We start from the raw sequence: 56,982 nt of genomic DNA on the forward strand, positions 1-56,982 counted from the left end.
CCCGGCCGCCGCGCCGCTGAAGCCCCTGGCGCCGCCGCAGCCCGCGGCCCCGCCGGTGGCCGCCCCGGCCGTCGGGCCGGCACCGGCGGCCCCGCAGCCGGTGGCCCCGCCGCCCGTCGCCCAGCCGGTCGTGGCCCAGCCCGTCGTGGCCCCGCCGCCCATCGCCCAGCCCGTCGTGGCCCCGCAGCCCGTCGTACCGCAGCAGCCCGCGCCGCAGCCCCCCGTACCGCAGCAGTCCTTCGAGCCGCCCACGGTCGCCACGCCCGGCTTCGGCGCACCCGGCTTCGGCCCGCCGACGCCTCCCTCGGCGGGCACGACCGCCCCTCCGTCGCCACCCGCGCCGCGACCCCGGCGCAAGGGACCCCTCATCGGTGCCGCCGTCGGAGTCGTCGTGGTCGCCGTCCTCGCGGTGATCGGGGTCCGGCTGCTCGGCGACAAGGCCGACAAGGGAACCGAGGGCAAGGGCGGCCCGGCCACCACGGCCACCACCTCCGCGCCCGCCACGGTCGAGCCCACGACCGAGGAGCCGACCGAGGAGCCGACGACCCAGGCCCCCACCGAGGAGACCGCGGACCCGTCCGAGTCGGCGAGCCCGACGGACGACCCCGGCTCCGTACGGGACTCGCCCACGGCCGACCTGACCACGCTCGCCTCCGTCAGCGAACCCGACGACTTCACCGTCGGCGCCGCCAAGATCGACACCAAGGAGTACGGAGCGGCCCTGATCGGCGACTGCTACAGCGGTGCCTACGTGGAGTACGACCTCAACCGCGAGTGGTCCACCTTCGAGTTCACCGCCGGCATCGACGACGGATCGAAGATCGAGTCCGCCCGGGTCGTGGTCTCCGTGGACGACCAGCCCGCCCTCTTCAACGAGACGGTGGAGCTCGGCAGGCCGATCTCGAAGACCCTGACCATCAAGGGGGCCCTGCGGCTGCGCCTCAAGGTCGAGTCGACCTGCACCGACACCGGCAACGCGGTCATCGCCGCCCCGCTCCTCAAGCGGTAGCCGCGGCCCACGGCGAACGGCCCCGCACCGGAACTCCGGTGCGGGGCCGCTCACATGCCGTGCGGGGCAAGGCCGTACGGGAAGAGGATCAGCCCTCGCTGACGCCCAGCTTCTCCAGGATCAGGTCCTTGACCTTCGCCGCGTCCGCCTGGCCGCGGGTGGCCTTCATGACCGCGCCGACCAGGGCGCCCACCGCGGCGACCTTGCCGCCGCGGATCTTGTCGGCGATGGCCGCGTTGCCCGCGATGGCCTCGTCGACGGCCGTGCCGAGCGCGCCGTCGTCGGAGACGACCTTCAGACCGCGCTTCTCGACGACCGCGTCAGGGGTGCCCTCGCCGGCGAGAACGCCCTCGATGACCTGACGGGCCAGCTTGTCGTTGAGGTCACCGGAGGCTACCAGCGCCGAGACCCGGGCCACGTCGGCCGGGGTGATCGCCAGCTCCTCCAGCGAGACGCCCTGCTCGTTGGCGTTGCGGGCGAGCTCGCCCATCCACCACTTGCGGGCCGAGGCCGCGTCGGCACCCGCCTCGGTCGTGGCGACGATCGCGTCGACCGCGCCCGCGTTGAGGATGGCCTGCATGTCCAGCTCGGACACGCCCCACTCCTCGCGCAGCCGGTTGCGGCGCACGCGGGGCAGCTCGGGCAGACCGGCCCGCAGTTCCTCGACCCACTCACGGGCCGGGGCGACGGGGACGAGGTCGGGCTCCGGGAAGTACCGGTAGTCCTCGGCGTTGTCCTTGATGCGGCCGGAGGTGGTGGAGCCGTCGTCCTCGTGGAAGTGACGGGTCTCCTGCACGATCGTGCCACCGGAGGTGAGCACGGCCGCGTGGCGCTGGATCTCGAAACGCGCCGCGCGCTCCACCGAACGGAGCGAGTTGACGTTCTTCGTCTCCGAGCGGGTACCGAAGGTCTTGGTGCCGTGCGGGCGCAGCGACAGGTTCACGTCGCAGCGCATCTGGCCCTTGTCCATGCGCGCCTCGGAGACGCCCAGGGCACGGATCAGCTCGCGCAGCTCGGCGACGTACGCCTTGGCGACCTCGGGGGCCCGCTCGCCCGCGCCCTCGATCGGCTTGGTGACGATCTCGATCAGCGGGATGCCGGCGCGGTTGTAGTCGAGCAGCGAGTGCGAGGCGCCGTGGATGCGGCCGGTCGCGCCACCGATGTGGGTGGACTTGCCGGTGTCCTCCTCCATGTGGGCGCGCTCGATCTCCACGCGGAAGATCTCGCCGTCCTCCAGCTGGACGTCCAGATAGCCGTTGAAGGCGATCGGCTCGTCGTACTGGGACGTCTGGAAGTTCTTCGGCATGTCCGGATAGAAGTAGTTCTTCCGGGCGAAGCGGCACCACTCGGCGATCTCGCAGTTCAGCGCGAGGCCGATCTTGATGGCGGACTCGACGCCGATCGCGTTGACGACCGGCAGCGAGCCGGGCAGGCCGAGGCAGGTCGGGCACGTCTGCGAGTTCGGGTCCGCGCCCAGCTCGGTCGAGCAGCCGCAGAACATCTTCGTCTTGGTGCCGAGCTCGACATGGACCTCAAGGCCCATGACGGGGTCGAACGCCGCGAGGGCCGCGTCGTACGACAGCAGTTCAGTGACAGTCACGGTGAGAATTCCCTCTGAGCCTTCGGCCTCAGCCGAACAGGACGTCGTCGTCACCGATGCGCTTCAGCTCACGCACGAGGAGAGCGACGCCGGTGGCGATGGCGGCGGCGGAGATCACGGCGTCGAGCAGGCGCAGCGTGTCGTGCTCCGAGCGGGCCTTCTTGGCCTGCTTGAGCACGCTGATGGCGCCGAACGCGGTGGTCCCGATGGACAGGTACGTGCCGGTCTTGGACTTCTTGAAGCCCTTGGCCTTCTGCAGTGCACTGGTACTCACAGCGACGGAGCCTCCTCGAGCAGCGGGTGACCCCACTTTTCCACGAAGGCGGCCTCGACGGCGGCGCCGACCTTGTAGAGCCGGTCGTCCTTCATGGCGGGGGCGATGATCTGCAGACCGACCGGGAGACCGTCCTCGGGCGCCAGGCCGCAGGGCAGCGACATGGCGGCGTTGCCGGCCAGGTTGGTCGGGATGGTGCACAGGTCCGCGAGGTACATCGCCATCGGGTCGTCGGCACGCTCGCCGATCGGGAAGGCGGTGGTGGGGGTCGTCGGGGAGACGATGACGTCCACCTCCTCGAACGCCTTCTCGAACTCGCGGGTGATGAGGGTGCGGACCTTCTGGGCGGAGCCGTAGTACGCGTCGTAGTAGCCGGAGCTCAGCGCGTACGTGCCCAGGATGATGCGGCGCTTGACCTCGTCGCCGAAGCCGGCCTCACGGGTGAGGGCGGTGACGTCCTCGGCGGACCGCGTGCCGTCGTCGCCGACCCGCAGGCCGTAGCGCATGGCGTCGAAGCGGGCCAGGTTCGAGGAGCACTCGGACGGCGCGATCAGGTAGTACGCCGAGAGGGCGAGGTCGAAGGTCGGGCAGTCCAGCTCGACGACCTCGGCACCCAGCGACTTCAGCAGCTCGACGGACTCGTCGAAGCGCTGCACGACACCGGCCTGGTAGCCCTCGCCGCGGAACTGCTTGACGACGCCGACGCGCATGCCGGCGACCGAGCCGTTGCGCGCGGCCTCGACGACCTGCGGGACCTCGGCGTCGATGGAGGTCGAGTCGAGCGGGTCGTGCCCGGCGATCGCCTCGTGCAGCAGGGCCGCGTCGAGGACCGTGCGGGCGCAGGGGCCGCCCTGGTCGAGGGAGGACGAGAAGGCCACCATGCCGTAGCGGGAGACCGCGCCGTAGGTCGGCTTGACGCCGACCGTGCCGGTGACGGCGGCGGGCTGGCGGATCGAGCCGCCGGTGTCCGTGCCGATGGCGAGCGGGGCCTCGTACGCGGCGAGGGCGGCCGAGGAGCCGCCGCCGGAGCCGCCGGGGATCCGGGTCAGGTCCCAGGGGTTGCCGGTCGGACCGTACGCGCTGTTCTCCGTGGAGGAGCCCATGGCGAACTCGTCCATGTTGGTCTTGCCGAGGATGACGACGTCGGCGGCCTTGAGGTTCTTGACCAGGGTCGCGTCGTACGGAGGGATCCAGCCCTCCAGCATCTTCGAGCCGACGGTCGTCGGGATGCCGGCGGTGGTGAAGATGTCCTTCAGGGCGAGCGGCACACCGGCGAGCGGGCCGAGCTTCTCGCCGCGGGCACGCTTCTCGTCGACGGCGCGCGCCTGCGCGAGGGCGCCCTCGCGGTCGACGTACAGGAAGGCGTGGACCTTCTCGTCGACGGCCTCGATACGGGCGAGGTGGGCCTCGGTGACCTCGACGGCGGTCAGCTCGCCGGCGGCGATCTTCCCGGCGATCTCGGCCGCGGTGAGCTTGATGATGTTGTCCGTCATGACTGTTAGTCCTCCCCCAGGATCTGCGGCACCTTGAAACGCTGCTGCTCCTGGGCCGGGGCGCCGGAGAGCGCCTGCTCGGGGGTGAGCGACGGACGGACCTCGTCCGCGCGCATGACATTGGTCAGCGGCAGCGGGTGGGAGGTCGGCGGTACGTCTTGGTCGGCGACCTCGGAGACGCGGGCGACCGCGCCGATGATCACGTCGAGCTGTGCGGCGAAGTGGTCTTGCTCTTCACCGGACAGCTCCAGACGCGTCAGCCGGGCGAGGTGGGCGACCTCCTCGCGCGTGATGCCAGGCATGCAGCGATCCTCAGGGGTGAGTCTTGTGGAATGTGCCGCAATCCTATGGGGCGCGGGCCACCGCCACGAACACGCCTGGTTCATCCCCGCAGAGGTGGGGAGCGGAGTTGCCCGGCGAAATGGTCGAGTTCCTCGCCAGGGACATCCCCTGTCGAGGGGAACGCCGCTACGGCACGACCTGGCCCGAGGGCTGGTCGAGCTCGACCTGGGCCGCGATGTCGGCGGGGCGGCGCCAGCCGTGCTCGCCGCGGGCGAGGAGCCAGGCGGTCGCCTCGACGGGCGGCATGGCGGCCGCGACGAGCCAGCCCTGGACCGCGTCGCACCCCAGGTCACGGAGGCGTTCCCAGGTCTCGTCGTCCTCCACGCCCTCGGCGACGACGAGGAGGCCGAGCGAGTGGGCGAGGTCGACGGTGCAGCGGACGATCTCGGCGTCCTCGGTGTCCACGGCGAGCCGGGCGACGAAGGAGCGGTCGATCTTCAGTTCGCTGACGGGAAGCCTGCGCAGGTGGACGAGGGAGGAGTAGCCGGTGCCGAAGTCGTCGAGGGACATCTTCACGCCGTGGCCGGTGAGGCCGTTGAGCGTGTCGGCGGCCCGCTGGGGGTCCTCCAGGAGGACGTGCTCCGTTATCTCCAGCTGGAGGGCGCCGGCCGGGACGCCGTGGCGGGCGAGCCGGGCGGCGACGGCGCCCGCGAAGCCGGGGGTGTGGACGTCGCGCGGCGAGACGTTGACGGCGACCGGCACGTTGAGGCCCTGGGCGCGCCAGCGGGCGACCTGGGCGAGCGCGGTCTCCAGGACGTACTCGGTGAGGTGCGGCATGAGGCCGGAGGACTCGGCGATGGCGATGAACTCGTCCGGGGGGACCTTGCCGCGCTCGGGGTGGACCCAGCGGACGAGCGCCTCCAGGCCCGCGACCTGGCCGTCGAAGCGGACCTTGGGCTGGTAGTGGAGTTCGACCTCGCCGGCGTCGAGGGCGCGGCGGAGGTCGCCGAGGAGGCCGAGCCGGTCGGGGGTGTTGGAGTCGCGCTTGGACTCGTAGACCTCGACGCCGGTGCGGTCCCGCTTGGCCTGGTACATGGCGACGTCGGCGCGGCGCAGCAGGCCCTCGGCGTCGAGGGCGTGGTCGGGGAAGACGGCGACGCCGGCGCTGGCCTCCAGGACGAGGGTGAGTCCGTCGAGGTCGAGCGGGGAGGAGAGTTCGGCGACGAGGTGGCGGGCGACCCGCTGGGCGCTGGTGGTGGAGTCGGCGGTGGGCAGCAGGACGGCGAACTCGTCGCCGCCGAGCCGGGCGGCCTCGGCGCCGCGGGGCAGCGCGAGGCGGAGCCGTTCGGCGATCTGGAGGAGCAGCCGGTCGCCCGCGAGGTGCCCGAGGGTGTCGTTGACCGACCGGAAGCGGTCGAGGTCGATCAGGACGAGGGCGGCGCGGGCCCCTTCGCCCTCGGCCTCCTCCAGCGCGGTCCAGGCCCGCTCCAGGAGCCACTGGCGGTTGGGGAGCCCGGTCAGCGGGTCGCGGAGCTGTTCCTCGGCGCGGGCGCGGGCGATCCAGAGGGTGGAGTCGAGGGCGATGAGGGGGACGGCGAAGAGCGGCAGGAGGACCGGCCGGGTGGCGGCGACGACGCAGATGAGGGGGGCGATGCCGAGCAGGGCGACGGCGACGAGGCCCTGGCGGAGGAGGGCGGTGCGGGCGACGGTGGGCAGGCCGCGCCCCTGCGGCGCGAGGGTGTACCACAGGAGGATCCGGGTCACCACGAGATAGGCGCCCGCGGCGAGGACGACTTCCGGCAGGTCCCCGATCGTCCAGTCGAGGGGCCGCCAGGGCTGTTCGACGGTCGGTACGTCGCCGAAGAGGGCGAGGACGAGGGCGGCGGCGGCCACCCCGAGGACGTCGGCGGCGCCGTGCAGCAGGCCCTGGCGCCAGCGGTGCCGGCGGGCGGCGCCGACCAGGGCGACGACGGTCAGCGAGACGAGCCCGGCGGGCATCCAGCCGTACAGGAGGAGGACGGCGAGGGTGAGGGCGGCGCCGGAGCCGGTGCCGCCCCACCAGCGGTCGCGGCCGAGGGCGACCAGGTGGCCGACGATGAGGCCGGTGAGCACGGCGAGGGACCAGCCGGTCACCCCGCCGGGGAAGAGTCCGTGGCCGGTGCCCAGGGCTCGCTGGAGCCCGACGACGAGTACGACGGCGGCGATGCCCACCACGGCTGCGGGCAGCCGGGAGGTGAAGCCCAGGGTGACCGCACGGCCGTGTGACCGTGGGACCGGGGCGGCGCTCTCGGTCGGTTCCATTCCCGTCCCTCTCACAGGCGGCGGTGCCGTCGGGTGTGCGCGGGGCCGCGGTGCGGCCGTCCGTCGTCCGGCCGGCGCGCGGCGGGGCGGAGCCCCCGGGCGGCCGTGCGGGCAGGACGCACGGTCACCACACTAGGCCGCCGAGGGCTCCGACGGGCAGCGCTCTTCCTCTCTTGCCCGAATGCGGCCCAGCCACCCGTAACGATCTGGTATGCGCCGAACGGGTGACCTCGACAGGGCCGCCGCAGGGTCATCCGGTGACGGGGACCGCGGCCTCCCGAGCCGCGTCCGGCCCCTGTTCGAGCAGGACGGAGAAGCCCTCCTCGTCCAGAACCGGAACCTTCAGCTGCATCGCCTTGTCGTACTTCGAACCAGGGTTTTCACCGACCACCACGAAGTCGGTCTTCTTCGAAACGGAACCGGTCACCTTCGCTCCGAGCCCCTGGAGGGACTCTTTTGCGCCATCCCTGGTGAACCGCTCCAGGGTGCCGGTCACCACGACGGTGAGACCTTCCAGCGGACGCGGCCCCACGTCCTCCCCGGCGCCCTCGTCCTCCAGGGCGACCCCGGCGGCGCGCCACTTGCGCACGATCTCGCGGTGCCACTCCTCCGAGAACCACTGCTTCACCGCTGCCGCGATGATGCCGCCGACCCCGTCGACGGCCGCCAGCTCCTCCTCGCTCGCCTGCTCGATCCGCTCCAGGGAGCGGAACTCGCGGGCCAGCGCCTCGGCCGCGACCGGCCCGACGTGCCGGATGGAGAGGCCGTTGATGAAGCGGGCCAGCGGGCGGGTCTTCGCCGCCGCGATGTTCTCCAGCATCGCCAGGGCGTTCTTCTTCGGCTCGCCCTTCTGGTTGGCGAAGACCGTGACGATCTTCTCCTCGCCCGTCTTCGGGTCCCGCCGGGGCAGTCCGCTGTCCGGGTCCAGGACGTACGCCTTGATCGGCAGCAGCTGCTCGATGGTCAGGTCGAAGAGGTCGCCCTCGTCCAGCAGCGGCGGCTCGGCCGGCTCCAGCGGCCGGGTCAGCGCCGCCGCGGCCACCGCGCCGAAGTTCTCGATGTCCAGGCACTGCCGCCCGGCCAGGAAGAAGAGCCGCTCGCGCAGCTGGGCCGGGCAGGTCCGGGCGTTCGGGCAGCGGAGGTCGATGTCGCCCTCCTTCATCGCCTTCAGCGGCGTCCCGCACTCCGGGCACTCGGCGGGCATCACGAACTCCCGCTCGGTGCCGTCCCGCAGGTCGGCGACCGGGCCGAGGATCTCCGGAATGACGTCGCCGGCCTTGCGCAGCACGACCGTGTCGCCGATCAGCACGCCCTTGGCCTTCACCACCTCCTGGTTGTGGAGGGTGGCGAACTCGACCTCGGAACCGGCCACCGTCACCGGCTCCACCTGCGCGTACGGCGTGACGCGCCCGGTCCGGCCGACACCGACCTTGATGTCGACCAGCCTGGTGTTGACCTCCTCCGGCGCGTACTTCCAGGCGATCGCCCAACGCGGGGCGCGGGCCGTGGAGCCCAGCCGCCCCTGGAGCGGGATCTCGTCGAGCTTGACGACGACACCGTCGATCTCGTGCTCCACGGAGTGACGGTTCTCCCCGAAGTACGCGATGAACTCGCGCACGCCGTCGAGGGAGTCGACCACCTTGTTGTGCCGGGCGGTGGGCAGGCCCCACCCGCGCAGCAGCTCGTACGTCTCCGAGAGCCGGGCGATGTCGAAGCCCTCGCGGGCGCCGATGCCGTGGACCACCATGTGGAGCGGGCGGGAGGCGGTGACCTTCGGGTCCTTCTGGCGGAGCGAACCGGCCGCCGCGTTGCGCGGATTGGCGAAGGGCTTGTCGCCGGCCTCCACCAGCCGGGCGTTGAGCCCCTCGAACGCCTCCATCGGGAAGTAGACCTCGCCGCGGATCTCCACGAGGTCCGGGAGGTCGTCCCCGTGCAGCCGGTCGGGGATGTCCGCGATCGTCCGCACGTTGGGCGTGATGTCCTCGCCGGTGCGGCCGTCGCCGCGGGTGGCCGCCCGGGTCAGCCGGCCGTGCTCGTACGTGAGGTTGACCGCGAGGCCGTCGACCTTGAGTTCGCACAGGTAGTGGAAGTCGGGGGTGCCGACGTCCCGCGCGACCCGCTCGGCCCAGGTCGCCAACTCCTCGTCGTCGAAGGCGTTGTCCAGGGAGAGCATGCGCTCCCGGTGCTCGACGGAGGTGAACTCCGTCTCGTACTGCCCCGCCACCTTCTGCGTCGGGGAGTCCGGCGTCCGCAGCTCCGGGTACTCCTCCTCCAGCGCCTCCAGGGCGCGCAGGAGCTTGTCGAACTCGCCGTCGCTGACGACCGGTTGGTCCTTCACGTAGTACCGGAAGCGGTGCTCCTCGACCTGCTCGGCGAGGTCGGCGTGCTTCTCCCGTGCCTCGGCGGGCAGGGCCCCCTGTTCGACTGCCACCTTCGTCCGTCCTCCCGTGCCTCTGAACCCGGTCACTCTGGGTTGTCCGCGAGCGATCTCGCCGCCCGGGCGCAGTGGGCGAGCGCCGCGCGGGCGTACGCGGGCGACGCACCCGCGAGCCCGCATGTGGGGGTGACGACCACGGACTCCGCGAGAGTCCCCGGATTCAGCCCCAGCCTGCGCCACAGCGTCCTGACACCCATGACGCTACCGCCCGGGTCCGACAATGCCGTGTCGGTGGACGGCACCACACCGGCGAAGAGCTTCGTACCGGCCTCCACGGCCTCGCCGATCGGCTCCTCGTCACGTTCGGTGAGCAGCCCGAAGTCGAACGAGACACCGGCGACGCCCGCCCGCCGCAGCAGCGCGAAGGGGACGTCGGGGGCGCAGGAGTGCACGACGACCGGCCCGTCGTGGACGGCCGCCACGTCCCGCAGGGTGCTCTCCACGACCTGCCGGTCGACGGCCCGGTAGGTGCGGTAGCCGCTGGCGGTACGGACGTGGCCGCGCAGCACGGCGGTGAGCGAGGGCTCGTCGAGCTGGAGGACGAGCCGCGCCCCCGGGACGCGCCTGCGCAGCTCCGCGAGGTGGCGGCGGAGCCCCTCGGCGAGGGAGCCGGCCAGGTCGCGGCAGGCGCCCGGGTCGCCGAGCGCCGCCTCTCCGCCGCGCAGCTCCAGGGCGGCGGCGAGCGTCCACGGGCCCACGGCCTGCACCTTGAGCGGCCCTTCGTACCCCTGGGTGAACTCCTCCAGGGCGTCCAGGTCCTCGCCGAGCCAGGAGCGGGCGCGCTTGGTGTCGCGGCCCGGCCGGTCGCTGATCCGCCAGCCGCTGGGCTCCACGTGCGCGTAGAGGTCGACGAGCATCCCGGCGGTCCGGCCGATCATGTCGGCGCCGGGGCCGCGGGCGGGCAGCTCCGCGAGGAACGGGAAGTCCTCGAAGGAGCCGGTGGCGGCCTTGGCGGCCTCGCGGGCGTCGCCGCCCGGCAGGGAGCCGACGCCGGTGGCGGGAGCCCAGAACCCCGTGTCGCCCATGTCCTTCGTGTCGCCCATGTCTAGCGCCCCGGTCGGACGGTGAGGTCGTTGATCTCCGCGTCGCGCGGCAGGTCGATCGCCGTGAGGATCGCCGTCGCGACCGACTCGGGGTCGATCCACTTCGACGGGTCGTACTCCTTGCCCTCCTGCTGGTGCACCTTCGCCTGCATCGGGCTCGCCGTCCGGCCCGGGTAGACCGAGGTGACCCGGACCCCGTGGGCGTGCTCCTCGTGGCGCAGGGCGTCCGCGAGGGCCTTGAGACCGTGCTTGGAGGCGGCGTACGCGCCCCACTCGCCGTGCGCGTTCAGCCCGGCGCCGGAGTTCACGAAGACGACGTGGCCCTGGGAGACCCTCAGCTGGGGCAGCAGATGCCGGGTCAGCTCGGCCGGGGCGATCAGGTTGACGTTGAGCTGGTGGTGCCACGTCTTCGGCGTGAGGTCGCCGATCGGGCCGAGGTCGACGACCCCCGCGATGTGCAGCAGGCTGTCCACCCGCTCCGGCATGGTCTGGTGCGAGAACGCCCAGGACAGCCGGTCCGGGTCGGCGAGGTCGCCGACCAGCGTCCGCGCCCCGGGGAACTGCCCCGCGAGCTCCTTCGCCCGCCCCGCGTCCCGCGCGTGCAGCACGAGGTCGTCCCCGCGCGCGTGCAGGCGGCGCGCGACGGCCGCGCCGATGCCGGAACCGGCTCCGGTGATCACATGAGTAGCCATGGGCACCATGCTCGCATCAGCGGGAGGCGATGTTCTCCTCCAGGTGGGCGAGGGCCGCCTGGCCGTCGTCCGCGAAGAAGACGAGGTCGGTCAGGGGCAGCGGCAGGAAGCCCTCGGTGTCCATGCGGTGGAACTGGGCCTTCAGACCGTCGTAGAAGCCAGCGGTGTTGAGCAGGACGACCGGCTTGGCGTGCTTGCCGTGCTTCTTCAGCTCCAGGATCTCGGTGGCCTCGTCGAGCGTGCCGGTGCCGCCGACCATGACGACGATCGCGTCGGACTTGGCGAGGAGCAGCGCCTTGCGCTCGGCGAGGTCCCGGGCGACGACCATCTCGTCGGCGTCCGGCCGGGCCTTGTGCGCGAGGAAGTCGACGGAGACGCCGACGAGCCGGCCGCCCGCCTCCTGGACGCCGTCCGCGACGACCTTCATCAGACCGGTGTCGGAGCCGCCCCAGACCAGGGTGTGACCGGCCTTGCCGAGGAGGCGGGCGAAGTCGCGGGCGGGGGCCGTGTAGCGCTCGTCGAGCTCGGCGGCGGAGAGGAAGACGCAGATGTTCATGGCTCCCACCGTAGGACGTGACCGGCGGCTTCAGAATTCCTCCGGGAAATCCCGCCCGGCGGCGATGAGTTCCGCCGACGCCCGCGGTCTGCCCTGCCATGGACGAGGTGGGCACCACGCCGAGCAGGGTCAGGGGACGGGTCACGTCACGGGACGGGACGCCGATCGCGTACGAGCGGTACGGCGACGGGCGGCACGACGGACGGCCGCCGGTCGTCCTGGTGAGCGGGGCCCTGGGCACGGCCGCGGCCGAGCGGCCGCTCGCCGGGCTCCTCGCCCGCCGCTTCCCGGTCGTCGCCTACGACCGGCGGGGGCGCGGCGCAAGCGGCGACACCGGGCCCTACGCGGTGCAGCGCGAGATCGAGGACCTGGCGGCGGTGGTCGGCGCGGCCGGGGCCGGCGCGGCCCTGCACGGGACGGGGACCGGGGGCGCGCTGGCGCTCGCCGCGGTGGCGGCCGGGCTGGCGGCGGGGCCGGTGTCGGTGTACGAGCCGCCGTACTACACGGCGGAGGCCGTGGTGTGGCGGCGGGAGGTGGCGGCCCTGCTGGACCGGGGCCTGCCGGACGCGGCACTCGACCGGTTCCTGGCGGACGCGGCCGTACCGGCGGCTCCGCGGACCGGGGCCGCGGAGCTCGCCCACACCCTCGCGTACGACCTCGCGGTGCTCGGCGACGGCGTGGTTCCCGAACGGCACCTCGCCCGCGTCCACGCGCGCGTGTTGGTCGTCGACGGCGGCGCCAGCCCCACCGCGACCCGCCGTGCGGCCCGCGCGCTCACCGCCGCGCTCCCCCGCGCCCGCCACCGCACCCTGACGGGGCAGACCCCCGAGGTGGCGCCGCACGTCCTCGCCCCGGTCCTCCGGGACTTCCTGGCGGAGGAATGGGAGGACGGGGAGGACCGGCGGGACCGGGAGGCCGCTTAGGCGGTCGCCGGTTCGGTGGTGCGGCGGGTGGTCGTGGCGATGGTGGCCGAACCCACCACGCGCGTGCCGTCGTAGAGCACGATGGCCTGGCCGGGGGCGACGCCGCGGACCGGCTCGGCGAAGGTGACGGCGAGTTCGCCGTCGGCGAGGGAGGCCGTGACCTCGGTCTCGCCGCCGTGGGCGCGGAGCTGGGCGGTGTAGGTGCCGGGGCCGTCCGGGGCGGTGCCGCACCAGCGGGGCTTGATCGCGGTGAGGGCGCTGATGTCGAGGGACTCGACCGGGCCGACCGTGACCGTGTTGTTCACGGGCGAGATGTCGAGGACGTAGCGCGGCTTGCCGTCGGCCGCCGGGTGGCCGATCCGCAGGCCCTTGCGCTGGCCGATGGTGAAGCCGTACGCGCCCTCGTGGGTGCCGACCTTCGCCCCGGCCTCGTCGACGATGTCGCCCTCGGCCCTGCCCAGGCGGGAGGCGAGGAAGCCCTGGGTGTCGCCGTCGGCGATGAAGCAGATGTCGTGGCTGTCGGGCTTCTTCGCGACCGCGAGTCCGCGCCGCTCGGCCTCCGCCCGGATCTCGTCCTTGGTGGTGAGGGTGTCGCCCAGCGGGAACATCGCGTGCGCCAGCTGCTTCTCGTCCAGCACCCCGAGGACGTACGACTGGTCCTTGGCCATGTCGGAGGCGCGGTGCAGCTCGCGGGTGCCGTCCTCGTTCAGGACGACGGTCGCGTAGTGGCCGGTGCAGACCGCGTCGAAGCCGAGCGCGAGCGCCTTGTCGAGCAGCGCCGCGAACTTGATCTTCTCGTTGCAGCGCAGGCAGGGGTTGGGCGTGCGGCCGGCCTCGTACTCCGCGACGAAGTCGTCGACGACGTCCTCGCGGAACCGCTCGGCGAGGTCCCACACGTAGAACGGGATGCCGATGACGTCGGCCGCCCGGCGCGCGTCGCGCGAGTCCTCGATCGTGCAGCAGCCACGGGCGCCGGTACGGAAGGACTGCGGGTTCGCGGAGAGCGCGAGGTGCACGCCGGTGACGTCGTGGCCCGCCTCGGCGGCGCGGGCGGCGGCGACGGCGGAGTCGACTCCGCCGGACATGGCGGCGAGTACCCGGAGGGGGCGGGTGCGGGGGTGCGGGGGCGGCGTCTGAGTCATAGCCCTACCAGGGTACGGGTCGCCGGGAACCACGGGCGCGGGAGTAAGCGTTCTCGGTGGCATGGGGAGCAAGGCGAAGGAGCCGGCCGGGTCCGGCGGGCGGGTGGGGCGACGGGCGGTGCTGCTCGGCGGCGGGGCCGCGGTCATCGGGGTGGCCGCGGTGGCCCGGGACGATCTGGCGCGGTTCTGGTGGCGGCTGCCCGGCATGGAGAAGAAGCGGGTCGAGGGCGAGCTCGACCACAAGGGCGCCGAGTGGACGGCGGCGGCGCGGGCGAACTGGCGCCGGGCCGACCGGCCCGACGACTACCGGATCGACCGGGTCGTCATCCATGTCGTCCAGGGCAGCTACGCGACCGCCCTGAAGGTCTTCCGGAACCCGGGGCACGGGGCCGCCGCCCACTACGTCGTCCGCAAGGACGGCCATGTGGCCCAGATGATCCGCGAGCTCGACGTCGCCTTCCACGCCGGCAACCGCGACATGAACGAGCGCAGCATCGGCATCGAGCACGAGGGCTTCGTCGACCGTCCGCAGGACTTCACGGCGGCGATGTACGCGGGATCGGCGCGGCTGACGGCGGACATATGCGCCCGATACGGGATACCCGTGGACCGGGAGCACATCATCGGGCACGTGGAGGTCGAGGGCACCGACCACACGGACCCGGGGCCGCACTGGGACTGGGACCGCTATCTGAGGCTGGTGCGGGAGGCGTCGAAGAAGGTGCCGAAGAAGGTCACGTGAGGCCGGCGGACCTCGCCCGTTCGACCGCCGGGCCGATCGCCTCGGCGACCGCGGTCACGTCCTCCTTGGTGGAGGTGTGGCCGAGGGAGAAGCGCAGGGTGCCGCGGGCGAGATCCGGGTCGGTGCCGGTGGCGAGCAGGACGTGGCTGGGCTGGGCGATGCCGGCGGTGCAGGCGGAGCCGGTCGAGCAGGCGATGCCGGCCGCGTCCAGCAGCAGGAGCAGGGAGTCGCCCTCGCAGCCGGGGAAGGTGAAGTGGGCGTTGGCGGGGAGCCGCTCGACCGGGTCGCCGCCGAGGATCGCGTCGGGGACGATCGTACGGACGGTGGCGACGAGCTCGTCCCGCAGCGCGCCGACCTCGCGGGCGAACTCCTCGCGCCGCTCGGTGGCCAGCCGGGCCGCGACGGCGAAGGCGGCGACCGCCGGCACGTCGAGCGTGCCCGAGCGGACATGTCGCTCCTGGCCGCCGCCGTGCAGCACGGGTACGGGGGTGTGGTCGCGGCCCAGGAGAAGGGCGCCGATGCCGTAGGGGCCGCCGATCTTGTGGCCGGAGACGGTCATCGCGGCGAGCCCGGAGGCGGCGAAGTCGACCGGGACCTGACCGACGGCCTGGACCGCGTCCGCATGCAGCGGGACGCCGAACTCGGCCGCCACGTCGGCGAGTTCACGCACCGCCATGACGGTGCCGATCTCGTTGTTGGCCCACATGACGGTGGCCAGGGCCACGGAGCCGGGGTCGCGGGCGATGGCCTCGCGCAGCGCCTCGGGATGGACCCGGCCGTGCCGGTCGACCGGCAGGTACTCGACGTCCGCGCCCTCGTGCGTGGCGAGCCAGTCGACGGCGTCGAGCACGGCGTGGTGCTCCACCGGACTGGCCAGGACGCGGGTACGGCGGGGGTCGGCGGCGCGGCGGGACCAGTAGAGGCCCTTCACGGCGAGGTTGTCGGCCTCCGTGCCGCCGGAGGTGAGGACGACCTCGCTCGGCCGCGCGCCGAGCGCGGCCGCGAGCATCTCGCGCCCCTCCTCGACGGTCCGCCGGGCCCTCCGGCCGGCTGCGTGCAGGGAGGAGGCGTTGCCCGTGACGGCGAGCTGGGCGGTCATCGCCTCGATCGCCTCGGGCAGCATGGGCGTGGTCGCGGCGTGGTCGAGGTATGCCATGGTGCGTCGATTCTACGAGCCCGCCGTGGCAGCCTCGGCGGGTGGCCGGTTCACGACCTCCCCGCGGCGGGTCCCGGGACCGCCGGGACCCGGACGCGCGTCAGTCGCGCGGGGCGCGGGCCAGCTGGCGGGACTGGGCGACCAGGCGGTCCGCACTGTCCCAGACCTCGGCGTCCTCCTCCAGGAAACCGCCGGCGAGGTTGCGGGTCGTGATGGAGACGCGCAGCGGACCGGGGGCCGGGCGGCAGCGGATGTGGGTGGTCAGCTCCACAGTCGGCGTCCAGCCCTTGAGACCGAGCTCGAAGGAGGTCGGCGGCAGGGCGTCGACGGTGAGCAGCAGGGACAGCGCGTCGGGCGCGCGGCCGTCGGCGAGGCCGAACCACGCCCGCATCTCGCCCCTGCCGGACGGGGCGCCGACCGCCCAGCCGACACAGGCCGGGTCGAGGCGGAGGTCGAGCCGGTCGGCGATGGCGGAGGAGCCGGGGATCCTCGGCGCCGGATTGTCGGCGGCGCTGAAGCAGTTCTCGATCGCGGCCATCGCCGGCGGCGTCGCCGTGGTGCGGACGTCGTCCGGGAGGGCGTCGAGGTCGCCGTACGAGGCGAGGACGCGGATGCGCTCGACCTCGGTGCCGTCCTCGGCGTACTGGAAGAGGGACGCCTGGCCCGTGGAGAGCGTCCGGCCCGTACGGACGGTCTGCGCGCGGATCACCGCGGGGCCCGGCACGGACGGCGTCAGGTAGTGCGCCGAGATCGTGAACGGGTCGGGGTGCGGGAGGTGGTCGCCGAGAGCGCGGCCGAGCAGGGCGAGAAGGTAGCCGCCGTTGACGGCGTGGATGATCGTCCAGCCGGCGGAGAGGTCGGCGTCATAGACACCGGGCTCCCGGAGGATGACGGCGGTGTCGCGGTCGAACTCGTTCGTCGCGACGGTGGTCTCGATGCTCGTGCTCATGCTTCCGACGGTACCCCAGAAAGCTACTGAGCGGTAGCTTTTTCAGGCTCCTCGCGCGCCGACGAACGCCGGTTCCAGGCCCGGGGCGCGCGCCAGTGGTAGCGCATCGCCAGCAGGCGGAGCACGAACGCGGTGAGCACCGCCGCGCCGCTCGTGAAGGCGTTCAGCATGTCGAAACGGATGCAGAGCACGACCATCGCGGCACCGACGATCGCCGGCACCGCGTACAGGTCACGGTCCCAGCGCAGCAGCGACGGCACCTCGTTCGCGAGCACGTCGCGCAGCACACCGCCGCCCACGGCCGTCGCCAGACCCAGCGCGGCCGAGGACGTCAGACCGAGGCCGTAGTCGTACGCCTTCGTCGTACCCGTCACACAGAAGAGCCCCAGCCCGGCCGCGTCGAAGACGTTCACCGCGGTCTGGGTCCGCTCGACCTCCGGATGCAGGAAGAACACCAGGACCGCGGCGATCAGAGGCATCAGGAAATAGCCGAGATCCGTGAACGCGGCCGGCGGAACCGCGCCGATGATCAGGTCACGGAAGAGACCACCGCCGAGAGCCGTGACCTCCGCGAGGACGGCGATGCCGAAGACGTCGAAGTTCTTGCGGACGGCGAGGAGGGCGCCGGAGATGGCGAAGACGAAGATGCCGACGAGGTCCAGGGCGTGCTGGACATCGGGGCTGAACAGATCGTGGAGCACGGGGCCATTCTCCCGGTCGCCCCGGCGCAACGCGGGGACACCCCCCGTCCCCGCTGCGGGCGGGTGCCCCTCGGGGCCGACGGGGCCCGACACCACCTGTCGGGCAGCCGCTCCACGGCGGCGCCGGACCCGTGTGTCCCCGCGTTGCGGACGCCTCCGCCGGGGCGTTGCCGCCCGCGTCCCCCCACGTTGTGGGCAACTGTTCCGCTGGGGCGTGGGGGTCCCCCCGGACGGAGTCTGGGGGAGGGTGGGCACAACCCACGACGGCGCCGCACCCGGGGTCCAGGCCCAGGCACCGAATGCCTAGGCCCGGCAACGGGGCGCCGTCCCGTGTGCCCACCCGTCCCGCCCAGCGGGACGATTGCCCACACGGAGGTGGGCCCGGGGCCGGGCGCCGGGGCCGGCGCCCACACGGGGTGGGGCCGGCCAGGGGGCTCCGCGGCCGGCCAGGGGGGCCGGCGACCGCGTGGGGGAGGCCCCTGGCCGGTGGGGGCAGGGGCCTCGGTGGGGGTCAGTCGTCCGGGGTCTCGTCCTTGGCGGGCTCGTCGGCCTCCGCGACCGCGGAGGGCTTGGCCGTGAGGGTGAGGTCCACCGGGCGGCGGGCGGCGGGGATGGTGAGGGAGTCGGCGTTCTCCGGGTGGTGGCAGGCGACGCGCTGACCGGGGCGGAGCTCGACCAGCGGCGGTTCCTGGGTCTTGCAGACCTCCGTGGCCTTCCAGCAGCGGGTGTGGAAGCGGCAGCCGGGCGGCGGGGCGATCGGGGAGGGGACGTCGCCGGTGAGGAGGATGCGGTCGCTCTTCGCGCCTCGGCGGCGGGGGTCCGGGATCGGGACCGCCGACATGAGGGCGCGGGTGTACGGGTGCATCGGGTTCTCGTACAGCGACTTGCGGTCGGCGAGCTCGACGATCTTGCCGAGGTACATCACCGCGATGCGGTCCGAGACGTGCCGGATGACCGAGAGGTCGTGCGCGATGATCACGTACGTGAGGCCGAGTTCCTGCTGGAGGTCGTCCAGGAGGTTGACCACCTGCGCCTGGATGGAGACGTCCAGGGCGGAGACGGGCTCGTCCGCGACGACGAGCTTCGGCTTGAGGGCGAGCGCGCGGGCGATGCCGATGCGCTGGCGCTGGCCGCCGGAGAACTCGTGCGGGTAGCGGTTGTAGTGCTCGGGGTTGAGGCCGACCAGGCCGAGAAGGCGCTGGACCTCCTTCTTCACGCCGCCCTCGGGCTCGACGCCCTGGAGCTTGAAGGGCGCGGAGACGATCGTGCCGACCGTGTGGCGCGGGTTCAGCGAGCCGTACGGGTCCTGGAAGATCATCTGGATGTCCCGGCGGAACGGACGCATGCCCGCGACGCCGAGGTGGGAGATGTCCTTGCCCTGGAACTCGACCGTGCCGTCGGTGGGTTCGAGGAGCCGGGTGATGAGCCGGCCCATCGTGGACTTGCCGCAGCCGGACTCGCCGACCACGCCGAGGGTCTCACCGGGGTAGACCTCGAAGTCGATCCCGTCGACCGCCTTGACCGCGCCGGTCTGGCGCTGGAGAAGCCCCTTCTTGATGGGGAAGTGCTTCTTCAGGCCGCTGACCTTGAGCAGAGGTTCCATGTTGTCGCTCACAGTTTCGGCGCAATCTCTTCGGTCCAGATGCGGGTCCGCTCCTCCTGCGGCATGTGGCAGGCCGAGTAGTGGCGCTCGCCCGCCTGGGCCAGTTCGGGCCGCTGGGTGCGGGTGATGCCGCCCTTGGGGACGTCCGCGTACGGGCAGCGCGGGTTGAAGGCGCAGCCGCTCGGGATGTTGATGAGGCTGGGCGGGTTGCCCTTGACGGGGATGAGCCGCTCGGTCTGGTCGCGGTCGATCCTCGGCATCGAGCCGAGCAGGCCCCAGGTGTAGGGGTGCTGCGGCTCGTAGAAGACGGACTCGGCCGGACCGCGTTCGACGCAGCGCCCGCCGTACATGACGAGGATGTCGTCGGCGAGCTCGGCGACGACGCCGAGGTCGTGGGTGATGATGACGACCGCGGAGCCGAACTCCTTCTGGAGGTCCCGCATCAGGTCGAGGATCTGGGCCTGCACGGTGACGTCGAGCGCGGTGGTCGGCTCGTCGGCGATGAGCAGTTCCGGGTTGTTGACGAGCGCCATGGCGATCATCGCGCGCTGGCGCATGCCGCCGGAGAACTCGTGCGGGTAGTTGTCGAACCGCTTGCCGGGCTCGGGGATGCCGACCCGGTCGAGCAGTTCGACGGCCCGCCGGCGTGCCGTCTTCTTGTCGACCTTGTGGTGGACGCGGTACGCCTCCACGATCTGGTGGCCGATCGTGTAGTACGGGTGCATCGCGGACAGCGGGTCCTGGAAGATCATCGCCATCTCGCGGCCGCGCATCCGGCGGACCTCGTCCGGGTCCGCGGAGAGCAGTTCACGGCCGTTGAGCCAGATCTCGCCGGAGATCCGGGCCTTCTGGCGGCCGTACTGGCCGACCGTGTGGAGGCCCATGATGCCGAGCGAGGTGACCGACTTGCCGGAGCCGGACTCGCCCACGATGCCGAGGGTCTTGCCCTTCTCCAGCTGGAAGCTGAGGCCGTCGACCGACTTGACCAGACCGTCGTCGGTCGGGAAGTGGATCTTCAGGTCGCGTACGTCGAGGAAGGCGTCGGACGGGGCGCCCGAGGACACGACCGGCTCTCCGGGCGCGGCGCCCGTCTTCGTCAGCTTGTCCGTCATGCGAGCCTCACTCGGGGGTCGATCACCGCGTACAGCAGGTCCACCACGAGGTTCGCGATGACGACGCACGCGGCGGTGATGAGGGTGACGGCCAGGATCAGCGGCAGGTCACGCTCGCTCACGCCCTTGATGGCGAGACCGCCGAGGCCGTGGAGGCTGAACGCGGTCTCGGTCAGGATCGCGCCGCCGATGAGGGCGCCGAGGTCCATGCCGAAGATGGTCAGGATGGGGGTCATGGTGGAGCGCATGGCGTGCTTGCCGAGCACGACCGACTCCGGGAGGCCCTTGGCCCGTGCGGTGCGGATGTAGTCCTCGCCGAGGACCTCCAGCATGGTGGCGCGGGTGAGCCGCGCGTACATCGCCGCGTACAGGAAGGCGAGGGTCACCCAGGGCAGCAGCAGGCCGCCGAACCAGCCGCCGAAGGACTCGGTGATCGGCACGTACGAGGCGTTGAGCCAGCCCAGTTGGGTGCGGAAGACCAGCATCGCCAGCATGGCGGTGAAGAAGATGGGCAGCGAGACACCGGCGAGCGCGGTGATCATGGCCGCGCGGTCGATGATCGTGCCCCGCTTGAGCGCGGAGACCACGCCCGTGGAGACACCCAGGACCAGCCACAGCGCGGCGGCGCCGACGACCATGGAGAGGGTCACGGGGAAGGCGTCGACCAGCATCGACGAGACGTCCTGCTCGGTGCGGAACGAGTAGCCGAAGCAGGGCATCGCGCAGTGGATGGTGTCGCCGCCACCGGTGTAGTCACGGCCGACGAAGATGCCGGAGACGAAGTGCCAGAACTGCACCAGGATCGGCTCGTCCAGGCCGAGCTTCTGCCGGATGGCCTCGATGGAAGCCGGATCCGCCTGCTTGCCGACGAACATCGCGGCAGGGTCGCTGCCGGTCATCTTGGGGATGAGGAAGAAGATGCTGAGCGTCACCAGAGTGACGACGAGCAGCATCACGACGACTGCGAAGAGTCGCCGGACTATGTATGCAAGCATGCGGTCGGCCGGTCGGCGGCCGGGGATCCCGATCGGGTTCCCCGGCCGCCGCCTTCGGCCATCACCTGCCCTTCGGGCCTGGCGGCGGGTGGTGCGCCGGTGGAGCGGGTCGGATTACTTGACGACGCCGAGCGACGCGTAGTCGTAGCGGCCGTTGTAGGCGTCGGCGGTGTAGACGTTGGTCAGCCGGGATCCGCGCCAGATGATGTTCTTCTCGTGGGTGAAGGGCAGGTAGACCGCGGCCTCCGAGACCTTCGTGTTGATCTGCTGGTAGAGCTCGCCGGCCTTGGTCGGGTCGGTCTCCTTCAGCGCCTGGTCGAACAGGCCGTTGACGGCCTTGTCGTTCAGCTCCGAGAAGTTGTTGTTGCCGCTCTGCAGGATGAAGCGACCGTCGACCAGCGGCTGGAGGAAGCCCTGGCCGGTCGGGAAGTCGGCGCCCCAGCCCATGATGATGATGCCGTAGCCCTTCTCCTTGACGACCTTCGGCGAACCGATGATGCCGGAGGTCTGGGCGCCGTCGAACTGGTCGATCTGGGCGTCGATGCCGACCTTCAGCAGCGACTGCTGGAGGGACTCGGCGGTCGCGATCTCGATCTTCTTGTTGTTGCGGACCGCGATCGTGGTCTTGAAGCCGTTCGGCTTACCGCACTTCGCCAGGGCCTCCTTGGCCTTGGCGAGGTCCGGGGCGCCCGCGAGCTTGCCGTACGGGTCGGCCTTCGGGTCGGCACCCTTGAGCGCCGGCGGCAGCATGTTGGAGGCGATGTCGCCACCGGCCTGCGGGCCGCCACGGGCGGTCTGCAGCGACTTGGAGTCGGCCGCGTAGATGATGGCCTTGCGGCACTCGATGTTGGGGATGACCGTCTGCGGGAAGACCGCGTAGCGGATGAAGCCCGTCTGCGGGTTGTCGACGTTGCCCTTGTGCTGCTGGAGCACCTTCTGGCGGGCGGAGGCGCCGACGCCCGTCGCGTTGATGTCGAGGTCGTACTCGCCCTCGACCAGACGGTTGTCCATGTCGTCGGCGTTCGTGGTGAACGTGACGCTGATCTTGTCCGGGAGCGCCTTGCGGACGGTGTCCGTCTTGGCGTCCCACTTGTCGTTGCGGACAAGCTTCATGGACTTGTTCGGCGTGTACGACTCCCACTTGTACGGGCCGGAGGAGAACACGTTCAGGCCGTACTTGGCCTTGGTGTCCTTGTCCTGGCGGACCGGGGAGGCGGCGGGCATGGCCAGCATCTGCAGGAAGTCACCGTTGGCGACCGGCAGCTTGAAGATGATGGTCTTGTCGTCCGGGGTCTCGATCGCCTTCAGGCCGAGCTTGTCCGCGGAGGTGTCCTTGTAGGGACCCTTGTACTCGCCCTTGGGGTCGAGGACCTGCTGGAGGTAGATCGGGCCGCCGGAGATGACGTCCTGGGCCCAGATGCGCTCGATGCCGTACTTGATGTCCTTCGAGGTGATCGGCTTGCCGTCCTGCCAGTTCACCCCGTCCTTCAGCGTGAAGGTGTAGGTCAGGCCGTCGGCCGAGACCTTGCCGGCGTCGGTGGCGAGGTCCGGGACCAGCTCGGTGGAGGCGGCGCCCGGCTCGGCCTTGAAGGTGACGAGCTGGCGGGTGTAGTAGCGCTGGAAGTCCCAGACGAAGCCGTAGTAGCCGCGCTGCGGGTCCCAGTTGTCGGCCTCCTGCGAGCCGATGAACTTCAGCTCGCCGCCCTTCTTGTCGGAGGCGTTGGCGACCTTGTTCACACCGGCGTTGAAGCCGGGCGCACCGCCCTTGCCCTTGTCGCCGCTGCCGCCGTTGTCGCCGCCGCAGGCGGTGGTGACGACCATCGTGGCCGCCGCGAGCAGCGCGCCCGCGGCGATTCTGCGCCTCTGAGAGCTCATCAGAGTCATGGGTCTCGCAACCTCCGGATAGTGGCGGCCGATACGGCGGTCCGCCGAGTGGGGATGAGCCTCCTGTCGACAGCGGCAGGGGCGGGTCTTGCGTGTCGTCGGCGAATGGTCAGCGGGAGCCCTTCGGGTCGAGCGCGTCACGCACGCCGTCGCCGAAGAGGTTGAACGCCAGGACGGTGATGAAGATCGCGAGGCCGGGGATCACCATGAACAGCGGGTCCGACTCGTAGGTGGTGATGGCCGTCGACAGCATCTGTCCCCAGGAAGCGGTGGGCGGCTTCACACCCGCGCCGAGGAAGCTGAGCGCCGCTTCGGTGAGGATGTTGGTGGGGATCATGAGGGTCGCGTAGACCGTGATCGGGGCGATCAGGTTCGGGAGCAGTTCGCGGCGCAGGATGTACAGGCGGCCGGCGCCCAGGCTCTGGGCGGCTTCGACGTACTCGCGGTTGCGCAGCGACAGGGTCTGGCCTCGGACGATGCGGCCCACGTAGGGCCAGCCGAAGAAGCCGATGACGAGCACCAGGGCGGCGATGCGGACGCCCGAGCCGTCGAGGCCGAGGAGTTCGTTCGGCAGGACGGAGACCAGGGCGATCGTGAAGAGCAGCTGCGGGAAGGCGAGCATGACGTCCATGACCCGGCTGAGGGCCGCGTCGATCCAGCCGCCGAAGTAGCCGGCGATGATGCCGAGGACGGTGCCGAGGGCGACCGCGAAGACCGCCGCCAGGAAGGCGACGAGCAGCGAGATCCGGGCGCCGTAGACGATGCGGCTGAAGACGTCGCGGCCGTTGACGGGCTCGACTCCGAAGAGGAAGTCGGAGCTGACGCCGCCCCAGGAGCCGATCGGGGTGCCGAACAGCGGGTCGATCTGGTCCTCGTGGAACTCGTCCGGCGGGTGGCCGAGGAGACCGACGATGACCGGCGCGAGGATCGCGACCAGGACGAGGAAGACGACGACGAAGGCGCCCGCGAGGGCGAGCTTGTCGCGCTTGAGGCGCGTCCAGGCGATCTTCCAGGGCGAGCGCCCCTCGATCGCCTTGGCGGCGGGGGTGTCCGGAGTGCCGGAAGCGTCGGGCGCGCCGTCGACGGTGGCGGTCGCCTCGCCCGCACTCGTCTCGTGCAGTGGTGCCGTCATCGTGGTGAGGACCCCTCTCGGCCGCCGGTAGCCGGCCCTTGCCCGCCGCGGGTAGCGGCTTGGTGGAACAACCTGCTGGGCACCGGCTCGAAGGGAGCCGAATGCCCGGTGTTCCGGGGAGTCTTCAATGCGCTTGTGATCACCCGCCAGCCCTGACGAGGAATGTTTGCTCAAACGTGATGCGGTGCTGCGACTTCCGTTATCCGGACGTCGTGATCGTCTGAGCGGACCATCTCGGGTCCTCTTCACCGTAATCGGGCATGTCGCCCAACAGGGCGTTCGACCTCCTCAATTGGGGCGAACGACGGACTCCGGTGGGGCTGGTGGGGCGCGTGGAGAGAGGCGGGGCGTCTCAGTATCCGGACGGGGTCGCCGGCGGGTATCCGTACCCCGGGACGGGGGCGGAACCACGGCCGGCGTGCGCCTCGCGGTCGTAGAAGGGGCGGGCGTTCGCGCGCAGCCAGAGGGCCACCGGGTCGTACGCGTCGGAGAGCGCGACCGTCGAGACGGGCAGCCCGTCGGGCACGGAGCCGATGGACTGGCGCATCATCGCGCGGACCGTGTCGACGGCCGCCGGGGACGTGTCGTACAGGTCGAGGCCGATGGCGAGGTACGGGGAGCCGAGCGCGGGCTGCACCCAGCCGCGGCGCAGCGCCCGGACGGCCGGGGTGCGGTGCGCGTTCTGCGTGAGCAGGGCGTAGAACTGCGGGATCTCCAGGGCGGGCTCGGTGACCCGCAGCGGGCCCGCGGGCATCCGGTCGAGGCCGGTGGCGATCCGGCGCAGATCGGCCCAGGGGATGCCGACGCCGCCGCCGGGGGCGTGCGGATTCAGCCAGACGCCCCAGCGGTCGGGGTAGAGGGCGCGGGCGATGTCCCGGCCGGTGACGAGCTCGTGGGCGCGGTTCCAGCCGGAGGCGGCGAGTTCCTGGGCGGAGGTGACGCAGGGCGCGTAGCCGAAGCCGTCGACCTCCATGTTCCCGTACTGGGCGTCGGGGGAACCGGGCGAGCCCTGCCAGAGCAGCATCCGGAGTTCGCCGTCGGCGAGGGCGTGCAGCAGCTGCTCGTACGCGTCGTAGCGTCCGGGTGCCACCTCGCGCAGCATGCGCTCGACCTCGCCGGCCGCAGCGGTGCCTGACGCGCTCACCATGGGTCCCCGCCCCTCTTCCGTCCACCATGTCCGCGCGGCGTGCGTGCCGCTGCCGAGTCGATTCGACTCACCGGTCAGTTCAGCTTAAACAGGGGGCCGCTCACACGGCGGCGCGCTGGTAGAACGGGCGGACCCGCTCCAGCATCCAGTCACCGACCGGGTCCTGCGCCATGTCGAGCAGGATGAGGTTGACCGGCCAGGCGACCTCGACGCGGCCGAGTGCCCGGCCGAGGGCGTCCAGGGGCGCGTTGCGGTCGACGCCGTCCCAGGCGGCCAGCTGGACGCCGATGAAGAGGGCCGGTTCGGTGCCCTCGACGCTGGCGAGCGCGCGGCGGGCGCTGGTGACGACGCCGGTGGCGTCGAACTCGGCGGAGGCGGCGGCCAGGAAGTCGACCGGGTCGTCCTGCCAGTCGGGCTCGAAGAGCCGCACGCGGCCGCCGGATGCGGGGCCGTCGAGCGGGGTGCGGCCGACGCGGCAGAGCTCGGCGACGGCCGGCGGGGGCAGCGGGACGCCGACGGTGCCGCCGGGGTTCACGGCGATGCCGAGCTGCGGCGGCAGACCGCGGGCGAAGTCACGGGCGGGTGCCACCGCGAAGGACATGTGGTCTCCGACACAGGCGAGGAACTGCTGCTCGGAGCTGAAGACGGGGACGTAGGCCGCGCCGTCGATCTCCAGGGTGGGGAGGTCGAGGTCGGGGCTGTCGGGGCCGCCGCCGTTGGGCAGGGGCACCCAGACCGGGCTGCGGCCCAGCACCTCGACGAGCCGTCCGCCCGCCGTGGGGTTGCCGAGTGAGGCGGCAAGGACCTCTTCGAGCTCGTTGCCCGGCCACATCACGTCCACGGTCGCCTTTCCCCTTCTCGCACGGCCTGCCGCAACGGCCGCCCGGCAGCACCCTAACGCCGCCCCGGCGCCGCCGTGGCCAAAAGGTGAAGGGTAAGGGCCCGGGCGGACCCCGGACCGTCAGGCGGCCTCGCGGAAGGAGATGCGACGCAGGGTGTCGGCCGCGGCGCGGTCGAGGAGGGTGACGGAGGCGCAGCCGGGCGGGAGGCTGCCGGATTCGGCGGCCCTCAGCAGCCGGCCGACGGCCCGGCGGTGCCGCGCGAAGGCGTAGGCGGAGACGCCGCGGCCGCGGGCGTGCTGGCCGGCCCGGGCGGTGTCCGGGGTGACGTCGAGGAGGATCAGATGGAGGGCGCGGCCCCGGCGGCGGGCCTCGCGCGCGAGCCAGCCGCGCACCCAGGACTGGGTGCCGCAGTCGTGGACGATCACGCTCGCACCGGCGCGCAGGGCGCGGCGGAGCCCGGCGTAGTGGGCGAGCCGGACGAGGGGGCGGTAGACGGCGTAGGGCAGGAGGCGGGGCATCCGGGCCTCCCAGCGCTCGCGGGCGTCCTGGGAGTCGACGCCGTGGCCCTCGGCGGCTCTCCGCATGAGGGTGGACTTGCCGCTGCCGGGCAGCCCGGAGACGACCACGAGGTCACCGGCGGCGAAGGTGAGGGCGCGGGGGCCTCGGCCGCCGCGCTCGCGCAGGTCCCGCAGGAGCCGGCCGCGACCGCGGGTCCGGGCACGGGCCCGTTGGGTCGGTATGCCGGTACTGGTCGCGTATGCGCCGGTGTGCCGGATCCTCATCGCTCGCTCCCCCTGTCGGGTCTCAGGAGACCTGAGGAGACCCTTGCCCACGCAGTGTAAAGAAACGGTAATGGCACACAAGCGATTTGCCCCGCCGACACCGCGTGCAATGATGTGCCCGCCAGGCGCGCACAGTCGCCACACAATCGCATACCGGCCGCTCGAATCCGCGCGGGAGAGTTCCGGACCGCCGAGCGCGTCCGGACGCCGAAGGAGCAAGACCCTCCCTTGAATCTCTCAGGCCCCGTACCGCGCGGATGAGGCAGATCTGAAAAGCGGGACACGTCACGTGTCCCCACCCAAGGTGCAAGCCGAGGATGCCCTCGGTGAACCTCTCAGGTTCCATGACAGATGGGGAGGACGTCCTCGCCCGTCATGTGTTTTCGTCACCGATCACGCCCTTGGGACCCGGGAGCCACCCCATGAGCACTGCCCCCCGTCTGACCGCCCTCGATGCCCTGCATCGTTCGCTGGGCGCGACCATGACCGACTTCGCGGGCTGGGACATGCCGCTCCGGTACGGCAGCGAGCGCGACGAGCACGTCGCCGTCCGCACGCACGCCGGCCTCTTCGACCTCTCCCACATGGGCGAGATCACCGTCACCGGCCCGCAGGCCGTCGAGCTCCTCGACCACGCCCTGGTCGGCAACATCTCCACGGTGGGCCTCGGCCGCGCCCGCTACACGATGATCTGCCAGGAGGACGGCGGCATCCTCGACGACCTGATCGTCTACCGGCTGGGCGAGACGGAGTACATGGTCGTCGCCAACGCCTCCAACGCGCAGATCGTCCTGGACGCGCTGGTGGCGCGCTCGGAGGGCTTCGACGCCGAGGTCCGCGACGACCGCGACGCGTACGCCCTGATCGCGGTGCAGGGCCCGGAGTCCCCCGGCATCCTGAAGTCGCTCACCGACGCCGACCTGGACGGGCTGAAGTACTACGCCGGCCTGCCCGGCACGGTCGCGGGCGTGCCCGCGCTGATCGCCCGTACCGGCTACACCGGCGAGGACGGCTTCGAGCTGTTCCTGAAGCCGGAGCACGCCGAGGGCGTGTGGAAGGCCCTGACCGAGGCGGGCGCCCCGGTCGGCCTGATCCCCTGCGGCCTGTCCTGCCGCGACACGCTCCGCCTGGAGGCGGGCATGCCGCTGTACGGCCACGAGCTGACCACCGCCCTCACCCCCTTCGACGCCGGCCTCGGTCGTGTCGTCAAGTTCGAGAAGACGACCAACGAGGGCCGCTTCGTCGGTCGTGAGGCGCTGGAGAAGGCCGCCGAGCGCGCCGAGACCGCCCCGCCGCGCAAGCTCGTCGGCCTGATCGCCGAGGGCCGCCGGGTGCCGCGCGCCGGGTTCTCCGTCGTCAAGGACGGCGTGGTGATCGGCGAGGTGACCTCCGGCGCCCCGTCCCCGACGCTCGGCAAGCCGATCGCGATCGCCTACGTGGACGCGGCGCACGCCGCTCCGGGCACCGAGGGTGTAGGTGTGGACATCCGCGGCACCCACGAGCCGTACGAGGTCGTCGCGCTGCCGTTCTACAAGCGCCAGAAGTGACGCATCCGTCTCACTCCGCGTCTCACCCCGTAAGACCCACGTTCATCAGCACTCCCTCGATCCAGGAGAATCAGGTCATGAGCAACCCCCAGCAGCTGCGCTACACCAAGGAGCACGAGTGGCTGTCGGACGCCGTGGACGGCGTCGCGACGATCGGCATCACGGAGTTCGCCGCCAACGCGCTCGGTGACGTCGTCTACGCCCAGCTCCCCGCTGTCGGCGACACCGTCACCGCGGGCGACACCTGCGGCGAGCTGGAGTCGACGAAGTCCGTCAGCGACCTCTACTCCCCCGTCACGGGCGAGGTCGTCGAGGCCAACCAGGACGTGGTGGACGACCCGTCCCTGGTGAACACGGCTCCGTTCGAGGGTGGCTGGCTGTTCAAGGTGCGCGTCTCGGGTGAGCCGGCCGAGCTGCTCACCGTCGACGAGTACACCGCGTTCTCCGCCGGGAACTGAGACCGGGCCCGAGACCCCTTAGGGATCGATTCATGTCGCTTCTGAACACTCCCCTCCACGAGCTGGACCCCGACGTCGCCGCCGCCGTCGACGCCGAGCTCCGCCGTCAGCAGTCCACCCTCGAGATGATCGCGTCGGAGAACTGCGCTCCGGTCGCGGTCATGGAGGCCCAGGGCTCCGTCCTCACCAACAAGTACGCCGAGGGTTACCCGGGCCGCCGCTACTACGGCGGCTGCGAGCACGTCGACGTGGCCGAGCAGATCGCGATCGACCGGGTCAAGGACCTGTTCGGCGCCGAGTACGCCAACGTCCAGCCGCACTCCGGCGCCTCCGCGAACCAGGCCGCCCTCTTCGCGATCGCCCAGCCCGGCGACACGATCCTGGGTCTGGACCTGGCGCACGGCGGTCACCTGACCCACGGCATGCGCCTGAACTTCTCGGGCAAGCAGTTCAACGTGGTCGCGTACCACGTGGACGAGGCCGGTCTGGTCGACATGGCCGAGGTCGAGCGCCTCGCCAAGGAGCACCGCCCCAAGGTGATCATCGCGGGCTGGTCCGCCTACCCGCGTCAGCTGGACTTCGCCGAGTTCCGCCGGATCGCCGACGAGGTCGAGGCGTACCTGTGGGTCGACATGGCCCACTTCGCGGGTCTGGTCGCGGCCGGTCTGCACCCGAACCCGGTCGAGTACGCGGACGTGGTGACCTCCACCACGCACAAGACGCTCGGCGGCCCCCGCGGCGGCATCATCCTGGCGAAGAAGGAGTTCGCGAAGAAGCTGAACTCCTCGGTCTTCCCCGGTTTCCAGGGCGGCCCGCTGGAGCACGTGATCGCGGCCAAGGCCGTCTCCTTCAAGGTCGCGGCCTCGGAGGAGTTCAAGGAGCGCCAGCAGCGCACCCTGGACGGCGCCCGCATCATCGCCGAGCGCCTGGTCCAGGACGACGTCACCGCGCACGGTGTCTCGGTCCTGTCCGGCGGTACGGACGTGCACCTGCTCCTCGTCGACCTGCGCGACAGCGAGCTGGACGGCCAGCAGGCCGAGGACCGTCTCCACGAGGTCGGCATCACGGTCAACCGGAACGCCGTTCCGAACGACCCGCGCCCGCCGATGGTCACCTCGGGTCTGCGCATCGGTACGCCGGCGCTGGCGACCCGCGGTTTCCAGGCGGAGGACTTCACCGAGGTCGCCGACATCATCGCGGAGACCCTGAAGCCCGGCTTCGACGCCGAGTCCCTCAAGGCCCGGGTCACCGCGCTGGCGGACAAGCACCCGCTGTACCCCGGCCTGAAGTAATTTCGTACGCTTTTGTTCGTACGAAGCTCCGGGGCACCGCGCACACTGGACAGTGAGCGCGGTGCCCCCGCTCTTGGCGTCACGCCCCACCACACGCTCTTCTGCACCACCCCGGCAGACAACGGCGTCTAGCCCCCACAAGGAGTCCTCCCGTGGCCATCTCGGTCTTCGACCTGTTCTCGATCGGCATCGGCCCGTCGAGCTCCCACACGGTGGGTCCCATGCGTGCGGCCCGGATGTTCGCGCGCCGGCTGAAGAACGAGGGGCTGCTCGCCCACACCGCGGCGATACGGGCCGAGCTGTACGGCTCGCTCGGCGCGACGGGCCACGGCCACGGCACCCCCAAGGCGGTCCTGCTCGGCCTGGAGGGCAACTCGCCCCGGACGGTGAACGTCGAGACGGCCGACGACGAGTTCGAGCGGATCAAGGCGAGCGGCCGGATCAACCTGCTCGGCGCCCACGAGATCCCCTTCGACTTCGACGCCGACCTGGTCCTGCACCGGCGCAAGGCGCTCCCGTACCACGCCAACGGCATGACGGTCTTCGCGTACGACGCGGAGGGCGCGCTCGTCCTGGAGAAGACGTACTACTCGGTCGGCGGCGGCTTCGTCGTGGACGAGGACGCCGTGGCGGGCGAGAACCCGATCGTCCCCGACGACACCGTCCTGAAGTACCCCTTCCGCACCGGTGACGAGCTGCTCCGCCTCGCCAAGGAGACCGGTCTGTCGATCTCCTCGATGATGCTGGAGAACGAGAAGGCGTGGCGCACCGAGGACGAGATCCGCGCCGGCCTCCTGGAGATCTGGCGGGTCATGCAGTCCTGCGTCTCGCGCGGCATGGCCCGCGAGGGCATCCTGCCCGGCGGCCTGAAGGTGCGCCGGCGTGCCGCGACCTCCGCCCGGAAGCTGCGCTCCGAGGGCGACCCGGCGGCGCACGCCATGGAGTGGATCACCCTGTACGCGATGGCCGTGAACGAGGAGAACGCGGCGGGCGGCCGGGTGGTCACCGCCCCGACGAACGGCGCGGCCGGCATCATCCCGGCGGTCCTGCACTACTACATGAACTTCGTGCCCGGCGCCGACGACGACGGCATCGTCCGCTTCATGCTCGCGGCGGGCGCGGTCGGCATGCTCTTCAAGGAGAACGCGTCCATCTCCGGCGCCGAGGTCGGCTGCCAGGGCGAGGTCGGCTCGGCCTGCTCGATGGCCGCCGGCGCCCTCGCCGAGGTCCTCGGCGGCACCCCTGAGCAGGTGGAGAACGCGGCCGAGATCGGCATGGAGCACAACCTGGGCCTGACCTGCGACCCGGTCGGCGGCCTGGTCCAGATCCCGTGCATCGAGCGGAACGGCATGGCGGCGGTCAAGGCCGTCACGGCGGCGAAGATGTCGATGCGCGGCGACGGCAGCCACCTGGTCTCCCTCGACAAGGTCATCAAGACCATGAAGGAGACCGGTGCCGACATGAGCGTGAAGTACAAGGAGACCGCGCGCGGCGGTCTCGCGGTGAACATCATCGAGTGCTGAACCGTTCACCCGCACGGCCGGCCCCGGACTTCCCGGGGCCGGCCGTTTCGCGTTCCGGTCAGGCGCGGACCCAGAGGACGATGACGTCCGGGCGGGTGGAGCTGAGGGGCTCGCAGAAGAAGATCGGGCCCCAGATCTGGTAGCCGGCCTTGCCGGTGGCCTGGCAGTCGGCGTACGAGACGTGGTGGCTGCGCGGGTACCAGCCGGGGCCGGGAGCCGCCTCGGCGGTGGCGGCGGTGCCGAGTGCGAGGGCCCCGGCGGTGACGGCGGTGGCGAGTGCGGCTGCTGTGCGACGGTACATGGCATTGCCTCCTGAAAACGCCGGGATGCCCCGGCGGAGTGCGTGACGATGCGATGTGGTGCGGTACGTACCGGCTGCGCAGCCGGGGAAGAACGTACCGTCGCGGACAGAGCCGCACAATAGGTCTAGGCCAATGCGTCAGGTCGCTCCGGTCGCGCCCGTCACGCCGGGGCCGGCACCACGCTCCGGCCCGCCCCGTCGGTCTCGGTCAGGGCACGAGGCCGCGGGGGTCGGGGACCACGGTGAGCAGGACCGAGACGACCACGATCGCGGCGAGGACGGACATCTCCACGCGCGCGGGTGCCTGGGCGTTCGCGCCCGACAGCATCCGTCCCCGGGCGGCGAGCGCCAGCAGGCTCGCCCCGCCGAACAGCACCAGCTTCACCAGCAGGAGCCGCCCGTAGGCGGTGGTCAGGACGGCGTCCAGCGGCAGCCTGCGGAGCGTCGAGGCGGTGCCGGTGACCGCGAGGGCGGCGTAGACCCAGGCGGCCATCCGGGCGTAGCGGACGAGGACGTCCCGCCCGCCGCCGCGCAGCCGCATGGTGCGGAGCACGTACAGGAGGGTGCCTGTCCAGAGCGAGGCGGCCGTGAGGTGGACGACGGTCAGACCGGTCCCGAGGGCCTGCTGGTACGCCTCCGGGTGGGCGCGCATCGCCTCGGCGCCGACGGCGACGGCGAGCGGCAGGACGGCGAGGCCGGGTCGGCGGGAGGCCGCGCAGAAGGCGGCGAGGGCGAAGGCGTTGGCGGTCACGAGGAGCAGGCGGCCCTCGCGCAGCCCGTACACGACGGTGGGGCTCAGCCCGCTGACGGCCCAGAAGAGCAGCAGGAGTCCGGCGGAGGCGGCCGCGGCGAGCAGCGCGGCGGGCAGGGCCAGGCTCCGGGGCAGGGGTCCCCCGCCGGCGATCCTGCGTCCGGCGAGTTCGCCGATGTGGACGGCGAGGCCGGTGAGGACGAGGAGCCTCAGGAGGGAGGTGGTGCCGGCGGCGGGTATCCGCAGTTCGCCGGTGCCCGTCTGCGCGAGACCGGCGCCCAGCAGGACGACGGCGAGGACGGCGACCGCGGCGACGACCGCGGCCGTCAGACGGCTCGGGATACCGAAGGGTCCGGGAAGCGTCACCGGTCGATCGTCACCGAGCCCCGGACGGGCGGCAACTCAGCGTTGCGTCGCCCGCCCCGGCCGGTGGGTCACGCCTTGCTGTAGTGCGCCCAGAACTCGTCCCAGGACAGCACGCCGTCACCGTTGTCGTCGCGCTGCTTGATGAGCACCTCGGCGACCGTCTCGGTGACGTTGAAGTCGCCCAGCTGCGCCATGACGCTCTTGTACTCCGCGGCGGTGATGAAGCCGTCCCCGTCCACGTCGAACTTGTTGAATGCCGTGCGTGCCGACTCGATGTCCGCCACTGCTTCCGCCCCTTCTTGGTGCTTGTCTGACGGGGGTCAGATTAGCTGGCCCGCCGCTGCCGGATGATGGGGGTATGAGCGACGAGGTGGCACGGATACTGGCGGAGGCGGCGCGCGGGGAGTTTCCGCCCCCGGACGGTTCGACGACGGTGGTGCCGCAGCCGGGCCCCCGGGACGCCGGGGTGCTGGCCTTCACCGCCCACTCGGTGGTCTTCACGGACGCGGACCCCGACTGGGTGCGGGCCGAGCTGGCGGCCACGTCGAGCGACCCGCTCGCGGCGAGCATGAACCCGGGGTTCCTGACGGCGCTGATGGCCCGCACCGGCCGGCAGATGAACACCATCGACCTGCTGACCGTGGCCGACGCCCTGCCCGGCGCGCCCCCGCTGCCGCTCCGCGAGATCGAGGACCCGGACCACCCCCGGGTGGCCCGGGCGCTGAAGTTCCGCGACGAGGTCAGCGTGTGGGCGGCCGACGGCGGGGTGCTGGTGCTGGGCCGCGGTGTCGCCGGCCGCTGGGAGGCGGCGATCGAGGTGGACGAGGCGGTGCGCCACCGGGGTCTGGGCCGGGCCCTGGCGACGGCCGCCCGCCACCTCACGCCCGGCGGGGTGGTGTGGGCCCAGCAGTCCCCCGGCAACGCCCGCAGCGTCCGGGTCTTCCAGGCGGCGGGCTACCGCCCGGTGGCGTCGGAGGCGCTGCTGGTCGCCGGGTGACGGCTATCTGAAGATGCCCGTGTGGCCGAGGGAGTAGCGGCCGGGCTGGGGGTAGACGGCGAGGCCGTGGGGGCCGCTGCCGACGGGGATGCGGGCGAGCTGCCGGCCGGTGGCGGTGTCGATGGCGTACACCTCGGAGTCGTAGCGGCCGGAGAGCCACAGGACCTTGCCGTCGGCGGAGACGCCGCCCATGTCGGGGGAGCCGCCGTCCGGCAGCCGCCACTTCTTGGTCAGCTTGTTCTTCCCGAAGTCGAAGACGGAGATCGAGCCCTCGCCGCGGTTGGGGATGTACATCTCGCGGGAGTCCCGGCTGATGTAGAGGCCGTGGGCGCCCTTGCCGGTGGGCAGCAGGGTGGGGGTGGTGAACGCGTCGCCGTCCAGGACCCACACGCCGTGGGCCATCATGTCTGCGACGTAGAAGGTCTTTCCGTCCGGCGAGATCTTCACGTCCTGCGGCATGGCGCCCTGGAAGGGCAGTTTCTGCTGGCCGACGACCTCCATCTTCTCGGTGTCGACCTTGAGCAGCTCGCCGGAGAACTCGCAGGAGACGACGAAGTAGCGGCCGTCGGCGGAGAAGTCGGCGTGGTTGACGCCGTAGCAGCTGACCGGGAGGGACTTCTTCCGTTCCATCGTGTGCGGGTCGCGGAAGACGAGTTCGCGGTCGAGCGAGGCCATGACGACGGCGTACTTGCCGTCGGGCGTGAAGTAGAGGTTGTACGGGTCGTGGACCTCGACGGGTTTGCCGGCGACGCCGGTGGCGGGGTCGATGGGGGTGAGGGTGTGGCCCCGGTTGTTGTTGACCCAGAGGGTCTTCAAGTCCCAGGAGGGGACGACGTGCTGGGGCTGGACGCCGACCGGGATGGTCTCGACGACCCGGTAGGTGGCGGGGTCGATCACCGAGACGGTGTTGGAGTTGGTGTTGGGGACGTAGACCCGGGAGGGGAAGTTCCGCACGGCCGGGGCGAGTCGGCCGGGCCGGTCGGCGGCGTAGACGTCCTTCGGGTCGAGGAGGGGCGGCATGCCGGGGAGTCCGGCGGGGGCGGCGGCCGGCTTGGGCACGGCGGGGGCGGCGGCCTTCTTCACGACCGTGCCGCCGCCCGGGTCGCCGGTGCCGCAGCCCGCGAGGCCGGCGAGGAGGGCGGCGGCGAGGAGGGTCCTGGTTCGCGCCGTGACGTGTCTCTGCGTGCGGTGGGCCATCAGGTCAGCAGCTCCGTGGTGGTGACCGCGCGCAGCCCGCGGCGGTCGAGGTCGGCGAGGAGGAGGGGCAGCGCGGCGGCGGTGTCCGGGTAGCCGAAGTGCAGGCTGACCACCGAGCCGGCCCGGACGGTGCCGGTGACGTTGCGGACGACGGCGGCGGCGCCGGGTGAGGTGAAGTCGAGGGAGTCGACGTCGTACGAGAGGACGTGCGGGTATCCGGCGCGGCGGGCGGCGCGCAGGACGGCGGGGGCGGCGTGCCGGGTGCGGGAGGGCCGGAACCAGGTGCCGACGGAGCCGGTGAGCCGGCGCAGCCGGGTGGCGCAGGCCGCGATCTCGGCGTGGGCCTCGGCCTCGGTCATGGCGTTGACGTCGATGTGGTGCTGGGTGTGGTTGCCGAGGTCGTGTCCGCCGTCGAGGACGCGGCGGGCGAGGTCGGGGTGGTCGTCGAGCCAGCTGCCGACGGCGAGGACGGTGACGCGGGCGCCGGCCTCCTCGGCCTGGCCCAGGAGGGTGCGGGCGAGGGCGGGGTCGCCCTGGCCGTGGAAGGTGAGGGCGACGCGGGGCCGGTCGCGGGGGCCGTGCGCGATCTCGTCGGGGTATCCGGCGAAGCGTCGGGGGGCGGGGGCGACGGCGGGCGCGGGGCGCCGTGCCGCGGCGGCGGGGGGCACGGGGCGGGGTTCCGTACCGCAGGCGGTGGCGAGGGCTCCCACGAGGGCGGCGGCCGCGCCCGTCCGGAGGGCTCCTCGGCGGTCGGTCGGCTTCACACGGCCATTTAAAGGCTACTTCGCCCGATTTATTATGATTAGGCCATTTCAGGACGTTTGCCCACCACGTCGCCATGTCCACCATGCGGACGATCCCGGGAAACAAGCGATGAACCGCATAGTCATTCAATGTTTTCAAGGCGAGTGCTGCACGTCACCAACGATTCATTGTTAAACTGTCCGGTTTTGACCCCTCTTGCCCCGGTAGAGACTTTTGGCGACAAGGCCACCTGTCTGCCATAGTCGGAGACACGACCCCCATTGACCCGGGCCAGGTCGACTTAGCAGCCGTGGATACACCCCCCCGTCCACGGCGCATCACACGGAAGCCCCCAGGTGCCTCACCACGGCACACGGGGGCTTCCGTGCGTCCGGGTGCGATCCGGGGGGCGAGGCGGGGACGGTCCGGGGGCGAGGCGGGGACGGGCTCAGGGGCGGTCGGCGACCCGCATCTCGAACCAGGTCGTCTTGCCGCGCGGAGCCAGGTCCACGCCCCAGCGGTCCGAGAGCTTGTCGACGAGGAAGAGCCCGCGGCCGCTCGTGTCGAGCTCGCCCACCGGCATCAGGCACGGCAGCCCGCGCGAGGGGTCGCGGACCTCGATCCGGATCCAGCCGCGCCGCCGCTGGAGCCGCAGCGCGAAGACCCGGGCACCGGTGTGCCGGACCGCGTTCCCGACGAGCTCCGAGACGAGGAGCACCGCGTGCTCGGCGATCTGCGGGCCGAGCCCCCACTGACGCAGGATCACATGCTGGGTCAGCCTGCGGGCCACCCACGCCGACTCGGGGCGGGACGGCAGCCGGACATCCTCCTCGGCCGGGTTGCCGTACAACTCCACTGCGTCGGCGGCCTGTTCGTCATCCGCGGCCGGTGACCAGCGCGCGGCGGCGGCGCTGCCGCGCTGCCAAGGTTGTTCCCTACCCTCCAGGCCCGCCATGCCCCCCATCATGGCCGTACGGAGCCGTCCGCGGGGGCCGTTCCGGTGGAATCGGCCCCCCGCGGACCACACCCCGGGTCACGTGCCGGGGCACGTGTCAGGCGAACTTCGCCTTGCCCGGGCCCTCCTCGACGAAGCTGCGCATCCCGCGCTCGCGGTCCTCGGTCGCGAACAGGCCGGCGAACCAGGTGCGCTCGATGGCGAGACCGGTGTCGATGTCGGCCTCCAGGCCCTGGTCGATCGCCTCCTTCGCGGCCCGCAGCGCGATCGCGGGGCCCTGCGCCAGCTTGGCGGCCCAGGCGTGCGCCTGCTCGTACACCTCGGCGGCCGGGACGACCCGGTCGACCAGACCGAGCGTCAGCGCCTCGTCGGCCTTCACCATCCGGCCGGTGAAGATGAGGTCCTTGGCCCGGGAGGGACCGATCAGGCGCGACAGGCGCTGCGTGCCGCCCGCGCCCGGGATGAGGCCGAGCAGGATCTCCGGCTGGCCCAGCTTCGCGTTGTCGGCGGCGATCCGGTAGTCGGCGCAGAGCGCGAGCTCGCAGCCGCCGCCCAGCGCGTAACCGGTGATCGCGGCGACGACGGGCTTGGGGATGCGGGCGATCGCGGTGAAGGAGTCCTGGAGGGCGCGCGACCGCTTGACCATGGCCGCGTGGTCCATGACCTGCATCTCCTTGATGTCCGCGCCGGCCGCGAACACCTTCTCGCCGCCGTAGAGGATCACGGCCCGCACGTCGTCGCGGTCGGTCGCCTCCTCGGCCAGCTCGCGCAGCCGGTCCTGGACGGCGATGTCCAGGGCGTTCATCGGGGGACGGTCGAGGCGGATCGTGCCGACGCCGTCGGCGACTTCGAGGTTCACAGTCATGGAACGAAGGTTAGCGGCCGTTAACGACGAGGGACCCGGTGCTGTTGCTCACAGCACCGGGTCCCGGCCGGTCGTGCGTCCGCCGCGCGCGGGCGGCTAGGCGACGACTACGCGATCCACTCCGACCAGTCCATGTTCCAGCCGTTGAGGCCGTTCTCCGGCTTGATCTGCTTGTCCTTGGAGTTCTTCACGATGACGACGTCGCCGATGATCGAGCGGTCGAAGAACCAGGCCGCCGGGGTCGAGCTGTCGCCCGCGCCGCGCGCGTCCTCCAGACCGACGCAGCCGTGGCTGACGTTCGAGGAGCCGAAGGTGGACGACGAGGCCCAGTAGTTGCCGTGCACGAACGTGCCCGAGTCGGACAGACGCATCGCGTGCGGCACGTCCTTGATGTCGTACTCGCCGCCGAAGCCGACGGTGGCGCCGTTCATCCGGGTCACCTTGTACTTCTCGCTGATGACCATCTCGCCGTTGTACGTGGTCGTGGACGGGGCGCCCGCGGTGATCGGCAGGGTCTTGATGACGGTGCCGTCGCGCTCGACCTTCATCGTCTTGGCGCTCGCGTCGACGGTGGAGACCTGACGGCGGCCGATGGTGAAGGTGACCGTCTTCTTCTGCTTGCCGTAGACGCCCGGGCGGCCCTCGACGCCGTCCAGGTTGAGGTGCACGGTCACCTTGGTGCCGGCGGCCCAGTACTTCTCCGGGCGGAAGTCGAGGCGGTCGTTGCCGAACCAGTGCCCCTCGATCTGCACGGCCGGCTCGGCCGTCACCTTGACGGCCTTCTCGACGGCCTCGGGGTCGGTGATGCCCCGGGTGAAGTGGATGGAGACCGGCATGCCGACGCCGACGGTCGAACCGTCCTCCGGCGTGTAGTGGCCGATGAAGGTGTTCTTCGGGACCAGCGTGGTGAAGGTGGTGTCCTTCGCCGACTCGCGGCCCTCGCCGTCCTTCGCGATCGCGTGGACCTTGTACTGGGTGGCCGCGGCCAGGTGGGCGGTGGGCGACCAGCTGGCGCCGTCCGCCGCGATCTTGCCGTCGACCTCGGTGCCCTTGGAGTCGGCGACCGTGACCGTGGTCAGCTTGCCCTGCTCCGCGGTGACCTTGAGGGCCCCGCTGGTGGCGACCGCGTCGGCGCCGTCCTTCGGAAGGATCGTCACGACCGCCTGCGAGGCGGCGTTGTCCTGCTTGCCGCCGCCCTGCGCCGCCGGCCCCTGTCCCCCGGTACCGCTGCCGCCGGTCTCGCCGCCGCCGCAGGCGGTGAGCACCAGGAGCATCGCCCCCGCTGCCAGCGCCTGCAGCCGGACGCCCCCGCGTCGCCGGCCGCGACGCGCCGTCGCCCCTACCGATGCCCCCGATATCGGCTGCCCGTTCACTGTGGTCGTCTCCCCTCGCACGGCCTGGCAACCGCCACGGCCCCACCCCCGTGCGCATCCGATCGCGCACACAGCGCTAGACAATCACACCGCAGGACACGAAAGTTCCTCGTGTATGTCACCGTTCCGTCCCAGTCGACGTGCTAGAGGAGGCGGCGAGGAAGGGCCGGCCGGTCAACTCAGCGCGGAGCCGGCCCGCCACTGTTCCCAGTCCAGGTTCCAGCCTCCGAGGCCGTTGTCGGGAGCGACCTTCCGGTCACGGGAGTTGACGACCTCCACCACGTCGCCGACGAGCGTCCGGTCGAAGAACCAGCCCGCGGGCGACTCGGCGCTGCCGCCCTTGTCGTCGCGCAGCCCCACGCAGCCGTGGCTGACGTTGGCGGAGCCGAAGGTGGACGCCGAGGCCCAGTAGTTGCCGTGCAGGAAGGTGCCCGAGTCGGTGAGCCGCATCGCGTGCGGCACGTCCTTGATGTCGTACTCGCCGCCGAAGCCGACGGTCCGGCCGTCCATCCGCGTCACGTCGTACAGCTCCGTGACGACCATCTTCCCGTTGTACGTGGTGGTCTTCGGCGCCCCCGCGGTGATCGGCAGGGTGGCCAGGACCTGGCCGTCCCTGCGGACCTCCATCGTGTGCTCGGCGGCGTCGACCAGGGAGACCTGGGAGCGGCCGACGGTGAAGCCGACCGTCTTGCGCTGGATGCCGTAGACGCCGGGCGCGCCCTCGACGTCCCGCAGGCCCAGCTCGACGGTGACCTCGGTGCCCGGCCGCCAGTAGGCGGCGGGGCGGAAGTCCAGCCGCTCCTTGCCGAACCAGTGGCCGACCACCTCCACCGGCGGCACCGAGGTGACGCGGATGGCCCGCTCCACCTCGGTCCTGTTCTCGACGGGCCGGCTGAAGCCGAAGGAGACGATCATGCCGGTGCCGACCGTGGAACGGTTCTCCGGTTTGAAGTAGCCGATGAAGCGGCTCTCCGGCACCACGGTCGTGAAGGTGGTGTGGCGGGCCGAGCGGCGCCCGTGCGCGTCGAGCGCGACCGCGTCCACGTGGTACTTCGCGGACAGCGCGAGCCGGGTGCCGGCCCGCGGCCGCCAGCGCAGCCCGTCCGTGGAGACCTCCCCGGCCACTTGGGTCCGCTGGGCGTCCTCGACCTGGACGACCGTCACCCGTTCGAGCCGGCCGCTGTCCACCTTCACCTCGACCGGGCCCTCCGCCGGCACCGCCTTGCTGCCGTCCTCCGGGCTGACCCGGATGACATCCCCGGGGGCCCGGGCCTTGCCCGGCAGGGAGAGGTCGATGCCCCCTTCGCCGTCCGCGCCTGTGCAGCCCGCGAGGCCGGCGATCAGTCCCGCCACCGCCAGGGCGTACCTCGTCCGCTTCCATACTCGATTCACGCTCGGCCCAACGACGGCCACCCTCCAGGGGAAACGTGCGTGCGGGTCATGTTGGGAGCACGGCGGTGCGGGCAGAACAGGGGGAGAACCACGCGCGGGAGCGGCGGCCGGGACGCCGCCGCTCCCGCTGATGCGGGCCCGACGAGCCGCGGGAGGCCGGGACGGTGTCGAGCGCAGCCGAGCAGGAGGCGGTACACGAGCATGCCCTGGGGCGGGCCGGGCCACCCGTGTGGCCGGGGGCGCCGACCCCGCTCGGCGCCCGCTGCCGGGTCGGCCCCGGCGGGGTGGCGGGCACCAACTTCGCCCTGTGGGCGGGCGGCGCGGAGGCCGTTGAGCTGTGCCTCTTCGACGCGGACGGCACGGAGCGGCGGCTGCCGCTGACCGAGCTGACCCACGAGATCTGGCACGGCTTCGTGCCGGGGACGGGACCCGGGCAGCGGTACGGCTACCGGGTGCACGGGCGCTGGGACCCGTGGACGGGGGCCCGCTGGAACCCGTCGAAGCTGCTCCTCGACCCGTACGCGCGAGCCGTCGACGGCGACTTCGCGGCGCTGCTCCCGGAGGCGTACGGGCATGTGCGGGACTGGCCGCAGCAGCATGTGGCCGACACCGTCCGCGACGACCGGGACTCCGCCCCGTACGTCCCGAAGGGGGTCGTCGTCCACGACGACGACGACTGGTCGGACGACCGCAGGCCCAAGACTCCCTGGCAGGACTCGGTCATCTACGAGGTGCACGTCAAGGGCTTCACCCGGCTCCACCCCGGCATCCCCGAGCACCTGCGGGGCACCTACGCGGGGCTCGCCCATCCGGCGGCGATCGAGCACCTGACCGGTCTCGGGGTGACGGCCGTGGAGCTGCTGCCGGTCCACCAGTTCGCGCACGAGGACCACCTGCTGCGGCGCGGCCTGCGCAACTACTGGGGCTACAACTCGCTCGGCTACTTCGCCCCGCACGCCGGCTACTCCTCGTCCGGGACGACGGGCCAGCAGGTCGGCGAGTTCAAGCGGATGGTGCGGGCGCTGCACGCGGCCGGGATCGAGGTCATCCTCGACGTCGTCTACAACCACACGGCGGAGGCGGGCGAGCTGGGTCCCACCCTCTCCCTCAAGGGCATCGACAACCGCGGCTACTACCGGCTCCAGTCCGACGCCCGGCGGTACGCGGACTACACGGGCTGCGGCAACACCCTGCACGTCGTACAGCCGCAGGTGCTGCGGCTCATCACCGACTCGCTGCGGTACTGGGTCACGGAGATGGGCGTCGACGGCTTCCGCTTCGACCTGGCGGCGGCCCTCGCCCGCTCGATGCACGACGTCGACATGCTCTCGCCCTTCCTCGCCGTCATCGCCCAGGACCCGGTGCTGCGCCGGGTCAAGCTGATCGCCGAACCCTGGGACGTCGGCAACGGCGGCTACCAGGTCGGCGCGTTCCCCCCGCTCTGGACCGAGTGGAACGACCGCTACCGGGACGCCGTCCGGGACTTCTGGCGCGGTGCGCTGCCCGACGTCCGGGACCTCGGCTACCGGCTCTCCGGCTCCAGCGACCTGTACGCCTGGGGCGGACGGCGGCCGTACGCCTCCGTCAACTTCGTCACCGCGCACGACGGCTTCACCCTGCGCGACCTCGTCACGTACGAGCGCAAGCACAACGAGGCCAACGGCGAGGGCAACCGCGACGGCACCCACGACAACCGCTCCTGGAACTGCGGGACCGAGGGCGAGACCGACGACCCCGGGACCAACGCCCTGCGGCTGCGCCAGCAGCGCAACCTGCTCACCACCCTCCTGCTCTCCACCGGGGTGCCGATGCTGGTCTCCGGCGACGAGATGGGCCGCACCCAGGGCGGCAACAACAACGCGTACTGCCAGGACAACGAGATCGGCTGGCTCGACTGGTCCCTTCCGGACGACCCCGGCCGGGCCGGGCTCCTCGCCCTGACCCGCCGGCTGCTCGCGCTGCGCCACCGCCACCCGGTGCTGCGCCGCCGGGCCTTCTTCTCCGGCCGGCCGCAGCGCGCGGACGGGCTGCGGGACCTGGCCTGGTTCACCGCCGAGGGCGCCGAGATGACGGAGCACGACTGGTACGCGCCCACCGCCACGCTCGGGCTCTACCTGTCGGGCCGGGACATCCCGGGCCGGGACGAGCGCGGCGAGCGGATCACCGACGACAGCTTCCTCGCGGTCCTGCACGCCGGCTCCCGCCCGCTGGAGTTCCGTCTCCCGGGACCGCCCTGGGCGGCGACGTACGAACTCGTCGTGGACACCGCCCGGGCGGACCAGTCCCACGCCCCGGGCACGCGCCACGAGGGCGGCGGGACGATCACGGTCGCCGCCCGGTCGACGGTCCTGCTGCGGGTCGGGGGGTGAGCGGGCCGGGAGGGTGAGCGGGCCGGGGTGAGCGGGCCGGCGGAGGCGCCCCGGCCCGGCCACCACGGCGCGACGGCGGTGGCCGGGCGGAGCGAGGGTGCCCGTCCCTGTGGACCGGGGCGCGGTCCACAGGGGCACCCGAACCGCGGGCCGTCCCTTGAGCCCCCGTACGACGGGCCCGCGTGTCCGATCAGTGTCGGCCGGGGACCCTCCGCTGTCGTTGGCATCCGGCGCACGATTCCTTGACTCTGCGCGCATGCCCGGCGGCGGGCGACGAAACGGCCGCGCGGGGGCGGCGCGGCGGGCGCCACGGGCTCGGCGCGGGCTCGGCGCGGGAAAACCGGATGAGACGTGTCAGGGGTGAACCGTAAGGTCGGGCCTGATGCCCGAGAATCCTGTGCCCCCAGCGAACCCCCCGCGGACCCGAGACCGTTCGGCGGTGCGCGTCCTGCTGCGCCTGTGGCCGTACGTCCGGCCGGTCCGGGGACGGTGGTTCGCGGCGGCGGTCGTCGCGATCGTCGCGTCCTGTCTGTCGCTCGTCATCCCGCTCGTACTGAAGTGGATGGTGGACGGACCCATCACCGACCGGGACCCGGGCGGGGTGTGGCGGGGAGCGCTGTACCTGCTGCTGCTCGGCATCGCCGAGGCGCTGCTCTTCGGCTTCCGCCGCTGGCTGGTGGCGCGGCCGCTGTCGGGCGTCGAGGCGGGGATGCGGGCCGACCTGTACCACCGGCTCCAGCGGCTGCCGATCGCCTTCCACGACCGCTGGGCGTCCGGGCAGTTGCTCTCGCGCGGGACGACGGACCTCATGCTGGTCCGGATGTTCCTGGCGTTCCCGCTGACGTTCCTCCTGGTCAACACGGTGACGATCCTCGCGGGTTACGTGCTGCTGCTCGCCCAGGACTGGTCGCTCGGCCTGGTGCTGCTGACGCCCGTGCTGCCGCTGGTGATCGTCTGCTCGCTCTTCGAGAGCCGCTACGGGGTGGTCGCCCGCCGCGCCCAGGACCAGGTCGGCGACCTGACGACGGTCGTGGAGGAGAGCGTCCTCGGCATCCGGATCGTCAAGGGCTTCGGCCGGCACCGCAGCCAGGCGGACGCCTTCCGGGCGCTCTCGGGGCAGCTGCGGACCACCGAGCTGGCGAAGGCCCGGCTGCTCGCCATGATCTGGGCGGTCATCACCGTCGTACCGGAACTGGCCATCGGGGCGGCCCTCGTCCTCGGCACCGTGCAGGTCGCCGACGGCGACCTGTCGGCGGGCACGCTCGTCGCGTTCCTGTCGACGGCGCTGGCGCTGCGCTGGCCGGTCGAGTCGATCGGCTTCCTCCTCGCGATGAGCCAGGAGGCGGCGACCGCCACCGAGCGGTACTTCGAGGTGATGGACGCCGAGGAGGAGCCGGACACCCGGCCGGACACGACCCCGGACACCGCCCCGGCCACCACCCCGGCCACCCTCGCGGACACCGCCCCCGCCGCGGCCCGGGTGACCGGAGGCTCCGGCGGGGTGCGCTTCGAGCGCGTGACGTTCCGCTACCCGGACGCGCCCGAGGACGCCCCGCCCGTCCTGGACGGCGTCGACCTCCACATCCGCTCCGGCGAGACCCTCGCCCTGGTCGGCGGCACCGGCTCCGGCAAGACGACGCTCACCGCGCTCGTCCCCCGCCTGCACGAGACGACCGGCGGCCGGATCCTCCTCGACGGCGAGGACATCGCCCTCATGGACCGGGCCCGGCTGCGGTCCCTGGTGTCGATGGCCTTCGAGGAACCGACCCTGTTCTCCGCGAGCGTCGGCGAGAACGTCCTGATGGGCGCCGGGAGCACGGCCGGCGAGCGGGAGCTGCGGCGCGCCCTCGGCGTGGCCCAGGCGAACGCCTTCGTCGACCGGATGCCCGAGGGCACCGCCACCCAGGTCGGCGAACAGGGCCTGAGCCTCTCGGGCGGCCAGCGGCAGCGCCTCGCCCTCGCGCGGGCGGTCGTCGGCCGGCCCCGGTTCCTCATCCTCGACGACCCGCTGTCGGCGCTCGACGTGCACACCGAGGCCCGGGTGGAGGCCGCCCTGCGCGAGGTCCTCCGGGAGACGACGGCCCTGGTCGTGGCGCACCGCCCGTCGACGGTGATGCTCGCCGACCGGGTCGCGCTGCTCTCCCGGGGCCGGATCGCGGCGGTCGGCACCCACCAGGAACTGCTGCGCGGCAGCGAGGAGTACGCCTGGCTGATGTCCGGCGAGACCACGGCCCAGGAGGGGCGATGACGGACACCACGCTCGAGAAGAAGCCCGCGGACCCGGCGGACCCGGCGTCCGACCCCTTCGACCGGGACGACCTGCCCGCGCCGCCCGGCGCGACGGGCGCGCTCCTGCGCTCGCTGCTCGCCGCCCACCGGACCCGGGTGGCGTGCGCCGCGCTCGTCCTCCTGGTCAAGGAGGCCGCCGTGCAGGCGGGCCCGCTGCTCGTCGCGTACGCCATCGACCGCGGCGTCCCGGCCTTCCGCGCCGGCGACCACGGCCCCGTGGTGGCGGTGGCGCTCGGCTACCTCCTCTGCGCGGCCCTCTCCGGCCTCCTCCAGTACGTCTTCGTCCGGGTCGCCGCCCGCGTCAACCAGGACGTGCTGCTCGACCTGCGCGGCCGGATCTTCCGCCACGCCCAGGTGCTGAGCGTCGACTTCCACGAGCGGTACACCTCGGGCCGGCTGATCTCCCGCTCCACCACCGACGTCGAATCGCTGCGCGAGCTGCTCTCCGAGGGCCTCCAGGAACTGATCGGCGTCGTCCTCTCCTTCGTCTCCATCTCCCTCGTCCTGCTCTGGCTCGACCTGGGCATCGGAGCGGTGGCCGTCCTCTCCTTCGCACCCCTGTACCTGCTGGTCCGCGGCTACCGGCGGCGGGTGGGCGAGGTCTACACCCACCGGTCGACGGCGATCGCCGGCGTGATCGTGAAGTTCGCCGAGACGATGAACGGCATCCGCCCGGTCCGCGCGTTCCGCCGCGAGGAGGCCAACGACGCCGAGTTCGCGGTGCTCAACCGCCGCCACGAGCGCAGCAACGGCGACGCCCTCCTGGAGATGGCCCGCTACGTGGTGGGCTCCCGCCTGGTCGCGAACACGGCGGTCGCCGGGATGTGCCTCTGGGGCGCGTACCGGGTCGCCGGCGGCTCCCTCGAACTGGGCGTCCTGGCGGCTGCCGTGCTCTACATGCGGCGCCTGTACGACCCCATCGACCGGCTCGGCATGTTCCTCAACTCGTACGAGTCGGCCGCCGCCTCCCTCGCCAAGATCGCCGGCCTGCTCGCCCAGGAACCGGGAGTGCCCGAGACGGCCGCCCCCCGCGCCCTGCCGGAGCGCACCGGCTCACCGGGCCGCGAGGTCGTCTTCGACGGAGTCCGCTTCGCCTACCGCACGGGCGGCGAGGTGCTCCCCCGCTTCGGCCTGACGATCCCGGCGGGCCAGACGGTGGCGGTCGTCGGTGCCACGGGCGCGGGCAAGTCGACCCTCGCCAAGCTCCTCGCCCGCTTCTACGACCCCACCGACGGCCGGGTCCTCCTGGACGGCGTCGACCTCCGCGACCTCGCCACCCCGGACCTCCGGCGCGGGGTCGTCATGGTGACCCAGGAGGCGTTCCTCTTCTCAGGGACGGTCGCCGAGAACATCGCGATCGGCCGCCCCGACGCCACCCGCGACGAGATCGAGGCCGCGGCCAAGGCCATCGGCGCCCACGACTTCATCGCCGGCCTCCCCGACGGCTACGACACCGACGTCCGCAAGCGCGGCGGCCGCATCTCCGCGGGCCAGCGCCAGCTCGTCGCCTTCGCCCGCGCCCTCCTCGCCGACCCCGCGGTCCTCATCCTCGACGAGGCCACCAGTTCGCTCGACGTGCCGGGCGAGCGTGCGGTCCAGCAGGCGATGGACACCGTCCTGGCCGGCCGCACGGCCGTCGTCATCGCCCACCGGCTCTCCACCGTCGAGGTCGCCGACCGCGTCCTCGTCATGGAGTCCGGCCGCATCGTCGAGGACGGCCCGCCGGCCGCCCTGGTCACGGGCGAGGGTCACTACGCGGGCCTCCACCAGGCGTGGCGGGACAGCCTGGTGGGCTGAGAGCGGGACAGCCTGGTGGGCTGAGGGCGGGTCAGCGGTCCCCGGGGGCGTCAGCCCAGGGACGCGATGACGGCGCCGACGAGTGCCAGGAACAGGCCGCCGGGCGCCAGCACGGCCCCCAGGAACCGGAAGAAGCCCCGGCCGAACCGCGAGGGCTCCGTGAGCGACAGGTCCCCCGTGCGTGCCGCGGTCACGGCCCGTACCGCGTTGCGGCGCTCCACGGACCGGGTCGCCGCCCCGCGCAGGTCGAAGAGGAGCATCGTCCCCCAGACCGCGATGCCGATGCCCACCACCGCGATCCCGATCCCCGCCACCATCGCTGCTCCTCCTGTTGTCCGTCGTTCGACCACGTGATCGAACGACGGACTCTCCCAGTCGAGGGCGGGTGCCCGCAAGACAGTTCAGAAGGAAGCCTTCCGGGTCCGCAGCAGGACCGGCGGCAGCACGGCCGCCAGGAGCATCAGCGCGGCGGCCCCCAGCGCCGCACCGCCCATGGCCTGCGTGAAGGCGCTCCGGGCCGCGTCGAGGACCGCCGGCGCGGCGCCCAGCGCGCCCCCCAGCGTCTCCCGGGCGGCGGCCGGTGCGGACGCGGGCATGGCCGAGGTGTACACGGCGGCGCCGATGGAGCCGAGGACGGCCATGCCGAGGGCGCCGCCCAGCTCCTGGCCCGACTCCATGACGGCGGCGGCGGAGCCGGCGCGCTCGGGGGGCGCCGCGCCCAGGGCGAGTTCGTTGGCGAGGGTCATGGCGGAGACGAGGCCGGCGGCGTAGACGGCGCTCGCCACGAGGACGCACCAGAGGGGCGTGGCGCGGTCGACGGTGGCGAGCCAGGCGAAGCCGGCGGCGGAGACGAGGAAGCCGCCGCCCATCACGTGGGCGCGGTCGACGCTCTTGGCGAGCACGGCGGCCGTGGGTGCGGCGACGAGGACGCCTCCGGTGGGCACCAGGCTCCAGAGGGCCGCCTCGAAGGGGCTCTGCCCGAGGACGGACTGGAGGTACTGGGTGAGGAAGACGGCGAAGCCGACGGTGGCGGCCATGGCGAGCAGGTTGACGAGGACGGACCCGCCGTAGGCGCGGTGGCGGATGAGCCTCAGGTCGACCATCGGGTGGTCGAGGCGGGCCTGCCGGCGCACGAAGACGACGGCGACGGCGAGCCCGGCGGCCACGGCGGCCGCCGGCACGGGCGCCCAGCCCTCCTTGGCGAGTTCCTTGACGCCGTAGATGACCGGGAGCAGGGCGGCGAGGGAGAGGCCGCCGCTGAGCAGGTCGAACCGGGCGCCGGTGGCCGCCCCCTTGGACTCGGGGAGGAGCAGGGGCCCGAGGACGAGCAGGAGCGCCATGGCGGGCAGGTTGAGGAGGAACACGGAGCCCCACCAGAAGTGTTCGACGAGCGCGCCGCTGACGACCGGGCCGAGGGAGATGCCGCCGGCCATGACGGAGGTCCACAGGGTGACGGCCTTGGCGCGCTGGGCCGGGTCGGGGAAGAGCGTGCGGATGAGGGCGAGGGTGGCGGGCATGAGGCAGGCGCCGCCGACGCCGAGGAGGGCGCGGGCGCCGATGAGCGCGCCGGGGGTGTGGGCGGACGCGGCGGCGACGGAGGCGACGCCGAAGAGGGCGGCGCCGCCGAGGAGCAGCCTGCGCCGGCCGACGCGGTCGCCGAGCGCGCCCATGGTGACGAGGAGTCCGGCGAGGACGAAGCCGTAGGTGTCGAGGATCCAGAGCTGTTCGGTGGCCCCGGGGCGCAGGTCGGCGCTGATGGAGGGGATGGCGAAGTAGAGGACGGAGACGTCCATGGAGACGAGGAGCAGCGGCAGCATGAGGACGGCGAGGGCGGTCCACTCACGGCGTCCGGCGCGGGCGGGTCCCCTCGTGGGTTCGGGTCGTGCGGTGACGGTCATGCGGTGACGGAAGCAGCCGGGGGCGTACGGCGCCACTCCCGCCCTAGTACACCTCTACAGGCGATAGTTAACCCGCAGTTCAGGGGCGTATACGACGTCCCTGGTGCACTAGTACACTGCCCGCCGTGTCGAACCGTGCGCCCTACCTCGCCATCGCCGACGAGCTCCGCCGCCGCATCCGGACCGGCGAGCTGTCCCCGGGCGACCGGGTGCCGTCGACGCGGGCCGTGACCCGTGAGTGGGGCGTGGCCATGGCCACGGCCACGAAGGCGCTGGCGGTACTGCGCCAGGAGGGGCTGGTGCGGGCCGAGCCGGGGGTGGGGACGGTGGTCGTCGCCCCGGTGGATCCGGACGCGGCGCCGCTGTCGCGGGAGCGGCTCGTGACCGCCGCGCTCGGTCTGGCGGACACCGAGGGCCTGGGCGCGCTGACGATGCGACGGGTGGCGTCGACCCTGGGTGTGTCGACGATGACGCTGTACCGCCATGTGCCGGGCAAGGCGGAACTGGTGCGGCTGATGGCGGACGCGGCGTGCGGGGAGGTGCCGTTGGGGCCGGTGCCGGCGGACTGGCGGACCGGGCTCGAACAGGGGGCGCGCTGGCTGCGGGGGGTGTACGCCCGGCACCGGTGGATGGCGCACGCGATGGCGTCGTTCACGCGGCCGGTCGCGACGCCGAACGCGATGGCGTACACGGAGTGGGTGCTGCGGTCGATGCGGGGCACTCCGCTGTCGCACGCGGACAGGCTCCACGCCCATCTGCTGATCTTCGCCTACGTCCAGGGGCTGTCGATGGCGGACGACCTGGAGGAGCAGGCGCGCCAGGACACGGGGATCTCCGACAGCGAGTGGATGGAACAGAATGAGCCACGCTTCGGCGCGATCCAGGCGGGCGGCTCGTACCCCGAACTGGAGTCGGTGACGAGCGGCGGAGGGTTCGGTCTCGACCTGGAAGCGCTCTTCGAATTCGGGCTGAGGCGAACGCTGGACGGCATCGCGTCCATGATCGACGAAACGTCCGGTTAACGAACACGGACGTACGGGCAGCGGACGATTTTTGGCCAACTTGTCGATGCGCTCCTGACAGGTCCCCGTCATTCCTGTCACTCTCTCCCCGGCTCTTCGCATCAATGTTCAACGCTTCACCCGAACGTGCTCCACAGCTCTCCTTGCTCCGCCCGGACGGGCTCACCCCAGTCCGCCGGTACCCCCCTCGCATAAGGAGTCTGCGTGAGATCCACGCCCAGCCGCCGCGCCACCGCGACCGGCGCTCTGATCGCTGCCGCCGCCATGCTCACCATCGGTGTGCAGGCCGGCACCGCCTCGGCCGGCACCTTCGCGGCAGCCCCGCAGGCGCTGTCCGCCGGCAAGGCCAACCCCGGCAAGCTCCCGGCCGACCTCACCCCCGCCGAGCGCACCGCGCTCATCAAGGCGGCCGACGCCGACAAGGCCGCCACGGCCAAGTCCCTCGGCCTCGGCGCCCAGGAGAAGCTGGTCGTCCGTGACGTCGTCCAGGACCGGGACGGCACGACCCACACGCGTTACGAGCGCACCTACGCCGGACTGCCCGTCCTGGGCGGCGACCTGATCGTCGAGGAGTCGAAGGCCGGCGCGCGCCAGAGCGTCTCCAAGGCTTCCCGCGCGGAGCTGAAGAACGTCGACACCAGCGCCACCGTCACCCCGGCCGCCGCGTCGAAGCAGGCCCTGAGCGCCGCGCAGGCGGAGGGCTCCGACAAGGCCGCGACCAACCGCGCCCCGCGCAAGGTCGTCTGGATGGCCAAGGGCGCGCCCGTCCTCGCGTACGAGACCGTCGTCGGCGGCCTCCAGCACGACGGCACCCCGAACGAGCTGCACGTCGTCACCGACGCCAACACCGGCGCGAAGCTGTACGAGTGGCAGGCCATCGAGACCGGCACCGGCAACACGATGTACAGCGGCCAGGTGACGCTCGGCACCGCGCCCTCGTACACGCTGACCGACACCGGCCGCGGCAGCCACAAGACGTACAACCTCAACGGCGGCACGTCGGGCACCGGGACGCTGTTCACCAACACCACCGACGTGTGGGGCAACGGTCTCCCGGCGAACAAGGAGACCGCGGGCGCCGACGCGCACTACGGTGCCGCGCTCACCTGGGACTACTACAAGAACGTGCAGGGCCGCACCGGCATCCGCGGTGACGGCGTCGGCGCGTACTCCCGGGTCCACTACGGCAACGCGTACGTCAACGCGTTCTGGTCGGACTCCTGCTTCTGCATGACGTACGGCGACGGCACCGGCAACACCAAGCCGCTGACGTCCATCGACGTGGCCGCGCACGAGATGACGCACGGCGTCACCTCCAACACGGCCGGCCTCCAGTACAGCGGCGAGTCCGGCGGCCTCAACGAGGCCACCTCGGACATCTTCGCGGCGGCCGTCGAGTTCTACGCCAACAACGCCAGCGACCCGGGCGACTACCTCGTCGGCGAGAAGATCGACATCCGCGGCAACGGCACCCCGCTGCGCTACATGGACAAGCCGAGCAAGGACGGCTCGTCCAAGGACGCCTGGTACTCGGGCCTCGGCGGCATCGACGTCCACTACTCCTCGGGCCCGGCGAACCACTTCTTCTACCTGCTCTCCGAGGGCAGCGGCGTCAAGACCGTCAACGGCGTCACCTACGACTCGCCGACCTCCGACGGCCTGCCCGTCACCGGCATCGGCCGCGCCAAGGCCGAGCTGATCTGGTTCAAGGCGCTCACCACCAAGTGGGGCACGACGACCGACTACGCCGGCGCCCGTACCGGCACGGTCGACGTCGCCAAGGCGCTCTACGGCGCCACCAGCCCCGAGGTCGCGGCCGTCGAGGACGCCTGGGCCGCCATCAACGTGGGTCCGCGCTCCGGCGGCGGCAACCCGCCCACCGGCACGGTCTTCGAGAACTCGGCCGACGTCAACATCCCGGACTCCCCCGGCGCGGCGGTCACCTCGACGGTCAACGTCACCGGCATCACCGGCAACGCCCCGAGCAACCTCGCCGTCGGCGTGGACATCATCCACACCTACCGCGGTGACCTCGTCGTCGACCTCGTCGCCCCCGACGGCTCGGTCTACAGCCTGAGCAACCGCTCCGGCGGCAGCGCCGACAACATCCAGCAGACCTTCACCGTGAACGCCTCCTCCGAGGTCGCCAACGGCGCCTGGAAGCTCCGCGTCCAGGACAAGGCCGGCATCGACACCGGCTACATCAACAACTTCAAGCTCACCTTCCCGTAAGCCGGAAGGCACCCACGGCCTGAAGTGACAGGGCGGACGCCCGGAGGGAACCTCCCTCCGGGCGTCCGCGCGTCTGCCTACCCTGGACCGCATGATCAAGGTGCTGCTTGCCGACGACGAGACGATGATCAGGGCCGGAGTGCGGGCCATCCTCGCCACCGACCCCGGGATCGAGGTGGTCGCCGAGGCCGGCGACGGCCACGAGGCCGTCGCGCTGGCCCGCGAGCACCGCCCCGACGTCGTCCTGCTGGACATCCGGATGCCCCGGCTCGACGGACTCGGGGCCGCCGAGGAGCTGCGTGCGGCGCTGCCCGGGGCGGCCGTGGTCATGCTCACCACCTTCTCCGAGGACGCGTACATCGCACGGGCGCTCGGCAGCGGCGTCAGCGGCTTCCTGCTGAAGTCCGGGGACCCGCGCGAACTCATCGCCGGGGTCCGGGCCGTGGCCGGCGGCGGCGCCGCCCTCTCCCCCACCGTGGCCCGCCGGGTCATCGACACCCTCGGCGGCGAGCGGTTCACCCGCGCCGCCGACGCGCGGGCCCGCCTCGCCCCGCTCACCGGCCGCGAACGCGAGGTCGTCGCCCTCCTCGGCGCCGGACTCTCCAACCAGGAGATCGCCCAACGGCTGTACGTCGTCGAGGGCACCGTCAAGGCCCATGTGAGCGCCGTCCTGGGCCGGCTGGGCCTGCGCAACCGGGTCCAGCTCGCGGTCCTCGCCTACGAGGCGGGCCTGGTCCCCGGTGCGTGAACGCCTCTTCGACCTGGGGCTCTGGCTGCTGCTCTGCGTCCCCGTCCTGCTCAGGTCGGACCCGAACGACGGCGGGTCCTGGACCGAGGTCGCGGTCGGCGTGGCACTCCTCGGCGGCTGCGTCGCGGTCAGCCGGCGGTGGCCGCCGGTACCGGTCGCCGTCGTGGTCGCGGTGAGCCTGACCTCCACCCTGGAGTTGTTCACCGCCTCGTACAGCCTGGCCCTGGTCGCCTTCGGCTACCTCGCCGGACGGCGGCAGGAGCAGACCCGGGCGGCGCTGTGGCTGTTCGGCGCGGTCGCGGCGGCCGGACTGCTCCTGACCGCGGTCACGCACACCTCCCTCGGCCAGTGGTTCACGCTGCTGCTCACGCTGGCCCTGGCGGTCGTCGCGCCCTGGCTGATCGGCCGTTACGTACGCCAGTACGACCGGCTCGTGCGCAGCGGCTGGGAGCTGGCCGACCGGATGGAGCGCGAGCAGGCGGCCGTCGCCGACCGGGAGCGGCTGCGGGAACGCTCGCGGATCGCGGGCGACATGCACGACTCCCTCGGCCACGACCTCGCGCTGATCGCCGTCCGCGCGGGCGTCCTCGAGGTCGACCCGGCGCTCGGCGAGGACCAGCAGCGGGCGGCGGGCGAACTGCGGCGCGCGGCGGCGGACGCGACGGCCCGGCTGCGGGACATCATCGGCGTGCTGCGCGAGGACGACGCCGGGGCGCCGACCACCCCGTCCGGGGAGACCGTCGAGGAACTGGCCGCCCGGGCCCGGGCGTCGGGGCTGGCCGTCACGCTCGCCACCACACCGGTGCCCACCCTGCCGGGGATGTCCGGCCTCGCCCTGCACCGGGTCGTGCAGGAAGGTCTCACCAACGCGGCCAAACACGCCCCCGGCGCCGCCGTCTCGATCGCCGTCACCCAGGACGCGGCGAACGTCCGCGTCCGGGTGACCAGCGGCCCCGGCACCCGCCCCGGCGCGACCACGCCGACGGCACGCACCCCCGGCGGGACCGGCCGGACGGGACTCGCCCCCGGCGGGACCGGCCTGGTCGGGCTCGACGAGCGGGTGCGGCTCGCGGGCGGCTCGCTCGCGCACCGGGGCACCGCGGACGGCGGGTTCGCCCTGGAGGCCGTACTCCCCCGGAACCCTCCCGCGCCGCTGCCCGCCGCGCCGACGTCGGCGCGGGAGCTGGACCGGGCCCGCCGCGAGGTCCGCAGGGGCCTCGCGCGGGCGATCTGGATCCCGCTCGCGCTCCTCTTGGCGCTGGGCCTGCTGATGGCCGGGGTCGCCCTGTGGACCCAGCACCAGTCGTACCTGGAGCCGGAGGACTACGCCCGGATGCGGGTCGGGCAGTCCCTCGCGGAGCTCTCCGAGGGCCTGCCCGACAGCCCGCTGGACAGCGCGCCGCGACGCGCCCCGGCGGAGCCGCCGGGCATGGACGAATGCCGGTACTACCGCTCCACGATGCTGGCCGCGATCCCGGTGTACCGGCTCTGCTTCGTCGACGGGAACCTCGCGGAGAAGGCGCGGGTCCCCTAGGTCCCCTGGGAACTACCTCAGGAGGACGCCCGCGCCCTCCCCTTTGGTCTCCTCCGGGAGGGCCGCGAGGCCGAGTTCGGCGGGGTGGGCGAGGAGCGGGTGCGCGGGCAGGACGCGGACCGTGCAGCCGAAGGAGCCGGTCCGGTCGAGTTCCAGGGTGCCCGCGTAGGGCAGCCGGCCCTCCAGGTCGGGGCCGCCCGCCGGCTTGAGCGTGACGGTACGGGTGGCGGCGAGGGTGTCGTCGGCGTCGACCCGGCCGGTGACGGCCTGCACCTCGACGTCGTCCGGGCCGAGCGCGCCGAGGGCGACCCGGACCCGGACGACCGGGGTGGCGCCCAGCTCCGCGTCCGCCAGGTCCTCGACGAGCCCGTCGCCGACCTCCACGTGGTCGACGGTCACCCGGGGCCACGCCTCCCGGACCCGCGTCTTCCAGGCGGCGAGGTCCCGCGCCCGGTCCGGGGTGAGGGCCCGGCGGGCGGCGCCGGCGGGGACGTACAGCCGCTCGACGTACTCGCGGACCATCCGGTCGGCGAGGACCTTCGGGCCGAGGTCGGCGAGGGTGCGCCGGACCATCGCCGTCCAGCCGGCCGGCACCCCGTCGGGGCCCCGGTCGTAGAAGCGGGGGGCGACCCGGCGCTCGACGAGCTCGTAGAGCGCGGCGGCCTCCAGGTCGTCGCGCCGGTCCTCGTCCTCGGCGGCCGACCCGTCGGCGGTGGGAATGGCCCAGCCGAAGTCCGGCTCGAACCACTCGTCCCACCAGCCGTCGAGGACGGACAGGTTGAGACAGCCGTTGAGGGCGGCCTTCATGCCGCTGGTGCCGCACGCCTCCAGCGGCCGGAGCGGGTTGTTGAGCCAGACGTCGCAGCCGGGGTAGAGACCGCGGGCCATCTCCATGCCGTAGTCGGGCAGGAACACGATCCGGTGCCGGACCCGGGGGTCGTCGGCGAACCGGACCAGCTCCTGGACGAGCCGCTTCCCGCCGTCGTCGGCGGGGTGCGCCTTGCCGGCGACGACAAGCTGCACGGGCCGCTCGGGGTGGAGCAGCAGCGCCCGCAGCCGGTCCTTGTCCCGCAGCATCAGGGTGAGCCGCTTGTACGAGGGGACCCGGCGGGCGAAGCCGATGGTGAGGACGTCGGGGTCGAGGACCGCGTCGGTCCAGCCGAGTTCGGCGGCGGCGGCGCCGCGCTGCCGCCAGGAGGCCCGCAGCCGCTCCCGTACGTCGGTCACGAGCCGCTCCCGCAGGGTGCGGCGCAGGTCCCACAGCGCGCGGTCGGTGGGGTCGGCGCCGAGCCGGCCGACCTCGGGCGCGACCCAGGTGGGGGCGTGGACGCCGTTGGTGATCGAGCCGATCGGCACCTCGCCGGCGTCGAACCCCGGCCAGAGCCCGGCGAACATGTCCCGGCTGACGGCCCCGTGGAGGGTGGAGACGCCGTTGGCGCGCTGGGCGAGCCGCAGGCCCATGGCGGCCATGTTGAAGACGCCGGGGTCGCCGCCGAGCGGGGTCTCGTCGCCGAGGGCGAGGACCCGGCCGGTGTCGACGCCGGGGAGCGCGCCGTCCTCGCCGAGGTGGCGGGCGATCAGGCTGCGGTCGAACCGGTCGATGCCGGCGGGGACGGGGGTGTGGGTGGTGAACACGGTCCCGGCCCGGACGGTCTCCAGGGCGCTGTCGAAGTCCAGCCCCTCGCCCTGGAGTTCGCGGATGCGTTCGAGGCCGAGGAACCCGGCGTGGCCCTCGTTGCTGTGGAAGACCTCGGGGGCGGGGGTGCCGGTGAGCCGGCAGTAGGTGCGGACGGCCCGGACGCCGCCGATGCCGAGGAGCATCTCCTGGAGCAGCCGGTGCTCGCTGCCGCCACCGTACAGCCGGTCGGTGACGCTCCGTTCGCCGGGGGCGTTCTCCTCGACGTCGGAGTCGAGCATGAGCAGCGGGACCCGGCCGACCCGTGCGATCCACAGGTGGGCGTGCAGGTTGCGGCCGCCGGGCAGCGCCAGGGTGATCCGGGCGGGGTCGCCGTCGTCCTCCCGGAGCAGGTGCACCGGCAGCTCGCCGGGGTCGAGGACCGGGTACTGCTCCTGCTGCCAGCCGTCGCGGCCGAGGGACTGCCGGAAGTAGCCGTGCCGGTAGAGCAGGCCGACGCCGACGAGGGGGACGCCGAGGTCGCTGGCGGCCTTGAGGTGGTCGCCGGCGAGGATGCCGAGCCCGCCGGAGTACTGGGGCAGGGCGGCGGCGACGCCGAACTCGGGCGAGAAGTAGGCGACGGCGGCCGGGGCGTCCCCGGACCGGCCCTGGTACCAGCGGGGGGCGCGCAGATAGTTGTCGAGGTCCTCGGCCGCGGTGCGCAGCCGGGCCAGGAACTCCTGGTCGGCGGCGAGCGCGGCGAGCCGGGGGGCTTCGAGGGCGCCGAGGACCCGGACGGGGTCGCCGCCGGCGAGCCCGGCGGGGGCGAGGGAGTCGAAGAGCGCCCGGGTGGGCTCGTGCCAGGACCAGCGCAGGTTGTGCGCGAGGTCGGTGAGGGGTCGAAGGGTGTCGGGGAGGAC

The 56,982-nt window shown here is 72.4% G+C and carries 48 protein-coding genes and 1 riboswitch (2 of these 49 running past the window's edge); of the genes, 15 read left to right on the forward strand and 33 right to left on the reverse strand.

The genetic code is table 11. The features are described from left to right. Positions 1 to 1,009, forward strand: partial view of a protein kinase gene (locus tag ACFVZH_RS18360; RefSeq protein ID WP_384898397.1) — the 3' portion only. The gene continues 926 nt to the left of window position 1, outside the view; only the last 1,009 of its 1,935 coding nucleotides appear in the window; its start codon lies beyond the left edge, outside the window; the stop codon is at positions 1,007 to 1,009. A gap of 88 nt (positions 1,010 to 1,097) precedes the next feature. On the opposite strand, the gene gatB is transcribed toward ACFVZH_RS18360, so the two are convergent. From gatB to ACFVZH_RS18405, 9 genes are all read right to left on the reverse strand, one after another. Continuing rightward, on the reverse strand, positions 1,098 to 2,609 hold the full coding sequence (gene gatB, locus ACFVZH_RS18365; RefSeq protein ID WP_384898398.1) for an Asp-tRNA(Asn)/Glu-tRNA(Gln) amidotransferase subunit GatB: 1,512 nt from the start codon (positions 2,607 to 2,609) through the stop codon (positions 1,098 to 1,100). A 28-nt stretch (positions 2,610 to 2,637) separates the two neighbouring features. Then, a complete protein-coding gene (locus tag ACFVZH_RS18370) occupies positions 2,638 to 2,883 on the reverse strand; it encodes a hypothetical protein (RefSeq protein ID WP_384898399.1) in 246 nt (81 codons plus the stop codon). Further along, the gene (gene gatA, locus ACFVZH_RS18375; protein ID WP_384898400.1) at positions 2,880 to 4,376 is read right to left on the reverse strand and encodes an Asp-tRNA(Asn)/Glu-tRNA(Gln) amidotransferase subunit GatA; all 1,497 of its coding nucleotides are present in this window, start codon (positions 4,374 to 4,376) and stop codon (positions 2,880 to 2,882) included. The genes ACFVZH_RS18370 and gatA overlap by 4 nt, the downstream gene beginning before the upstream one ends. A gap of 5 nt (positions 4,377 to 4,381) precedes the next feature. Further along, on the reverse strand, positions 4,382 to 4,678 hold the full coding sequence (gatC, locus tag ACFVZH_RS18380; RefSeq protein ID WP_384898401.1) for an Asp-tRNA(Asn)/Glu-tRNA(Gln) amidotransferase subunit GatC: 297 nt from the start codon (positions 4,676 to 4,678) through the stop codon (positions 4,382 to 4,384). A 166-nt stretch (positions 4,679 to 4,844) separates the two neighbouring features. Further along, positions 4,845 to 6,959: a putative bifunctional diguanylate cyclase/phosphodiesterase gene (locus ACFVZH_RS18385; protein WP_384898402.1), complete on the reverse strand. Its 2,115-nt coding sequence runs from the start codon at positions 6,957 to 6,959 to the stop codon at positions 4,845 to 4,847. 250 nt (positions 6,960 to 7,209) lie between these two features. Then, on the reverse strand, positions 7,210 to 9,390 hold the full coding sequence (gene ligA, locus ACFVZH_RS18390; RefSeq protein ID WP_384898403.1) for an NAD-dependent DNA ligase LigA: 2,181 nt from the start codon (positions 9,388 to 9,390) through the stop codon (positions 7,210 to 7,212). 32 nt (positions 9,391 to 9,422) lie between these two features. Further along, on the reverse strand, positions 9,423 to 10,421 hold the full coding sequence (locus ACFVZH_RS18395) for a methionine synthase (protein ID WP_384898506.1): 999 nt from the start codon (positions 10,419 to 10,421) through the stop codon (positions 9,423 to 9,425). A 20-nt stretch (positions 10,422 to 10,441) separates the two neighbouring features. Further along, on the reverse strand, positions 10,442 to 11,140 hold the full coding sequence (locus ACFVZH_RS18400) for an SDR family oxidoreductase (protein ID WP_384898404.1): 699 nt from the start codon (positions 11,138 to 11,140) through the stop codon (positions 10,442 to 10,444). A 7-nt stretch (positions 11,141 to 11,147) separates the two neighbouring features. Further along, the gene (locus ACFVZH_RS18405) at positions 11,148 to 11,687 is read right to left on the reverse strand and encodes a TIGR00730 family Rossman fold protein (RefSeq protein WP_384898405.1); all 540 of its coding nucleotides are present in this window, start codon (positions 11,685 to 11,687) and stop codon (positions 11,148 to 11,150) included. 98 nt (positions 11,688 to 11,785) lie between these two features. On the opposite strand from ACFVZH_RS18405, the gene ACFVZH_RS18410 reads away from it, so the two are divergent. Beyond that, complete coding sequence (locus tag ACFVZH_RS18410) at positions 11,786 to 12,610, forward strand: alpha/beta fold hydrolase (protein WP_384898406.1); 825 nt, start codon at positions 11,786 to 11,788, stop codon at positions 12,608 to 12,610. Here the strand turns inward: ACFVZH_RS18410 and mnmA are convergent. Continuing rightward, on the reverse strand, positions 12,607 to 13,752 hold the full coding sequence (gene mnmA / locus ACFVZH_RS18415; protein WP_384898407.1) for a tRNA 2-thiouridine(34) synthase MnmA: 1,146 nt from the start codon (positions 13,750 to 13,752) through the stop codon (positions 12,607 to 12,609). The two genes, ACFVZH_RS18410 and mnmA, sit on opposite strands and share 4 nt — an antisense overlap. 61 nt (positions 13,753 to 13,813) lie before the next feature. Here mnmA and ACFVZH_RS18420 point away from each other — a divergent pair, with 61 nt between their 5' ends. Further along, positions 13,814 to 14,494 carry an N-acetylmuramoyl-L-alanine amidase gene (locus ACFVZH_RS18420; protein WP_384898408.1) on the forward strand — a complete coding sequence of 227 codons (681 nt, stop codon included), beginning with the start codon at positions 13,814 to 13,816 and terminating at the stop codon, positions 14,492 to 14,494. On the opposite strand, the gene ACFVZH_RS18425 is transcribed toward ACFVZH_RS18420, so the two are convergent. The 11 genes from ACFVZH_RS18425 to ACFVZH_RS18475 form a co-directional block, all read right to left on the reverse strand. After that, complete coding sequence (locus ACFVZH_RS18425) at positions 14,487 to 15,650, reverse strand: cysteine desulfurase family protein (RefSeq protein ID WP_384898409.1); 1,164 nt, start codon at positions 15,648 to 15,650, stop codon at positions 14,487 to 14,489. The two genes, ACFVZH_RS18420 and ACFVZH_RS18425, sit on opposite strands and share 8 nt — an antisense overlap. A 100-nt stretch (positions 15,651 to 15,750) precedes the next feature. Beyond that, on the reverse strand, positions 15,751 to 16,599 hold the full coding sequence (locus tag ACFVZH_RS18430; RefSeq protein WP_384898410.1) for a thioesterase family protein: 849 nt from the start codon (positions 16,597 to 16,599) through the stop codon (positions 15,751 to 15,753). A gap of 23 nt (positions 16,600 to 16,622) precedes the next feature. Further along, positions 16,623 to 17,300, reverse strand: a complete 678-nt coding sequence (locus ACFVZH_RS18435) for a trimeric intracellular cation channel family protein (RefSeq protein WP_384898411.1) — start codon at positions 17,298 to 17,300, stop codon at positions 16,623 to 16,625. A gap of 511 nt (positions 17,301 to 17,811) precedes the next feature. Next, positions 17,812 to 18,903, reverse strand: a complete 1,092-nt coding sequence (locus ACFVZH_RS18440; protein WP_384898412.1) for an ABC transporter ATP-binding protein — start codon at positions 18,901 to 18,903, stop codon at positions 17,812 to 17,814. Between the two features lie 8 nt (positions 18,904 to 18,911). Further along, entirely contained in the window at positions 18,912 to 20,015 is a 1,104-nt protein-coding gene (locus ACFVZH_RS18445) for an ABC transporter ATP-binding protein (protein ID WP_384898413.1), read from the reverse strand. After that, positions 20,012 to 21,010 (reverse strand): ABC transporter permease, encoded by a 999-nt coding sequence (locus ACFVZH_RS18450; protein WP_384898414.1) that lies wholly within the window; start codon positions 21,008 to 21,010, stop codon positions 20,012 to 20,014. Before ACFVZH_RS18450 ends, ACFVZH_RS18445 begins: the two co-directional genes overlap by 4 nt. A 114-nt stretch (positions 21,011 to 21,124) precedes the next feature. Next, entirely contained in the window at positions 21,125 to 22,894 is a 1,770-nt protein-coding gene (locus tag ACFVZH_RS18455) for an ABC transporter substrate-binding protein (RefSeq protein ID WP_384898415.1), read from the reverse strand. A gap of 109 nt (positions 22,895 to 23,003) precedes the next feature. After that, positions 23,004 to 24,026, reverse strand: a complete 1,023-nt coding sequence (locus tag ACFVZH_RS18460; protein ID WP_384898416.1) for an ABC transporter permease — start codon at positions 24,024 to 24,026, stop codon at positions 23,004 to 23,006. A gap of 352 nt (positions 24,027 to 24,378) precedes the next feature. After that, positions 24,379 to 25,170, reverse strand: a complete 792-nt coding sequence (locus ACFVZH_RS18465) for an enhanced serine sensitivity protein SseB C-terminal domain-containing protein (RefSeq protein ID WP_384898507.1) — start codon at positions 25,168 to 25,170, stop codon at positions 24,379 to 24,381. Between the two features lie 103 nt (positions 25,171 to 25,273). After that, the gene (locus tag ACFVZH_RS18470) at positions 25,274 to 26,005 is read right to left on the reverse strand and encodes an enhanced serine sensitivity protein SseB (protein ID WP_384898508.1); all 732 of its coding nucleotides are present in this window, start codon (positions 26,003 to 26,005) and stop codon (positions 25,274 to 25,276) included. Between the two features lie 129 nt (positions 26,006 to 26,134). Further along, entirely contained in the window at positions 26,135 to 26,797 is a 663-nt protein-coding gene (locus ACFVZH_RS18475) for an AAA family ATPase (protein ID WP_384898417.1), read from the reverse strand. 162 nt (positions 26,798 to 26,959) lie between these two features. Next, positions 26,960 to 27,059, forward strand: a riboswitch (glycine riboswitch). A gap of 160 nt (positions 27,060 to 27,219) precedes the next feature. On the opposite strand from ACFVZH_RS18475, the gene gcvT reads away from it, so the two are divergent. The 4 genes from gcvT (at position 27,220) to ACFVZH_RS18495 (ending at position 31,617) form a co-directional block, all read left to right on the forward strand. Continuing rightward, positions 27,220 to 28,344 (forward strand): glycine cleavage system aminomethyltransferase GcvT, encoded by a 1,125-nt coding sequence (gene gcvT, locus ACFVZH_RS18480; protein WP_384898418.1) that lies wholly within the window; start codon positions 27,220 to 27,222, stop codon positions 28,342 to 28,344. Between the two features lie 77 nt (positions 28,345 to 28,421). Next, the gene (gcvH, locus tag ACFVZH_RS18485) at positions 28,422 to 28,802 is read left to right on the forward strand and encodes a glycine cleavage system protein GcvH (RefSeq protein WP_384898419.1); all 381 of its coding nucleotides are present in this window, start codon (positions 28,422 to 28,424) and stop codon (positions 28,800 to 28,802) included. A gap of 32 nt (positions 28,803 to 28,834) precedes the next feature. Next, entirely contained in the window at positions 28,835 to 30,094 is a 1,260-nt protein-coding gene (gene glyA / locus ACFVZH_RS18490; RefSeq protein ID WP_384898420.1) for a serine hydroxymethyltransferase, read from the forward strand. A 152-nt stretch (positions 30,095 to 30,246) separates the two neighbouring features. Next, positions 30,247 to 31,617: an L-serine ammonia-lyase gene (locus ACFVZH_RS18495; RefSeq protein ID WP_384898421.1), complete on the forward strand. Its 1,371-nt coding sequence runs from the start codon at positions 30,247 to 30,249 to the stop codon at positions 31,615 to 31,617. Positions 31,618 to 31,675: 58 nt separating this feature from the next. Here ACFVZH_RS18495 and ACFVZH_RS18500 read toward each other — a convergent pair whose 3' ends face one another. The 3 genes from ACFVZH_RS18500 to ACFVZH_RS18510 form a co-directional block, all read right to left on the reverse strand. Further along, the gene (locus ACFVZH_RS18500; RefSeq protein WP_384898422.1) at positions 31,676 to 31,918 is read right to left on the reverse strand and encodes a hypothetical protein; all 243 of its coding nucleotides are present in this window, start codon (positions 31,916 to 31,918) and stop codon (positions 31,676 to 31,678) included. A 208-nt stretch (positions 31,919 to 32,126) separates the two neighbouring features. After that, on the reverse strand, positions 32,127 to 33,035 hold the full coding sequence (locus ACFVZH_RS18505) for a CopD family protein (protein WP_384898423.1): 909 nt from the start codon (positions 33,033 to 33,035) through the stop codon (positions 32,127 to 32,129). 68 nt (positions 33,036 to 33,103) lie between these two features. Further along, positions 33,104 to 33,319, reverse strand: coding sequence for an EF-hand domain-containing protein (locus tag ACFVZH_RS18510; RefSeq protein WP_366309227.1), 216 nt, complete (start codon positions 33,317 to 33,319; stop codon positions 33,104 to 33,106). 74 nt (positions 33,320 to 33,393) lie between these two features. Here ACFVZH_RS18510 and ACFVZH_RS18515 point away from each other — a divergent pair, with 74 nt between their 5' ends. Further along, positions 33,394 to 34,032: a GNAT family N-acetyltransferase gene (locus ACFVZH_RS18515; protein ID WP_384898424.1), complete on the forward strand. Its 639-nt coding sequence runs from the start codon at positions 33,394 to 33,396 to the stop codon at positions 34,030 to 34,032. A 3-nt stretch (positions 34,033 to 34,035) separates the two neighbouring features. Here ACFVZH_RS18515 and ACFVZH_RS18520 read toward each other — a convergent pair whose 3' ends face one another. The 6 genes from ACFVZH_RS18520 to ACFVZH_RS18545 form a co-directional block, all read right to left on the reverse strand. Beyond that, complete coding sequence (locus ACFVZH_RS18520; protein ID WP_384898425.1) at positions 34,036 to 35,229, reverse strand: YncE family protein; 1,194 nt, start codon at positions 35,227 to 35,229, stop codon at positions 34,036 to 34,038. Further along, entirely contained in the window at positions 35,229 to 35,993 is a 765-nt protein-coding gene (locus ACFVZH_RS18525) for a polysaccharide deacetylase family protein (protein ID WP_384898426.1), read from the reverse strand. Before ACFVZH_RS18525 ends, ACFVZH_RS18520 begins: the two co-directional genes overlap by 1 nt. A gap of 428 nt (positions 35,994 to 36,421) precedes the next feature. Continuing rightward, complete coding sequence (locus ACFVZH_RS18530; RefSeq protein WP_384898427.1) at positions 36,422 to 36,928, reverse strand: ATP-binding protein; 507 nt, start codon at positions 36,926 to 36,928, stop codon at positions 36,422 to 36,424. 97 nt (positions 36,929 to 37,025) lie between these two features. Further along, positions 37,026 to 37,793, reverse strand: a complete 768-nt coding sequence (locus ACFVZH_RS18535) for an enoyl-CoA hydratase/isomerase family protein (protein WP_384898428.1) — start codon at positions 37,791 to 37,793, stop codon at positions 37,026 to 37,028. Between the two features lie 107 nt (positions 37,794 to 37,900). Next, the gene (locus tag ACFVZH_RS18540; RefSeq protein ID WP_384898429.1) at positions 37,901 to 39,166 is read right to left on the reverse strand and encodes an Ig-like domain-containing protein; all 1,266 of its coding nucleotides are present in this window, start codon (positions 39,164 to 39,166) and stop codon (positions 37,901 to 37,903) included. 174 nt (positions 39,167 to 39,340) lie between these two features. Beyond that, positions 39,341 to 40,579 (reverse strand): Ig-like domain-containing protein, encoded by a 1,239-nt coding sequence (locus ACFVZH_RS18545; RefSeq protein WP_384898430.1) that lies wholly within the window; start codon positions 40,577 to 40,579, stop codon positions 39,341 to 39,343. A gap of 143 nt (positions 40,580 to 40,722) precedes the next feature. Between ACFVZH_RS18545 and glgX the strand changes: the two genes are divergently transcribed. From glgX to ACFVZH_RS18560, 3 genes are all read left to right on the forward strand, one after another. After that, positions 40,723 to 42,927 (forward strand): glycogen debranching protein GlgX, encoded by a 2,205-nt coding sequence (gene glgX / locus ACFVZH_RS18550; protein WP_384898431.1) that lies wholly within the window; start codon positions 40,723 to 40,725, stop codon positions 42,925 to 42,927. 382 nt (positions 42,928 to 43,309) lie between these two features. Further along, complete coding sequence (locus tag ACFVZH_RS18555) at positions 43,310 to 45,175, forward strand: ABC transporter ATP-binding protein (RefSeq protein WP_384898432.1); 1,866 nt, start codon at positions 43,310 to 43,312, stop codon at positions 45,173 to 45,175. After that, on the forward strand, positions 45,172 to 47,013 hold the full coding sequence (locus ACFVZH_RS18560; protein WP_384898433.1) for an ABC transporter ATP-binding protein: 1,842 nt from the start codon (positions 45,172 to 45,174) through the stop codon (positions 47,011 to 47,013). Before ACFVZH_RS18555 ends, ACFVZH_RS18560 begins: the two co-directional genes overlap by 4 nt. Positions 47,014 to 47,063: 50 nt before the next feature. Here the strand turns inward: ACFVZH_RS18560 and ACFVZH_RS18565 are convergent, their stop codons facing one another. Then, a complete protein-coding gene (locus tag ACFVZH_RS18565; RefSeq protein WP_384898434.1) occupies positions 47,064 to 47,330 on the reverse strand; it encodes a hypothetical protein in 267 nt (88 codons plus the stop codon). A gap of 84 nt (positions 47,331 to 47,414) precedes the next feature. After that, positions 47,415 to 48,911 (reverse strand): MFS transporter, encoded by a 1,497-nt coding sequence (locus ACFVZH_RS18570; protein WP_384898435.1) that lies wholly within the window; start codon positions 48,909 to 48,911, stop codon positions 47,415 to 47,417. Positions 48,912 to 49,036: 125 nt separating this feature from the next. On the opposite strand from ACFVZH_RS18570, the gene ACFVZH_RS18575 reads away from it, so the two are divergent. From ACFVZH_RS18575 to ACFVZH_RS18590, 4 genes are all read left to right on the forward strand, one after another. After that, complete coding sequence (locus ACFVZH_RS18575) at positions 49,037 to 49,933, forward strand: TetR/AcrR family transcriptional regulator C-terminal domain-containing protein (protein WP_384898436.1); 897 nt, start codon at positions 49,037 to 49,039, stop codon at positions 49,931 to 49,933. Positions 49,934 to 50,137: 204 nt separating this feature from the next. Beyond that, a complete protein-coding gene (locus ACFVZH_RS18580) occupies positions 50,138 to 52,165 on the forward strand; it encodes a M4 family metallopeptidase (protein ID WP_384898437.1) in 2,028 nt (675 codons plus the stop codon). Positions 52,166 to 52,256: 91 nt separating this feature from the next. Then, positions 52,257 to 52,913: a response regulator gene (locus ACFVZH_RS18585; RefSeq protein WP_384898438.1), complete on the forward strand. Its 657-nt coding sequence runs from the start codon at positions 52,257 to 52,259 to the stop codon at positions 52,911 to 52,913. After that, on the forward strand, positions 52,906 to 54,447 hold the full coding sequence (locus ACFVZH_RS18590) for a sensor histidine kinase (protein WP_384898439.1): 1,542 nt from the start codon (positions 52,906 to 52,908) through the stop codon (positions 54,445 to 54,447). Before ACFVZH_RS18585 ends, ACFVZH_RS18590 begins: the two co-directional genes overlap by 8 nt. Positions 54,448 to 54,459: 12 nt before the next feature. Here the strand turns inward: ACFVZH_RS18590 and glgP are convergent, their stop codons facing one another. After that, a protein-coding gene (gene glgP / locus ACFVZH_RS18595) for an alpha-glucan family phosphorylase (protein ID WP_384898440.1) crosses the window boundary here: on the reverse strand, positions 54,460 to 56,982 show its 3' portion. The gene runs 33 nt beyond the window's last position; only the last 2,523 of its 2,556 coding nucleotides appear in the window; the start codon falls outside the window, past its right edge; it ends in the stop codon at positions 54,460 to 54,462.

The sequence above is a fragment of the Streptomyces sp. NPDC059534 genome (assembly GCF_042743475.1).
Lineage (GTDB): Bacteria > Actinomycetota > Actinomycetes > Streptomycetales > Streptomycetaceae > Streptomyces.

What these genes read in the sequence shown, in the direction of transcription:
- gatA (WP_384898400.1), bottom strand. Translation starts at nt 4,376, where the DNA reads ATGACGGACAACATCATCAAGCTCACCGCGGCCGAGATCGCCGGGAAG.
- gatC (WP_384898401.1), bottom strand. Translation starts at nt 4,678, where the DNA reads ATGCCTGGCATCACGCGCGAGGAGGTCGCCCACCTCGCCCGGCTGACG.
- ACFVZH_RS18385 (WP_384898402.1), bottom strand. Translation starts at nt 6,959, where the DNA reads ATGGAACCGACCGAGAGCGCCGCCCCGGTCCCACGGTCACACGGCCGT.
- ACFVZH_RS18395 (WP_384898506.1), bottom strand. Translation starts at nt 10,421, where the DNA reads ATGGGCGACACGGGGTTCTGGGCTCCCGCCACCGGCGTCGGCTCCCTG.
- ACFVZH_RS18400 (WP_384898404.1), bottom strand. Translation starts at nt 11,140, where the DNA reads ATGGTGCCCATGGCTACTCATGTGATCACCGGAGCCGGTTCCGGCATC.
- ACFVZH_RS18405 (WP_384898405.1), bottom strand. Translation starts at nt 11,687, where the DNA reads ATGAACATCTGCGTCTTCCTCTCCGCCGCCGAGCTCGACGAGCGCTAC.
- ACFVZH_RS18410 (WP_384898406.1), top strand. Translation starts at nt 11,786, where the DNA reads ATGGACGAGGTGGGCACCACGCCGAGCAGGGTCAGGGGACGGGTCACG.
- mnmA (WP_384898407.1), bottom strand. Translation starts at nt 13,752, where the DNA reads ATGACTCAGACGCCGCCCCCGCACCCCCGCACCCGCCCCCTCCGGGTA.
- ACFVZH_RS18420 (WP_384898408.1), top strand. Translation starts at nt 13,814, where the DNA reads ATGGGGAGCAAGGCGAAGGAGCCGGCCGGGTCCGGCGGGCGGGTGGGG.
- ACFVZH_RS18425 (WP_384898409.1), bottom strand. Translation starts at nt 15,650, where the DNA reads ATGGCATACCTCGACCACGCCGCGACCACGCCCATGCTGCCCGAGGCG.
- ACFVZH_RS18430 (WP_384898410.1), bottom strand. Translation starts at nt 16,599, where the DNA reads ATGAGCACGAGCATCGAGACCACCGTCGCGACGAACGAGTTCGACCGC.
- ACFVZH_RS18440 (WP_384898412.1), bottom strand. Translation starts at nt 18,903, where the DNA reads ATGGAACCTCTGCTCAAGGTCAGCGGCCTGAAGAAGCACTTCCCCATC.
- ACFVZH_RS18445 (WP_384898413.1), bottom strand. Translation starts at nt 20,015, where the DNA reads ATGACGGACAAGCTGACGAAGACGGGCGCCGCGCCCGGAGAGCCGGTC.
- ACFVZH_RS18450 (WP_384898414.1), bottom strand. Translation starts at nt 21,010, where the DNA reads ATGCTTGCATACATAGTCCGGCGACTCTTCGCAGTCGTCGTGATGCTG.
- ACFVZH_RS18455 (WP_384898415.1), bottom strand. Translation starts at nt 22,894, where the DNA reads ATGACTCTGATGAGCTCTCAGAGGCGCAGAATCGCCGCGGGCGCGCTG.
- ACFVZH_RS18460 (WP_384898416.1), bottom strand. Translation starts at nt 24,026, where the DNA reads ATGACGGCACCACTGCACGAGACGAGTGCGGGCGAGGCGACCGCCACC.
- ACFVZH_RS18470 (WP_384898508.1), bottom strand. Translation starts at nt 26,005, where the DNA reads ATGTGGCCGGGCAACGAGCTCGAAGAGGTCCTTGCCGCCTCACTCGGC.
- ACFVZH_RS18475 (WP_384898417.1), bottom strand. Translation starts at nt 26,797, where the DNA reads ATGAGGATCCGGCACACCGGCGCATACGCGACCAGTACCGGCATACCG.
- gcvT (WP_384898418.1), top strand. Translation starts at nt 27,220, where the DNA reads ATGAGCACTGCCCCCCGTCTGACCGCCCTCGATGCCCTGCATCGTTCG.
- gcvH (WP_384898419.1), top strand. Translation starts at nt 28,422, where the DNA reads ATGAGCAACCCCCAGCAGCTGCGCTACACCAAGGAGCACGAGTGGCTG.
- glyA (WP_384898420.1), top strand. Translation starts at nt 28,835, where the DNA reads ATGTCGCTTCTGAACACTCCCCTCCACGAGCTGGACCCCGACGTCGCC.
- ACFVZH_RS18500 (WP_384898422.1), bottom strand. Translation starts at nt 31,918, where the DNA reads ATGTACCGTCGCACAGCAGCCGCACTCGCCACCGCCGTCACCGCCGGG.
- ACFVZH_RS18515 (WP_384898424.1), top strand. Translation starts at nt 33,394, where the DNA reads ATGAGCGACGAGGTGGCACGGATACTGGCGGAGGCGGCGCGCGGGGAG.
- ACFVZH_RS18520 (WP_384898425.1), bottom strand. Translation starts at nt 35,229, where the DNA reads ATGGCCCACCGCACGCAGAGACACGTCACGGCGCGAACCAGGACCCTC.
- ACFVZH_RS18530 (WP_384898427.1), bottom strand. Translation starts at nt 36,928, where the DNA reads ATGGCGGGCCTGGAGGGTAGGGAACAACCTTGGCAGCGCGGCAGCGCC.
- ACFVZH_RS18535 (WP_384898428.1), bottom strand. Translation starts at nt 37,793, where the DNA reads ATGACTGTGAACCTCGAAGTCGCCGACGGCGTCGGCACGATCCGCCTC.
- ACFVZH_RS18555 (WP_384898432.1), top strand. Translation starts at nt 43,310, where the DNA reads ATGCCCGAGAATCCTGTGCCCCCAGCGAACCCCCCGCGGACCCGAGAC.
- ACFVZH_RS18560 (WP_384898433.1), top strand. Translation starts at nt 45,172, where the DNA reads ATGACGGACACCACGCTCGAGAAGAAGCCCGCGGACCCGGCGGACCCG.
- ACFVZH_RS18565 (WP_384898434.1), bottom strand. Translation starts at nt 47,330, where the DNA reads ATGGTGGCGGGGATCGGGATCGCGGTGGTGGGCATCGGCATCGCGGTC.
- ACFVZH_RS18570 (WP_384898435.1), bottom strand. Translation starts at nt 48,911, where the DNA reads ATGACCGTCACCGCACGACCCGAACCCACGAGGGGACCCGCCCGCGCC.
- ACFVZH_RS18585 (WP_384898438.1), top strand. Translation starts at nt 52,257, where the DNA reads ATGATCAAGGTGCTGCTTGCCGACGACGAGACGATGATCAGGGCCGGA.